This window comes from Pseudoalteromonas sp. Isolate3, from assembly GCF_022398505.1.
Taxonomy (GTDB): Bacteria; Pseudomonadota; Gammaproteobacteria; order Enterobacterales; family Alteromonadaceae; genus Pseudoalteromonas; species Pseudoalteromonas apostichopi.
Genome location: NZ_JAKEVN010000017.1, coordinates 1 through 49,697, shown reverse-complemented (window position 1 = coordinate 49,697; position 49,697 = coordinate 1). Strand labels below are relative to the sequence as shown.

The following is a 49,697-nucleotide window of genomic DNA, read 5'->3' as shown; positions in this document are numbered from 1 at the left end:
AAAGTAATATTTGGATATAGAGAATCATCCAAGCTTAAACTCCCTAGTAGCTGCGATGGATTCTCATAGGAAAAACTAGGGGCTAAATTCGATTTAGTGACATTCAAAATAGAGTTTTTTACCACATTGTAATCAGACAATGACCGAGCATTTTCTAATGTTTGACCATTAAAAGTGATGATTTGTCTAGTCAGTACAATTTGAGTCTGCTGTTCAACAAGCCCTTTAACTGTTTCAATGCTGTCACTTGGCTCAACATCGAGTGTGAAGGTCACAGTAGGTGCGATAATTGTAATCGGCATAGCCAATATAGTCATAGGCGAAATAAGCGCTATGAGGTATAGGTATTTAATAATTGTTGATAGCATGACGTCGTGTTCCTGTAGAAATTTCAAGCTGGTAGTAAATTCATCTAAAATGGTTTACTCGTGTTTCAGCTATTCCTTGAGGTAATTAAAATGTACGCCCCTCGCATACATCGATAATGGGTTAGTCGAAATAATATCTTGCGCCAATTGAGATCATCGAAGCATCATTTGCATCTAGCGCTGCATGGTCGTAACTTAGAAAAATCTGGATATTTTTAAAAAGATCAAAACTCGCTTCAATTCCAAAGGTGGCACTGTTACCACTGCGTTTTGCTTTAAATAACTGTGAAGAGTTTGATTGGTATTGGTAATCTTGGTGCCAATCTAAATATCCTATCTTACCAGTCAGCGATATTATTTTGGTGATTGGCCACGACGCTAAAATTGATACCTGAGGCCCCTTTGCTGATTCAGGGTAAATTCGTTTTATGGCCGTGTGAAAGTTGTCTAAATCGGTGACTTCGCCTGTAAAGCTGAAATGTCTCTCACCGAAATCTACATAACCGACTTGTAGTGAATAAATTGAATTGAATTTATAACCGATTGCAGCTTGGTAACCTGTATCCGAGTCTTTAATCGAAACAGAATCAATAATGGTCCCTTGTTCACTTAATGATGATGTTAAGTCTTTTGTGCTAAGGTCTGTGGAAGCTGAACCTATTTGCCCAGATACAAACCAGTGAGTTTGCTCGGCTTTACTATGTTGACTACATAATAATAAGCCAGTAAATAGCATGATTGTCGAAAACTTAAGTTTCAATCCATTATAACTAGTTAAAAAGTATGACACTTTCAAAGTGAGACCTCTTTATAAGATTAATTGTAATTGCAACAAATCCACTGTTAATTACGAACATCCACTTTGTACATATCATTTACATTAGATTAAACTCCTAGCCATTCTAATGAGAAAATTCTGATTCAATATGGGTATGTGAAATTTCTGACAACCTTTGTTATTAGTTCTGAGAAAGAACTTTTGTATGATCTGAATAGCAATTAGGGACTAGTACAGCTAAATTCCCCCCCTTCGCTATTTAATACTTTTGAGCGAGAGTTGATTTTTTAATGAATAACAAGTACATACCGTATTTAACTGCTTGCATAATGATGACGTGTGTGTTTTGCGCGAGCAGCTATGCAAACCCAACTAAGCAGCTCGAAACCGCATTTGCAACCTCGTTAGTTTTAACTGATGGTGACAGTATTACCTTGGGGTTTGGTGATTTTGATCCGCAAACATTGTTTAACTCGCAACATGCTAGTAAAGATGAAGACAGTATCGCACTTAGAAAAAAACTCAAACTCTACAGCATTCCTTATACATGGCAGCTTGATGAGCCAATTTATCAGCACAAACTAAGTTTGACAGGTAGAGTCAGCTATTTAAATCAATCAGATTTTATCTCACTGTATGACAATGTCGCTGACGACTATATTTCAGAAACGGTGTATAACAGCATGATCGGTGTTAATGCAGAGAAAGCGCTTGGATCTAAATGGTCATATCAACTTGGCTTTAACAGTCACTACTTACATTACAACAATGATTACGAGTACAACTCGCCCGAATCTAGACGTAATATACAGCCTTTAGCTGATAATCTTTACACCAACCTAAATAGTAATGCACTAGTACTAAATCCAAATGCGACCATGATTTATCGCCTGCCAAGGCACTGGGGCTATTACGAATACAAACTTAACTTTAATTACTATTATGGCTGGGCCTTGTCTCATCCTGACGGAATGAGTAATGCAGCTCCTGAAACTTGGCGTACACTCAATGGAATTAAAGCTAAGTTTAACATGTTTAAAATAGGCCTTTTTGAGCAAGCTTTTTATATTAAAGGACAGCGAATTGATTTAGGTGGTGATGGTCGTATTGCATTTTCTACAGATCACTTTTATGAATACGGTATCGGCTTTTTATGGGACAGTAGAAAGTGGACGTCATGGTTTGACAACTTTGGCATTGGTATCAACATTCACAACGGTAGTAGCCTCGATGGTGCAGCTATAGTCTTGTACTTTAATGAAATTTAAGTCTATTTTTTAAAGACAAAATTTTTAAACAGACTATATTCTTAGACATAATTAAAATTCATGGAAGATTTAAATGAAACATCACCTCGCAATCGCTTGTTCATTACTTGCCTTAACGGCTTGCGATAATCGCCCTGAACAAACAGCTAAAACGCTACCTCTGCAAGTGAGTGCTGCAGATACCATTTATTATGGTGGCGATATTCTTACAATGACTGGCGATGAACCAGAATATGCACAAGCAATCGCTACCCAAGGTGACAAAATCATCTTTGTGGGTGATAAAACTAAAGCCCTTGAGTTTAAATTTGGCAAAACAAAGCTGATTGATTTACAAGGAAAAACCTTGATGCCAGGCTTTGTAGATGGTCATAGCCATGTCTACGGTGTTGGTTTGCAAGCCATGGTAGCCAATGTATTACCTAGCCCAGATGGTGATGCCAATAGTGTTGAGCAAATCGTTAATATGCTTACAGCCGCACAGAATAACCCTGATTACACCACATTTATTGAAAAAACCGGCGCTATCTTAGGCTTTGGTTACGATGATGCTGAGCTTGATAGATACCCGACTAAAATGGACTTAGACCGCGTTAGCACCGAAAAGCCAGTGATCATCATTCATACCTCGGGGCACTTAAGTGTTGCAAACAGTAAAGCTTTAACTCTGGCTGGCATCGACGAAAACACAGAAAACCCTAAAGGTGGGCTAATTCGTCGTATGGCGAACTCACAAGAACCTAATGGGGTGCTCGAAGAAAATGCACACTTTGGTTTACTGTTTAAACTCATGCAGTCGTTTGATCCTGACTTACAAGATTTAATGCTACAAGAAGGACAAAAGCTCTACACAAAATACGGCTACACCACAGCGCAAGAAGGCCGAGCAACTCAAGAAGCCTATGATTCGATGGTAAGAGCATCAAAGGCTGATAAATTCGTGATTGATGTGGTTGCGTATGCTGATATGGCCACCAGCAGCAGTTTTATGGACTCAACCTATAACAGTAAACACTACACAAATCATTTTCGCATTGGGGGTGTAAAACTTAACTTTGATGGCTCACCGCAAGGGAAAACTGCTTGGTTATCTCATCCATACTTAAAAGCACCTGAAGGCCAAGAGCAAGGTTATGCAGGCTACCCTACTTTTAATGATGAACAAGCTTATCAATATGTAGAAACGGCCTTTGCCAATGGTTGGCAAGTGATGACACATGCAAATGGTGATGCCGCCATTGAGCAATTTTTAGATGCTGTTGAAAATGCCAATAACAAGCTTGGTAAAAAAGACCGCCGCCCTGTACTTATTCATGGTCAAACTATTCGTCAAGATCAGGTAAATCGCCTTAAAGAGTTGGGCATATTTCCATCGCTCTTCCCAATGCATACCTTTTATTGGGGCGATTGGCATGTAAATTCGGTGCTAGGTCACCCCCGTGCCGATTTTATTTCACCCACTCATGCTGTTCGCAAGCAAGGATTAATGTTTAGCACCCATCATGATGCGCCAGTGGCTCTACCAAATGCACTAAGGGTATTAGATGCAACGGTGAATCGCACTACTCGCACAGATAAAGTATTAGGTCCTGAACAACGTGTTTCTGTGTATACTGCACTACAAGCAATGACGACATGGCCGGCGTATCAACACTTTGAAGAGACCTCAAAAGGGCAATTAAAACAAGGGATGCAAGCTGATTTAATTATCCTTGATAATAATCCGTTGAAAATAAAGCCTGAAGAGCTTCATAACTTACAAGTGTTAGCAACCATTAGCCGTGGTAAAACCGTTTACCGCAAAAATTAAACTTAATAGAAGGAATAACATGAAGAGCTTCATATTATTAGCGTGCGCTACTTTACTGTCTTTTTCAGTATCGGCAGCACAAACGACCGCTACACAACTGGATATTCTAAATCTAAAGGCCCAGTCTGAGCATGTATTAACCTCAGGGCAGCCCAATCAAACCGATTTTGCCAAGTTAAAACAACTCGGTGTTGAGAACATCATTAACCTACGTGGTGATAACGAAACAAATTGGTCTGAGCAAGAATTAGTGACTGAGCTTGGCATGAACTATTACCATATTCCTGTGCAATCTAAAGCTGATATTACGATTGAAAATGCCACTAAGCTTCAGGCCTTACTCAATGAGCATCAACAACAAACCACCTTACTTCACTGTGCTAGCAGCAACCGTGTTGGCGCTCTCGTTGCGCTATACAATGCCATAACCTTAAAAAAGCCAATTGATGAAGCTGTCGAGATTGGTAAGCAGTGGGGCTTAAAAAGCCTTGAAGGGGTGGTAAGAACTAAGGTAAACGAAGAAGTTGGTCAGCCATAAGCTGACCAAGTTTTTATTATATTGCTTCAGCTATAGCTGCCATGCATAGCTTAGCTTAGTGAAGAAGGTGCGTTGATCACGCTCAAGACCTTCCAACGAATCGTCTTGGTATCCTTTATCTGAATACCCTAAATAAAACAGTGTTTGTGAGTTAATCTTGTACGAATACACTAACTGACTACCATAATCGCGGTTAGTTTGGCTTACATCAAATCGATAAGCTTCGTTGTTTCGATCAACATCTTCAAACTGCAAAACGAGTTTCAGCATTGAACGCATATTAAATTTATAATAAACGCGTAGATCCGTTAAGTTAGCAGTATAAACACGCTCATTTTGCTCGTTATCTAGGTAGCTGTAGCTGTGCTCCAACTGAACCTGCCAATGATCGTTAATATCCCACGTCATCTCAGGTTCAATGCGGACCATTGTACCTAGAGCTGCATTACTGTAGTCAATTTTGCTGCCATATTGAGCATATAATAAGAAACGGACATCGCGGATGGGTCTAAAACCGCCGTAGATATAACCTATGTTTTGATTAAAAAACTCACCGGCATAAAATTCATTACGATGGATAAAGCCAATTTCTGTTTGCGATTGCATCTTACCTTTAAAGGTAAAAAAGCCATCGTATTCTTCTTCAAGTAAGTCGCCATTTTGCGCCCAAGTTTTATCCCATTCAGCATTATAGCTGTACTCAGTGATTGCATCATCAGCATCACGGTACCAGGTTTGCCCACCACCTAATTGTATTTGCTCGTAATCAACTTTAGCTTGGTAACCTAAGTCTGAGCGGTATTCTTTACCTATATTTTCGTAATTAGCATAAACTTCGTAATCACGCTTAGTTCTAGTAAATTCAATAGCATAAGCTTGATCTGATTGATTTTTATCAACGCCATAATAATCAACTAAAAATTCTGAGTTAGTGGTATCTGTGCTTGCTACTTGATACTGCAAACTATCTGATTGATTAAACCAGTAGCTGCCATCTAGAGATAACACTGTATTATGGTAATCATCATTTTCACGGTGAGTGCTCATCACACCAATTGTGCCTTTTTGGCCGATATCAAATTGATATCGTCCCGCAACTGCTTGTGTTTTATCTGCTAGATTAGCAAAGCCCGAACCTTGGTTAGTCGGAAGTAAGACACTGGTATTCTGATCGTCAGCGTACATAAAGCCGTAGCTGTGCGCGCCGGTTTTACCTGTTAATTTTAAACCTACATCAGGTTCAGCAATCATTCGCGTATATAAAAGCTCTAGTTGGCTGGTATTAAAATAAGAGGCGCCATCTAAAAAGAATGGACGCTTTTCAGCGTAGTAAATTGAGTAAGTAGTATTTACATCAAGTTCAAGTGAATCGGCCTCGACCTGCGAAAAGTCAGGGTTAATGGTGGCATTAATAACCGCATCTTGCGTCACACCCCAACGTAAGTCCAAGCCCGCTTCAGTATCAATATCGCCATTTTGCCAATCACCAGGCACTGCGTCTTTGGTATCATGGCGAAGCGCAGTTAAAGTTGGCGTAAGCTGAATGTTTTGGCTTTCAGTCATGTTGGCAAAGCCTGTTAGTTTATCAAACTGACAAAAGCTACATTTTACATCTCTGTCAAAACCAACATTCGACATTTGATAAAATACATCACGCGGGTAATTACGCCATACAGCAAAACTCCACGTTAACTCAGCTTGATCTTTTGGAAAGCGAAGAGCAGTGAACGGAATACGCATTTCAACCACATAGCCATCGTTATTAATTTGCCCTGCACTATCCCAAATGGCATCCCACGATGGGTCTTCCACCCAATCGTCAATATCCGTCATGCGCATATCCCCTTGCGCACCTAGTGGATTTACATAAAACTCATAACCAGTTCGTTCATCGTTGAACGTATCAATCATCAAGGCAACATTGTCATCTTGCCAAAGCGTGTCGCGGTCACGAAGTGCAGCACGAATTTGTGAAGGGTCATCATCTTTTGCAATAAAGCCAACATACAAGTATTTACCATCTTCATACATATAGGCATCAGTTTGTACAAGCGGTGTGCCTTTTTCGGTTGGTTCATTTTGATATTTTAATGACACTTTTGTGGCTTCTTGCCAATGCGGTTCATCCATTACACCATCAACGCTGATGGACTCTTTTATATGGGCAAGGGAGAACTCTGCTTTATCAAATGCATTGGCATAAAAAGGCACACAGACAACACCAAGTAAAAAAGTAGGGGTGATTATTTTTTTTATAATTCTTTTTAAGTACTGCATAAACATCCATTTAGACACTGACGCGTTAGAAACGCTACTTGACTGATTTCAAAGCGATTGTAATTCAGCATGGTACATTTGTTAATCTAATTCTGCATTTAACACCATAAAAATTAACAAAATACTCCGTTCGTACTATATATAGAGCCAAAAAAAGCCCCATTGCCAAACAGCAATGGGGCTTTTTGTAGAAAATTTATTACTTTTTAAGGCTTAGTTTATTGCCTTTCAAAGATTTGCGAACATTTGCGATGCGTGAACGGTTTTTCGCACGAGCCTCGCCAGTTGCCTGACCTGAAGGCTTGTTTGTGCGACTGCGGCGTAAATGTGATGGCTTTTTAACTATTTTATCAATCAATACATCACGGTTACTTACTTCGTAACCAGGTAAAACAATACGCTTAATACGCTGACCAATTAACTTTTCGATATCGAATAACGTGTTTTCTTCTTCACGGCTCACAAATGAAATCGCTTGGCCAGGTTTACCTGCACGACCGGTACGACCAATACGATGAACATAATCTTCTGCAAGCCAAGGTAGGTCGATGTTAATCACACGTGGTAAACCTTCAATATCAATACCACGGGCAGCTACTTCAGTGGCTACCAGTACGCGAACTTTACCTTCTTTAAATTCACGTAAAGCACGGCGGCGATTACCTTGTGTTTTATCGCCATGACAAACAACTGCAGGAATACCATCAAGATTCAGCTCTTTGACAAGCTCATCAGCGGTTTCTTTCATGTTTACGAAAACAAGTACCTGCTGCCAATTTTTCTTACCAATCAATTCAGATAAAAGCTCTTGCTTACGACGTTCTTCAACTGGATAAACAACGTGTTGCACTGTTTCTGCAGTACTGTTTGTTTGATCTACATGAATGACTTCAGGCTGCTTTAAAACTTTACTTGCAAACTGTTTAATTGCAGCTGGAAAAGTTGCAGAGAACAATAAGATTTGACGCGCTTCATCACAGCCATTGATAATATTTTGCATATCGCTGATAAACCCCATGTCTAGCATGCGGTCAGCCTCATCAAGCACTAAATGCTTCACTTTAGCTAAACTAATGTTACCCAAACGAAGTTGGTCAAGTAAGCGGCCAGGTGTTGCAACTACAATATCGACACCCGCTTTTAAGTCATTAGCTTGGCCTGCAAGATTAACCCCACCAAAAAGACAAACAGTTTTTAATTCCGTGTATTTGGCAAACGCTTTAAAATTATTGGCTATTTGCTCTGCTAATTCACGAGTAGGCGCTAACACTAGGGCACTTGGCGCATTCTTATCACTAACAGCAGATTCTGATAACTTTTGAATAATAGGCAATGCAAAAGCAGCCGTTTTACCGGTGCCTGTTTGCGCACTAACAAGTACGTCTTTGCCTTTTCTTACCGCAGGAATTGCACTACGTTGAACGGGAGTAAGCGTTTCGAAATTAAGCTCTTCTAATGCCTGTAAAAGCTCAGAAGAAAAACTAAATGATTTAAAATTCATGCTGTATAACCTGCGGCCATCATATCAAGGGTCGCAAATTATACAGAAAAAAAATGACTTTAGTTAGTTATAACTTAACTAAAGTGCCTTTTAATGCCACACCAGCGATAAATGTACCCGCACCACATTGATATTCGGTTTGGCTAACAAACTCACGTTTCTTGTAGTACGACTGAATATTTACAACCGCATTCATGCCTTCACGTACAGCACGCTCTTGTAATGCTTTTAAAGCACTAAGCATTACCCATTCACAGGCTTCACGGTCCGTTTTATTAAACGCGTTGGTTTTCTTATTGGTGATAACTTCACCATACTTAGTTTTAATGGTGTTATGACTTTGATCAGCAAAGTAAAGTGGAATATCTAACAGTGCTTGTTTCGCTTTACTGGTTTCAAGTAATGCTTGTATAGGTAGGGTTTGTATATCATCACGTGCAAAACTTTTTACTGAAAACAAACAAGCAACTAAAACACATGCAAGGGTCAATAACTTCATTTAAAAATTCCTTCTATAAAACTTCCATGCAACACCAAAACCAACCGAAACATTATAATCTTGCTTCACGAGTGGGCTTGCATCTTGTTGACTGTCAGCAAGGTGATGATATTTAACAAAACCACCTAACCAATACTTTGGCGTGTCAAAATGTACCCCAATTGATACATCAGCACCAGAAAAACCTGAACGGCTTGAGTATGCTTGGCGAGTTTCATTGCTATGTAAGTCACTCACCCCATAGTAGTAATCAAGGTATTTATCGGTAGCAAAGTTGATATTGCCACGAAACGCTAATGAAAATTGTGAATCCGCCTTTTCGATGATCGGCACTCGATAATACACACTTGGTCCATAACGCCAACCAATATCATCAATACCAGAGAAATCCGTTGCAATGGCTTTGCGTGCAAACAGGCTTAAATACAAGTGCTGTTTAGCGTTTGGTTCACCTATTAGGTAGTAATTAAGTGAAGGCCCTAATTCAAACACCCAATCTAGATCATCCATACCTTCTCGGGCTTTATTGTCTTCACTGTCAACCGCAAGCCCCACATTGGCAGATAAATCTAAATGAAGATTTTCTTGTTGCCACAAAAAACCAGTGAAATTGTTGCGGTCGATGGCCATTTTATCGCTTTGATAACGAAAATAAGGCACAGGCAATAAGTAGTGCTCACTTTCATCCGATCCCAAATAATGTGGGATATCAGCATAAAACAGGCCAGCGCCTAGCTCCATTTTTGCAGCACCTTTTTCTGCACTATCTTCTGCAGCATAAGCATTAAAAGTTAGAACAAATAAAATACTTAAAATGCAGCGGTTGATCATGCTTGCCACTTTTTAAAGATTAACGACGTATTGATGCCACCAAACGCAAAATTATTACTCATGATGTAATCTGTTTGTATTTCACGGCCATTACCCTTGATATAATCTAAATCAGCGCACTCAGCATCGACATCAGTTAAATTGATAGTAGGTGCAAACCAACCATCATTCATCATGTTAATACTTGCCCATGCTTCAATGGCACCACACGCTCCTAAGGTGTGACCTAAATAGCTTTTTAATGAGCTAATTGGTTTCTTCCCAAGGGCATTGAAAGTCGCCAGAGATTCCGCAATATCACCACGGTCCGTTGAAGTACCATGGGCATTTACATAGCCAATCTGACTAGCAGTAAGCTGTGCATCATTCAGTGCCATTTCGATAGCTACTTGCATTGTTTCTGCAGTGGGCTGCGTGACATGTTGACCATCTGAGTTACAACCAAAACCGACTAACTCAGCATAAATAGTCGCTCCACGGGCAACAGCGTGTTCATACTCTTCTAAAATGAGTGTGCCCGCGCCTTCACCAATAACGAGACCGTCACGATTTTGATCAAATGGCCGTGGCGTGCTTTTCGCAGCATCGTTTTTGGTGCTTGTAGCATATAAGGTGTCAAATACCGCGGCTTCAGTGATACACAACTCTTCTGCACCACCAGCAACCATGGCTTTTTGACGTCCATACTTAATGGCTTCGTAGGCATAACCTATCCCCTGAGAACCTGATGTACAAGCTGAGCTTGTGGTGATCACCCGACCTTTTAAGCCAAAAAAAACGCCCACATTCACTGGTGCTGTGTGAGCCATCATTTGGATGTAACTAGTTGCCGTTACGCCATTCATTTCACCAGTTTCCATCATTTTCGCAAAAGCTAATAATGGTGGCGTTGACCCCGTTGACGAACCAAAGGCAATACCTGTTGAACCATCGGTTAGACTTGGGTGTTCGAGCAGACCAGCTTCTTCTAAAGCAAGCTCAGTGGTTCGCGTCGACATCATAGCAACGCGCCCCATTGAGCGAACTTGTTTGCGTTTGTAGTGGCTTGGTTTACTAAAATGAGTAACAGGTGCGGCTAATCGAGTGTTTAATTCTGGCGCAACATCCCAGTCAGTCATGTACTGAACGGCATTTTCACCTTTTTGCAAAGCTGATTTAAATTCGCCCCATGTATCACCTAATGCGGTAATGGCAGACATGCCTGTAACAACAACGCGCTTCATTACACCATACCGCCGTTCACAGAAATAACTTGGCGTGTGATATACGCAGCGTCATCTGAACATAAAAATGACACCGTGCCAGCCACTTCATTAACTGAGCCCATACGTTTTAATGGGATCATTTTTAGCATTTCATCAACTGGTAAATCGTCTGTCATTTCGGTTTCGATTAATCCAGGTGCCACACAGTTAACGGTGATCTTACGCTTAGCAAGCTCGAGCGAAAGCGCTTTTGTCGCACCAATTATGCCCGCTTTCGCTGCACTGTAGTTTACCTGCCCGCGATTACCAGCAATCCCTGACACTGATGCCATAGTTACGATACGTCCACCTTTACGACCTTGCACCATTGGCATCACGGTTGGATGAACCACGTTGTAAAAACCATCAAGGCCGGTACGGATCACCTTATCCCAGTCATCACCTTGCATTGCTGGAAACGCCATATCATTAGTGATACCAGCATTACAAATCACGCCGTAATAAGTACCATGCTCAGCGATATCTGCTTCAATTTGTTGTTTAGCAAGCTCTCTATCGCACACATCAAATTGCAATAAGCTTGCGTGGCGACCAAGGACACTAATTTCTTGACAGGTTTGCTCGGCTTCAGCCACACCACTGCGACAATGAACAGCGATATCAAAGCCATCGTTAGCTAATCTAAGAGCGATTGCTTTGCCTATTCCGCGGCTTGAGCCTGTGACTAAAATACGTTTTGTCATTGATTTTCTCTTATAAACTGCATTGGGTCCTGTGGTTGAAACACATTAATTTTAGCTTCTGCTAAGCATGTTTCATCGCTGTGAATTTGACACTCAAATACACTTAACCCTGATTCTTCTTGATATAATTTTGTGACCGATACTTTAAGCGTCTGCTCGTTTTTAAATACCGGGGCATAGGTTTTATATTTGCGCGTACCAATTAAAAAGCCAATTTGAACTTCATCCCCTTTGTCCTTTGCCAGCGCACCAGCGTAGGCCGCGATAGTTTGCGCCATATATTCACAGCCAATATAACTAGCAACTCCATTTAAGCTCTCGTCATAAAACGGGCTGTGTGAACTAATATCAACTTCGCAGCAACCTGACTCTTCGCTGTAATTACTGAGACGATTGAGCAAAATCATTGGTTTTCTGTGAGGGACTACTTGCTCAATTTTATAATGATTCATTTAGATGTCCTAATACTACACTGACATTATTGCCACCAAAGGCAAATGAATTTGATAAACAGTGATTAATTTCTGCTTTTTCTGATTGCGTTATTAAGCCAATTTCAGCTAAAGAGTCATCCTCAGTAACCTGATTCCACACTAAATCATTAAACTCTGGATAAGCTAGGTATAACCAACATAACCCAGCCTCTAAAGCACCTGCGGCTCCTAAAGTATGCCCGGTTAAATGTTTAGAGGAGCTCACCTTGGTATTTTGACCAAACACTTCACTGATTGCCAAAGATTCCATTGCATCATTTTGCGGCGTTGCTGTCCCATGAGCATTTATGTAGTCGATATCTGATGGCCTTAAATTCGCGTCTTGCAATGCCATTGTCATAGCTGCGATTGCACCAGAACCATCAGCAATCGGAGCTGAAATATGATGGGCATCAGAGCTTTCACCACCACCTAAAAAGGCGATACTTTGTTTTGTATGCTGCTCTTTACTCATAACAAATAACGCTGCGGCTTCACCAATATTAATGCCTGCTCTGTCAGCGCTAAATGGCTTACAAATTTCATCACTGATAGAAGATAACGAATCAAAACCATTGATAGTGAGTTGACACAAGCTATCTACCCCTCCACAAATCACCACATCGGCTAAATCGGCACTAAGTAAGGCGCGAGCACTAATAAGCGCTTTGGCACTTGAACTACACGCAGTTGAAATACTATAACAGGGCCCGTTTGCAGCGAGCTTTTTGGCAATGTAATTGGCCGGAGCGACGAGCGCTTGGTCGTAATAATCAAATCCCTCTGGCCACTTTCCCTGCGCCGCATGGGATTTTCGGCCTCTTTCACCTTCTTGAATGGCTGCAGTACTGGTACCAATCACCACAGCAATACGGCTGCTCGGAATGTTTATGCTTGCTAATGTGTCTGCAATTTGCGCCAGCGCTAAATCGATTAGCTGATAAAATCGCATTGATGCTGTTAATGGCAACTCATTAACCAAGCCGACAAAGGTTGGACGCTGCTCAAATGCAAGCGACGTCACCTCTGTGAGTGTTTGTTTAGGTTGTAAGCTGATACTTTGCATTGTCTGTTGGTGACCAACCCCCAATGCACTAACAATACCTAAGTCGTTAAGCCAAAATGGCATAATCAATTAACCCTTTGAAATTTAATTTTGTAATTTCGCTGATAGTTTACAAGTTCTGTTGCACCGTCTAAATAGCGAATTTCACTAATTAACTGCTCACCCTGATATAAACGTCGCGTCGTTCCTTGTTCATCTAGGTTCAAGCCATAAAGCTGAGAGTTCAGCACAGTAACAGGCCAGTGCACAAGCATGATATCAGCGAGAATATAACGAGGATCAACAGCGTTGATTGGGAGCATTTTTTCGCTTTTAATTGGCCCAAGTGGCGCTTTTTCTAATTGAAAAATAGGCATACCTTGAGCCGTCATAACAGCCAAGTTGATACCTGTTTCACTATTTAAACTCAGCTGCGCTAGTAACGTATACCGCTCATCACCATGGCGTACTTCAAGCACTTGCTGCCAATTATCAGCAACTAATGACGGAGGTGGATCAAGCAAGTAAATTCCTGCATTTGGCGCTAAATCAACGCCCGTTTTTACAGCAAATTCACTGGCACAACTAGCCACTAATATGCTCAAACTTAAAAGCAAAGAGCGTGTTAATCGCGACATAATTCAACCAACGTATTTAAGCGTTTGTTGCTTTGTTTTACAAATGGGTTTTGTAAATCCCAAGCATAGCCTGCAAGAATAGCACTGATCATCTCGCGAATTTGTTGGTTTTTCTCACTGTAAAAAATCACGTCTTGAAATGAGCCATCATACCAAGCACTGACGTAGGTTCTAAAGCAATTAACTCCTTGTTGCAAAGGCTCACTGTAATCGTTTTTGAAATCAACTTGCTCACCACGTAAGTAGCTATCAACTAAAGGAGCAACCAATGAGGCTGATTTTAACGCAATCGTCACCCCAGATGAAAACACCGGATCTAAAAATTCACCTGCATTACCAAGTAGTGCAAAATGCTCACCATACAAGCTCGACACATTAGCAGAATAGCCTTTGATAGCACGCGCTTCACCTATAGCTTCTCGGTTGGCTAATAACTCACTTAAATAGCTGTCTTGCTCGATAAATTCATTTAAGCCAGCGAGGGGGAGTTTATCTTCAAGCTGCTCTGGTTTACCAACTACACCAATGCTTGCCGTACCATCACTAAATGGAATCAACCAATACCAAATATCTTTATGCTCTGGATGAACATTAATTAAGATTTTTTCACGGTCAAACTGGGGATCGCTAATATTATCTTTAAAATGGCTGAAAAAAGCCCAGCGTACAGGGAAATTTGATGCTGACTCTAAATCAAGTAAGCGAGGTAATACTCTGCCAAAACCACTGGCATCAAGTACAAAACGCCCTTTAATTTGATAGCTTTGCTGGTTTTCATCTGTAACATCAAGTAAAGCGCCATCTTCACAATCGGTGTACGCAAACACGCTATGCTGGTAACGTATTTCAGCCCCCTGCTGCATGGCACCATCGGCTAAGCATTTATCAAAGTCCGCACGTTTTACCTGAAAAGTCGTGCCAGGGCCTTCGCTAAATTTTTCGGTAAAATCGATCGTTGTGTGGTCGCCCCGACGCTGAAACGCCGCACCATTTTTAAACTGAAAACCAAGCGATTGTGCCTGTGCTTGCACCGCTTGCTCAAGGTCTGCCTCAGCTAAAAAGCTCATGCACTGAGGTAATAAACTTTCACCAATCGAAAAACGAGGAAAGGTTTGCTGCTCTAACATCACCACATGCCAACCTTTTTTCACTAGTAAACTGGCTGCCACTGCACCTGAAGGGCCAGCACCAATAATAACAACATCAGCCTGTTGAACTTGATTATTCACCTATTATTTTTCCTTATTTTTAGGTAATGCAATACTGAGCGGCGCAAGGATATAGATACATACTAACCCCACTAACACCGTTAGTCCGAAACTGAAAATAGCTGGTGTTTTCGAAACGGCCAACATGCCAAATACCCACATCGATGAAGCCGCTGATAAACTAATTGCAAGCACATTGCTAGGACTTAAATTATTAACTTGATAAAACACCAAATAATCAATTGCCAAGGCTAATATCAATAAACAGCCTAACAGATTAAAAATCGATAGCTGAGATTGCAGCGCACTGCAGAGCAGCAGTACTGCAGAAGTTGTTAGTATAAGCACTAAAATTTGCTTACATGCTGTTTTAAAACCAAATTTAACGCTAAAAAGTAATAACGCAAAGATCATCGCAATGGCCAGTGTCACCAGTAACGAATTTGAGTAATGGCTTAAACCTTCGCTTATCATCGCAACTTTATCGTAAACAATTAAGTCTGTAGAAGCGTTGGCCAAACCCTTAAGCTCGGATTTATTTACACCGGTTACCATAAACCAGCTTGCGGTGAGTGTATTGTTTGAGATCACTTGGTTAGCGATTAACGGCGCTAATGGTGAATTAAGTGCCGCGTTTAAATCAAGCATTGATGTTGAGAGCTCAACAGGCGTCCCTGTCATTTGGCTAACCACACTCATGGCTTGCTGGGCCGAATGTAATTGCTCGTAGTTTTGTTTTTGCAATTGCTTACTAGGCACTAAGTCACTAAGCATCAATACGTTACCATTGAGCCCAGTTATTTTTGTCTTGAGTGTTTCTTGTTTTTCTAGTAATTGCTGCGCATTATCGGCAAATAAAATCATGATTTGGCCATTATCTTTTCCTAATAAAGACATATGCAACGCTTCGTTTTGCATTAAATCAGCAGGACTTGCATTTAACAGCTTTACATCATCATTAATCACAGGGGGTTTTAGTAAGGCAAAGGCACTTAGAAACACTAACATCAGCATGCTGAGTGCAACGCGATAATGCGTTAATCGTTTTAAATAACCACTTAACATGTTTGCTAATCGATGAGCAGCAGCGTTAATGGTTAAACCAGCTTGCCAATAGGGAAATAAGATACGGGTGCAAAGCCAAGCTGTAACTAGCCCTGCAACAACAAATACGCCTACTTGACTGAGTAACTGTACTGGCGAGAAAAACAAACTCGCGTAACCGAGTATAGTGGTTAGTAACGACAAGAGCAGCGCCAGTTTGAGCCCTTGGCTAAAACCTTGCGGCTGCTCGGTTAAATCAAGCATGCCATGAAATGCATAATCAATGGCAATACCAATCAGCGTCACTGCAAACACCATGGTTAATACATGCACCTGACTAAAAATACTGATCAGCGCAATGGTGCCACCAATAGCGGCGCTTATCACGGTTACAGAGGCCAGCCACAATGCATTTATCGAGCGAAACACCCACACCACCATCAAAATAAGCGCCAGCAAGCTCACCGAACCAAACAAGGTCATTTCAAATTTGGCTTGCTGCGCATTTGCTGCGGTATGAAATAAAGCACCGGCATAGCGAATTTGTGTATCGGGATAGCGGCTTTCAAGCTCAGCGATATAGGTAACTATCTCATTGCTCAAAGCTATTGATTGATTTATTGAAAAGGCATTGTCAGCACTTTGCACGAATAACATTAAATACTCATCACCTTGATAGTTAATGTTAATTCGGCCATCTTGCAGCTCAAATTGCTGCATGTGCGCCATTGCCTCGGATAAGAACCCCGCTGTAGCAAGCGTAGGGTCTTGGTTGATAGTACTTGAAACAAAAGGATCAGCGACTTTACTCAACTGATTAAAGTAATACTGTTGAAAGCGATTAGCATCGCCAATCGCTTGCTTATATTCCTCGGAAACTAAATGCCCTGCGTACTGACCGTAAAATGCTGCCAACTGGGATATTTCTGGTAACTTAAAACGAGGCTCAATGTGTTTGCTCGCCAGCCATTGATGTAATTCATCATAAGCTTTTACTGCATTCTCACCACGAAAAGAAAAGCTCAACTGCTGTTTGTTAGCTGAAAAAAAGTGTTCTTCGACTTGCTGTAAACGCGGTTCTGACTTTGGCAACAAAGCCAAAATATCATTATTCAACGTAGGCTGTTTTAGAATAAAAACAGCCACTAAGGCGCTAACTAATAGGCTCAGCCAAGCGAGCGTTAGGCCCCATGCTTTCACTGTTTTTGCTCATTGTGAGGATAAGCAAAGCGTAATACAGTAAAGTTACCATTTGCTTCTTGAAGACGCACACGGCTCACTTGCTCTGCTGCTACACATAATTCGAACTGACTAAATAGCTGCTTTAGCAGGTCATCTTTAGGTAATAAAGTCTGACAACCGGGCTCTGCATGGTCTGTCATCGTAAATTGCTCAGCAAGCGCCACTTCATCATGCTTTAAAATTGCTTGCAGTAAATTAACGTAAGGCTCAGCGCCTTTTTGTAGCTGCGGCTCATCTTGAGCGTTAAGGGTATATACTTGCCCTTGCTTAATTAATAGCGTGCTTTTAACCGGAGACTCAACCTGCCAAGTGAGGCCATCTTCAGCAAGTTCAAACGAACCTGTTGATATAAAAGGTTTACTAAATCCTTTAAAATGCTTCTCTTGGCTAAATGTGCCTTGCTCTGTCACTGCGCTTGATGCAAACACAGGAAAAAAAACTAGCACACTCAGTAACAACACGCTTAATCGCATTAAATCACCTTTTGAAGTTTTTCATGTAAAACAGGCGGCGAAACAAACTGCATTTCTTTTTTCTCTATATCAACCGCAACTTGGATAGTCGTTGCTTTGGTTAACTTTTTACCTGTAGCGCAATCAGTGATTACGTAATCGATACGTAATCGTGTTTCATATTCTTTTAAGTACGCATCAACGCGGATTTTTTGTGTGAACAATGCTGAGCCGACGTACTTAATATGCATGTCAATAATCGGCCACGCATAGCCAGACTCTTGCATTTGCACATAGTCATAGTCAAACAAACGCAGTAATTCGCAGCGCGCGACTTCTAAATAGCGCGGGTAATTACCATGCCATACCACATTCATTGGATCGCAATCATGAAAAGGAATTTCAATCTCAACATGAGTGCTCAGCAACGAGCCACGACTATGCATATAAACTCCAACGTTTTGTTTGAATAGCGTCAACCGTATAGCGAAGAACAGCTTCTAGTGGACGGTCTTCATCAAGCAGCGGGAAAAACTCGCTAATGTCTTGATACATACTTTGTACATCACTAGTTAAACTAGCAAACTCAAGCTCACCACTGTTAATACGTAAACGTAGACCTTGAATACTCGCGAGCAAGGTACTTGCAACCACTTGTTCAGTAAGCTGCAATATACGTAAACAATCTCGCGCTGCTATGGTTCCCATACTCACTTTATCTTGGTTATGACACTCGGTCGAACGAGAAAACACACTCGCTGGCATGGTCAGTTTTAATGCTTCAGCAGTGTACGCACTAGCACCGATTTGCACCGCTTTAAAACCATGGTTAATGTAACGGCGCTCATCGTTACTTGCCGATAGATTAGAGGGTAACCCATTGTTATAGCGTGTATCCACTAACGATGCTATTTGTCTGTCAGCTAAGTCTGCTAAATTTGCCACAGCCGTTTTCATGCTATCCATCACCATTGCAATATGGCCACCATAGAAGTGACCACCATGCAGCACGTGTTCACCTTCACCATCAATAATTGGATTGTCATTCGCCGAATTTAGTTCATTTTCAATCATTTGCCTAAACCACGGCAAACTATCTTGAAGAACACCAATAACATGTGGGGCACAGCGAATTGAATACCTATCTTGCAAGCGGTCAGCGTTACGCGGGTGCTCTACATGGTTTAAGTCTCCACGGATCCATGCAGCTACTTGCTGTTGCCCTGGATGTGGCTTCACCGAAAACAAAATATCATCAAAGTGATGACTGTTACCTTTTAATGCAAGGCTTGCAAGGGCTGTTATACGGCTGGTCAATTTAACTAAGTAATCTGCTCTATCATAAGCAAGACATGCCAAAGCTGTCATCACGGCCGTGCCATTCATGACTGCCAGCCCTTCTTTCGGGCGCAGCTTTAATGGCTTTAAGCCAAGTTCTTGCATCACCTCTAGACTGTTTTTAATTTCGCCTTTGTAATACACATCGCGCTCACCAACCATGGCACCGGCTACATACGAAAGCGGGGTTAAATCACCACTGGCTCCCACCGACCCTTCTTGCGGAATTACCGGTACAATATTGTGATTTAAAAAGTCACGTAATAAGTTCAACATATCCCAGCTAACACCAGAATACCCCTGTGAAAGCGAGGTTAAACGGGTCGCTAAAATAGCGCGTCCTTGGGCTAGATTAAAAACATCGCCAAGGCCACATCCATGAAAACGAGTAAGGTGCAGTGGTAATTCATTGACTAAATCAAGTGGCACTTTTACGGTTACCGAGTCGCCATAACCTGTGGTAACGCCGTATATCACGCCATCATCTTCAAGCAACTTATCTAAAAACGCTACGGCGCTGTCTATTTTATTCGCAAATTGACGGTCTGATGTTAACGCTACAGCACCTTGCTCTAATGCAATATGAACAATATCTTCAATCGATAAACGCTGCTCGCCAAATACGGTAGTCGTGTGCTTTGACACCTTAGTTCTCCTTGTTTTGACCACGAGACACATGCTCGTCATTTTGCCAAAAATCATAAAAATTAAACCATTGATACGGATAGGCCGCAGCGTAAAAACTGAGCCTTTGCGCATAATCACTGACAATTTGTTGTAATGTTTGTTGTCTCGTTTTACGCGGTAAAACGAGCTTGTCGGCGTATTTTTCAAAAATCACGCGGTAAAATATTTCGCCATTTGGCTTTTTATCTTTTAAACAAAACAGATGAAACACCGGGCAATCTAACAGCGCAGCTAAAATAAATGGCCCTTGTGAAAAAGGGGCTGGCTTACCTAAAAAGTCAGCTTCGATTACTCTTCCTGTGGTGGTGGTACTGGTTCTATCACCGACAATCACCACTATTTCACCCTGCTCGACTTTTTCTTTAAGCATAATCGCCATATCTGGGCCAAGATCGGTTACTTGAATGAGGTTTACCGCAACATCCGGATTAATACTTTTCAGTAATTTATTAAACTCAACGGCATGATGAGTAAACACCAATACATTAATCGTTTTACTGTTTCTGTGTTGGCTAAGGGCCCTACATACCTCTAAGTTGCCAAGATGCGAGCCGATAAAAATAGCCCCTTGCTGTTGCTCATCAAGTTGTTTAAAAAGCGCTTCGTTAGTGTAAAGAATGTTATGTTGCTGTATTCGCCCAAGCCAAGCATCTATTTTGTCAAAAGCGCTGTCTGCAAAGCAGCAAAAATGACGAAAGCTGTCACGCCAAGTAACGGCTTTACTATTACCATTCACCTTACGCGCTTGAGTTAAGAATGTATGTGATGCTTGGCGGGCAGTTTTGCCTGTTAAAAACAAATAAAACACCACTGGAAACAGCACCAGCCACAAGCCTTTACGACCAAATACGCGATAACACACAAGCAATATCTGCATGCCAAAGCGATTGCCACGTTCTTGCATTTTTGACCAGTGCTTTACAGCCATTAGCCAGCCACCTTACGCCAAAGTAGCTTAGGTGAGCGTAGCAACATGCCAAAGAATAAACGCGTATGTAGCCAAGAAATTCCCACGTTATCGTGTAAGGCTCGAAAGTGAGATACGCCATTTTCAGGGTAAATGACCTGGGTTGGCAAAAACGTGACTTTTACACCTTGCCAATAAAGCCTGACCAAAATCTCGATATCAAAGTCCATGCGCTTGCCAAGCGGTTGCTTTGTCATTAATTGTTCAACAGCTGCTAATGGATAAACCCGGAAACCACACATTGAATCGACAATATCAAAGCTTAGGGTCTCCACCCAAACCCAAAAATGGGTGATATAACGGCTCAAATAACGGTGCTTAGGCACTGAGCTGTCATAAATTGGACAACCGCTGATCACTTTTTTCGGTGATTCATTACTCAGTTCAATCAACTTACTAATATCTGCTAACGAGTGCTGACCGTCTGCATCAACCTGAATAGCATGGCTAAACCCTTGTTGATAGGCAGCCAACAACCCAGTTTGAACGGCCCCACCCTTACCTTGATTTTGAGCATGGCTTATCAAGGTTAAAAAGTCGTACTGAGTGTCAAGCTCTGCAAATACTTGCTTGGCATCTTCGTCACTACCATCATCAACCATGATAATTGGCAGCTGTAATTCTTTTAGCTCATCGAGTACAGCAGCAATAGCATGTGTATGATTGTAATTAGGAATAACAATACAAAACTGGTTCATGGCTTAATCACAAAATACAATTCGACCAGACGCATGCTGGCCTTTGTCTGATTGATAGCTAAACAAGCACTTACCTTTTGCATTACGCTCAAGGGTTAGGTTTACCGTCATATCAGGGGTTGTTACTACCTGAAACTTTAACACTTCTAAATCTTGTACAAGTTTGCCAAAACCCAAATATTGCTGAGCATATTTTACTGCCCAATCCAGCTGTACTACGCCTGCTAAAATTGGCGCATCTGGAAAGTGGCCGCGAAAATAATCTAAATCAGCTGCAATGGTTAACGCTAAACTCACGCTAGTTTCAGTTTGTGATAAAACGGCCACCTCTGGGGTTACGTTATTCAGGCTTGGCAAAATACTGCTCCAATGTTTTTAAACTTAATTTAGCTTGGCTGTTAAAAGGAAGTGCATCGATGTAGCGCCATTTACGTGGTAAGCAAATACGTTCAAAGCGGTTTGAGAGGTGCGCTTGTAATGCGCGGTTTATTGCTAATTTACCGTGTTGTTCAAGCTCTTTATTAGCTTCATCACTGAGCACAACCACCGCACCAATTTGTACACGCTTGGCTGGAATAACCACTACTTTTACTTCTTTTACCCAGTCATGGTTTTGCAGATAACTCTCAAGCTCATCTAAATTTAAACGTTTTTCTTCAATTTTTATCGTTCTGTCTATACGGCCCAACAGTTTAAATTGACCATTTTTATGAACGAGTGCTCTATCATCTAAAGGAAAGTTCGATTGCTCTAAAATCGCAGAATCTAGCATCAATCGCCCTTCATGATTTAACGATAAAAAATTACCATTAAACGGCTGCCATGGTACATCGACCGCCGCCTGCGTAACTTGTCGATAAGCAATACCGCCAGTCTCTGTACTTCCAAAGACTTGGGTAGCAGGGCGAGCTAACTGATTAAATAAAGTTTCGGCATGCTCATTATTGAGTGGTCCGCCAGAGGAAAATAACCACTTAATTTTGTCGCGTTCAGGTATTAACACATTATCAGCACATAAACGGCCAAGCTGTGCTGGGCTTGAAACGAGCACAGCATATCGAATGGTTTTTAACCTTTGCGCGATATGTTCTGGATACTGAATTTGCTCGCTATCAATTATATGACCCTTAGACAACGGCCAAAGTAAACGGAACAATAAGCCATAAATATGTTGATGCGATACGGTCGCTAAAAACGTAAATTGACGTGGTAAGTCAAATGACATTGATAATACTGCGAGTTCTCTATTTAATACCCGCCACGGTTTCACAATCGGTTTAGATTGTCCTGATGAGCCTGACGTATAAAATATAACAGCAGTGTTTGTTGGCCATTGTAAACGGTTAGTTTGCAAAGGCGTGTGACCAAGGCTTTGTTCAAGGTTGGTAAATAACACATCGTCATCGATATTAGTTGCATCACCAGCAAAAAAAGCAGACTGCGCAAGCAATAAACTTAATGTTTCATGCTGACCATTAGGTGGCAAAATGACATTATGACCACTACAGGCTAAAGCAAATAAGCGCACTGCAAATTGGTAGGTATCAGGATGGAATAACACTACATGGCTGCCAGTTTTCAGCGCTGTGAGCTTACTTTGATAAGCCGCAATATCAGCATAAAACTGTGTTTGTGTTATTGGCTGCCCTGCAACAACAAATGCAGCGTCTGGGTGAAATTTCAGGTTACTCGCTACCATTACTTTTAACCTTTTGTCTTACAAGCCATTCCACAAGGCCTAAGAGAGCTATCAGAATATAGGCTATTAATCCGTTGTACAGAGTCCATGTCTTTAACGAAGTAAATAGGCTAGTGTATAACGCAATACTGCCATTAATAATAAAAAACGCGCACCATACTTTAGTAACTTGGCGCGTGTAATTAACCCCTTTTTCATCAAGATCAGGCTCTTTAATTCGAGCAAAACTCTCAATGACTGTTGGGCCATTTTTCAGCGAATAAGCAAAGGTGATTGCCATTACTGTATTTATAATGACTGGGTAAAGTTTTAAGCCCAGATCACTGTTAAAAAACTGCGTTGTTGCTAAAGCGATAATTGCCAAAATAGAGGCGGGTTTTATCCATGGCATAGATTTGAGCAGCTTTTTGCTAAGCAAAAGCCTTAAGCCGACCAATACCATCAGTACCAAGCTCACTTGCCTTAATGAGATATGCTGTAATCCAAAATACACAATAAACGGGTATAAAGATAAGCACACTAAGAGCAGTGTTGTGGTTATCGCTTTGAGCATAATAATGTTTATGAAACGAGTTTTTCTACTTCGTTTACCACATCTTGCACAGTACGCACTTGTTTAAATGCATCTGGCTCAATTTTTTTGCCAGTGATTTCGCGTAACTTTACAACTAAGTCAACAGCATCAATGCTATCAAGATCTAAGTCTTGATACAGGTGCGCATCTAGGCTGATATCATCAGCATCAATCTCAAATTCATCTACTAAAATGCCCTGTAAAACGTTGTAAATGTCAGCAGCGGTTTTCATGCTTATTCCTACTTCTAAGTCTGTATTATGATTGGTGTTGGTTAATAAATTCTGCCAGTGCATCTACTGATGCAAAATGGGCTTTTGTTTGTTCTGAGTTTGCGTCAATTTTAACGTTAAACTCTTTTTTAATGGCTAAACCAAGCTCAAGCGCATCGATGCTATCTAGACCTAAACCATCAACAAATAGAGGTTGGTCATTTTCAATATCATCCACGGTAATATCTTCAAGATCTAAGCTGCTAATGATTAATTGTTTTATTTTGTTCTTTAGTTCAGTCATAGGTGCCTGAGTTCCTCTGAAAAGTAATGTTGCAAATCACGGGTTAATTGTCGTGCTTGCATAGCGGGTTGTTCATTATTAAGTGTGTCATTAAATGTAAATGGGTCACTGGCAAAGCGCATTTCAAAATGCGCTTTTGTTGCTGCGACGCAATACCATGGTGTGCCTTTGGTCAAAGTACTTGGTTTCATACTAATCAGCACTGAGGTAATAGGGGCTTTACAGCGAGCAGCAATATTCGCAGCGCCACGCTTAAATTTTAACTGTTCACCAGGGGTTGTGCGGGTGCCTTCAGGAAAGATAATCAGGTTATTTCCAGCAGCAAGTGATGCTTCACATTCGTTTAGTAACTCTTGTGGGTCTTCATTACTAATATAACCTGTGCCCTTAATTACACCGCGCATAAATGGATTTTTAAATAGGTGTGCTTTGACCACGCAGTCAGCATTTTTAATGACAGATATCAGCACCACAACATCAATTAATGAAGGATGATTGGCAAGTACAAGTTGCCCTTTAAGATCATGAAATCGCTGTTTATCATGCACCGAAAAATGGATAGCACCAGTGTAATGCATCAAGGCAACAAAAAATTTAAAACTATAATGAACCGTTAAACGCGCTTTTTGCTTACGTTTTGCTTGGCAGGGTTCAAATAAGCGTTGGATAGGTAAAACCAATAAGGTTAGAAGAATACCGCCAAAACCAAATACAGTAAAACAAAACCCCGTTGCCAATACACGCCAAATTTTATTCAACTTTATATAAAAGTTAGTCGCCATGGTACTGTAGCATCCAAGCTGATTGTTGATGTGAAAGCAGCGATTGTGTTCCTTTGCTTGTTAAAGCAGCTGCCAATTGCAAACTCAATGGTAAACATGAGTCACTTTGCGTATGTTCTGATTCAGGAAGTTTTATTAATTCAAAATACGGCTTACCGATCTGTGCTTTTGATAATACAAACGACACACTATGAGCAATTTGTTGCTCATCGCTAAATGGTAAGTATTCATCGGGTAATACGCTTTCGGCATGGGCTATTAAAATTTGCTGCTCAACACCAATATGAACACGTGCAAAGCCATCGATCATGGCAGAAATAATACTGTCTTGCCCACCTGCGATGGCATTCATTGGTGCTTTATTTTTTGCAATAATAGAGAACAACCCGGTTGCGGCATTGTGCACACTCAAACCAAATGCGGTAGGAGAAAGAGGCTCTTGTTCAACTAGTGAATGTAATAGATTCGCCGTTTTTGGTAAGTCGCCATGACGCGATGAAAAATTTACGGCGAGCTGCTCGTGATTCCCTTGTGCTTGATGCATAGTATGAAGAGCCATTTTCATGAAAGGGCTTAAACGGCGACGCTGCATAGGTGCAACCCAGCTTAAATCAAGGTCGAGAAGATCGAGGTGGCTTAATCCTGCTACTTGTTGCTCGGGTGCAACCCATAAACACAGATTATCAACAACAAATTTCACAAGTATTATTCTTATAACGCCAAACGATTGCTAATTTTACCTATTAGCTACAAAAAAGTAAAACAATGGTGCTTAATTACAAAAGTAATTAAGCACTCATTCATTTTTATCGTAAAATGACGTCTTTTTCAGCTAAAAGTTGTGCTTTTTCGCCTACTATATCAGCAATATCAAGTTCGTTAATATATGCTAACCCTATTTTTTGTTGCTCATTTGATAGTGGCACATAAGGTAGACGGAAAACAGGGTTCACCGCACCTGTCATCATCAGAGCAGTATTTATCGCAATTGGATTAGGCTCGCAAAACAACCACCCCATTAAAGGCTGTAATTTTGCGTTTAATGCATCATTCTTTTCATTCATCAAGTGACGGAATAAGCCTGGAATAATATTAGATGTAACCGAGATAACACCGTGGGCTTTATGAATGTGTCTTGCATCATGCGCTTCATCGTCGTTACCTGACCAACAAGCAATGCCTTGCTGTTCATAATGAGCAATTCGCTCATTGCCACCGCACTCTTTTACACCAATAAAGTTTTCGTGCTTAGCGAGTGGTTCAATGATATCGGGGGTTAGATCTTGACCTGTACGACCTGCTACGTTGTAAATAAACGCAGGACCAATATCTAGTAAACGATTAAAGTGTTCTTTTACTCCGGCCAAAGACGTACGCCCGTAATATGGATTGATTTGTAGCGCAGCATCCATCCCTGTAGCAAAACCATACTCGGTTGCTTTAATCGCTTCACGGGTATTGTTACTACCCGTATTACCTACAATTAGTAAACGATCTGAGAATTTGCTAACACTATGTGCAATCAGCATTAAGTGTTCTTCCCAATTCATTAGTTGGCCTTCACCTGTGGTACCGCCCACAATAATGCCATCAACGCCAGCTGCAATTTGTTGCTCAACAAGGCCGTCATAGCAAGCAAGGTCAATTTCACCATTCGTTAAATATGGTGTTTTTATAGCGGTGATCAAACTTGCTTGTTTAATTGTTTCTAGGTTGCGCATAACTTTTTTAATGTTTGGAAAATTTGCGCTAGTTGTATCATAAACACAGCCATTTTCCGAGTAGTGAGCTGTAATAAATAAAAATACTTGAGAAAAAATCAAAGTTAAGCCAAAATCAAACACTGTATATATTAACAGTATTTATAACGAGTATTTGACAATGCAACTTTCTAAATTTTTGGCAACCTACTTTTACACTACCGAAGAGCTGTGTCAGACCCTATCAATTGATGAGGAAACCTTATCAGAATGGCAGCAAAGTAGTTTATTTCCAAAGCCAAGTTACTGTTTGCAGAGTCAGTTAGAGTGCAGTTCATATTCAGGTATTTACCAATGTGAAGAATATCAAGACTACTACCCTCGTGGCGCGGCGAGTTGGGGGCAATTAATTATTAAGCACGACATTACTTCATCTTGCCAAGCATTTAATTATTTTGCCCAGCAATATTCAAATCATCTGAGTAAACTGGCCGAGCAAGGATTTGCAATAAATGAAGAGTTGTTTGGTAGTGAAATTGAGGAACATTTACAACAAGTATGGCAACAGTTTTTATGCAGCAAATATGGCGTCCTCACACAAAATGGCTTAGTTGAAGAAGCAGTGCAGCTAGATGTCGCTAAATTACTTATTGATGATATTACTGAGCTACGCACTAAAATCGGCTTAACTTTGGAGGAGCGACAAAGCTTACATAAAGCTCTCAAATTAATGAACCGCGCTTTAAGTTATGGTACTGGAAACGAGGGTAAAAACACTCTAAGACATCGTTATATAGATAACGTGGTCACTAAATACGACCTATCAATAAAATAACCCGATTAATTTGCCACTCTAAAATGAAGCAAAACTGAACGACCGGACAAAGTTACAGCAACGTTTAAATTGTTACCGTTTAGTTAATACAATTTGCTACTTTTGTTTTGTAGGTTTTCATATTTTTAATCGTTAGATTGATCTAGTTGAGTTACTTAAGTTGCGAGTGCAATACACATTAACAATGAACAGTGCTCTTCTCTTCTCAACTAATTAAATCATAAATGAAGGATTGAAAGATGAAACCTTTTTCAAGGCTTGGTCGCATAAATGCGACCTACTTGGCTATGCTCGGCTTGAGTTTAGCGCAACCAGCAATGGCACAAGATGTTGCCATCACTAAAACAAAAACAGATGCGCTTACCTTTACACTGATTACAGGTGACAAAGTATCTGCGGTCGTCAATAAAAACGGTGAGTTAGGTGGTATTCGTTTACTCAATGCAGATGGCTCTGATGCAATTACGAGTATTTTTAAACGTGGTAAAAGTACTTATGTTATCCCAACGCAAGCACAAGCCCTTGTAAATTCACAATCAATTGATATGGAATTATTTAATATCAATAAACTTTACGAGTCTGGTTATGATGATGCATCTACTGATGTACTGCCTATAATTGTTGAATATCGCGATGGCAGCCTTGCAGGTACGGCAGTACCAAAGACATTTGCAGGCATATCATTGACTAGCGAGATAGAACTTATCGACAGTGCAGCATTCGCAATTAGTAAAGATAAAGCCGCTCAAGCTTGGCAAACGCTAGCATCACAAGCTGATGTAGAAGGTATTTGGTTAGATGCTATCGTTCATGCTCATAAAGTCTCAAAGTCAGAGACATTAACACCGACAGTACCTTTAACCGGCGCTTATGGTGAAGCAGCCATTAACTACAATGGAGCAGGTATTAAAGTAGCCGTTCTTGATACAGGCTATGACACTGAACACCCTGATTTACATGGACGTGTAGTTGCATCTCGTGATTTTACATATTCAAGTAACGGTGTTGACGATATAAATGGTCACGGTACACACACTGCTTCAACCGTGGCTGGTAATGGTCACGAATCTGATGGTAAATGGGTCGGTGTTGCACCCGGTTCAGAGCTTATAATCGGTAAGGTACTTGGTAATAATGGCGGCGGTTCAACACTAGGAATCCTAAATGGGATGTATTGGGCTGTCATGGATGAACAAGCAGATATTGTTAATATGTCTCTCGGCGGTACGGCAACAACTTGTAGTGGCCCACTCGTTGACATGGTTGAAGCTCTTAGCGAGAAGGCATTATTTATTATCTCGGCAGGTAATAGTTTTACCCGTGAAACTATTGGTTCACCGGGCTGTGCTCCAAGTGCACTAACCGTTGGTGCTATAGATCGTGACGGTAATACAGCTTCGTTCTCTTCACGCGGTCCATCACCAGATGGTCACTCAGCAAAACCAGATATTACCTCACAAGGTGTGTCAGTTGTAGCAGCTGCATCGGGTGGCTTAGGTGATACTGCATACCGAGTTTACTCTGGTACATCGATGTCAGCCCCCCACGTAGCTGGAGGAGCAGCTATTGTCATGCAGGCCCGCCATGATTTAACACCACAACAAATAAAAGATGTACTGACTTCATCTGTAAAAATAACCGATTCACATGTACTTGAGCAAGGCGCAGGCCCGATGGATATCAATCGCGCGATTGATCAAGCCATCATTGCCCCACCTAACAGAGAACTTGGCTTTTTTAAGCATACTGAAAACGATGCTTTTACTGAAACATCAGTAACCTTAAAAAATATCTCGCATAAAGATATCACCCTAAAATTAAAACTCGATTTAATTGGTGAAGATGGTAAAACACAATTACCAGCGACACTGGCAGGACTAGCTGCTAAATCAATTACAATACCAGCCAATGGCGAAGCGCAAGTACCAATGTGGATCGACCCGTCTGTTGCATTGAGAAACGGTGCATACGGAGCGATTACTGGTCGTATTACAGGTACTTCAACAAGCCAAAGCAATGAGCAACTTATTGTTCCCGTCTCTTTTTGGATAGATCAACCAAAAGTTTCTCTCACAGTCAACTTAACTGACCGTTGGGGTAATCGTGCAAGTGCTCCTTCAAAGGTGTATCTAATTAATGAAGAAGATGATTGGGGTTCACTTGTCCGACTAAATGGTGGGAAAGCAGAAGCTGAAGTACCTGCTGGTTACTATACTATTGTGGCTAATATCATGACTTACGATAACCCTGACTCAAATTCAGGTCTCGTTGATTCAGCAGCGCAAATGGCCGTTCTAAATAGAAAAATTGATAGTACTACAGTAATTGATTTAGATGCTCGAACAGCTCAACAAGTAACCTTCAAAGCTGAACAACCTCTTGCTCCTCAAGGTTATTCTTTTGGTTTCACCTATGCCCTAGACGATGAAAAAGTAGCGAAACTAGCCGGCATTGAAATGGCACCAGATTATGTAAGTGATATGTTTGCATGGTCTCAAGGTCATGATGATCGTTTCCGCTCATTTGTCACTACACGCGCACTTGCACCAGAAACAACGGTAAAAATGCAAAATGGCGTTGAGCTTGACTATATTAAGCAAGGCTTAGCACTTTCTTTTCATGGCGAAGGCTCTGCTGAAGTAGTACCAGTAGGTGATGCAGGTTATAGCACTGACTGGAGTCAATTTCAGTTAGAAGGTAAAATAGCCCTTATTACTAACCCTTATTATCTAACTTCTTACATGGTTGGTAACGCGATGAAGAATGGCGCCATTGGCGTAATCTTCTATCGTCCATCTCGTGCAGGTCGCTATAAAGGAACCATTACAGGCACACCTAAAATACCTGTAATTGGTATTAGTTCTGAGCAAGGTGAAACGCTTATGACTGAGATCGAAGCAGGTAATAATATGGTAAGTTGGTCAGGGATTGCAGCCGAACGCTCACCTTATGCCTACTCTATTAATCATATTACTGATGGTCGTATTCAATCAGGTCAAATCAATATCACTGAACATAAGATGCATAAGATCACCGCTTCTTATCATTCACAAAATGATGAACGTCCGTCTTGGACTGATGCGATGGCAATGACCAACAGTACAGGTGAGTTTTACTCTACAGGTAGTACACAGATGATCATGCTACCTCATGTACGTGAAGAGTATTACACAGCCACAACGAAGAATGCGTGGACGAATATCGTCATGCCAAATTATCAAATGCAAAGTTCTGGCGCTTACTTTGATGGTCCACGTACAATGACACCCGCAGAAGAAGAAACAACAACATGGTTCAAAGGCCCTCGTGCTGGTAGCTTAGGCAGCAGTGGTTCGCCAATTATCCGCCGAGATACTAACTTACTCCACTTCAATATTGCAGCCTTTGGCGATGCCTCTAATCACGACGGGATGTTTGGCTATATGGGTAGTTCGGCATTCGGTTTAACTTTAGATGGTAAGCCGGTATCCCCTTATCAAGGGACCCTAACTCTTGAGCCTGGCGACCACCAAATTACACTCGAGGTGCGTTCATACGCACGTGGTGTTGGTGAGCGCTCTCCTGTTAAAGACAACCTAGGATCACTATACCAAGGCTTCTATACTTTTACTGCCAATGAGCAGCATCAAGGTATACAACCAGTACTGATACCTATGATTGATTTACCTGTAGACATCGAAAACACGATGAATGTAGGCGAAGCTGCACAGGTTAAGTTATCAGGCTTACTTGATGGTGTTGGCGAAGTTCCATTAGCAGACGTACAGTTCCAATATGCCTATGGTCAAGAGTGTGCAATTACCTCAATTCCTGCATATATCTACTGCCCTGTATCAGACAAGTTCTCCCCAGAAAACTGGGTTGATGCACAGATACAAAATATTGATGGTGAATGGATTGCGACAATTCCAAATGATGGCAACTCAGGTGATTTTGTCCACATTCGTACTGTTGTAAGTGATTATGGCACAAGCACAGCTGAGCAATTTACATTACGTGCTTATATGCTCAAATAATTAGTTAGCGCTAATCAGCAAAGCCGCCTTCGGGTGGCTTTTTTCATATAAAACATGATGCTTAAACACAATATATTCAAGCATGAATAGGTATTAAGAATCTAAATGCTCATACTGCCCGCGATAAACTTCAAAAGTTTTAACGACGGTATGTTGCTCTTTACTTAGATTATCAAACCAAGTATCAAAACGTTCATCATCATCTTGTTCACTTAGTGCTAAATATTGTGCTAACAGCTCAATAATATCGTTGTGACTACAAGACAAAATATCTACATGATTAGCTAAAATAGAATGGTCTTTATCGCGAAGCATGTTCATTACATTTTGATCTAGTTCTTCACGGCTAGTTTTATCATTCACTTCCATATCCTTCTTTAAAATAAGCACGCATACCTAGTTATAACAGCCTTATCGACAATATCCAGCTTTTTAAAGCTAACTGCTTATTGATTGCTCAGCTTGTATAAATTTAAAACAGAACACAATAAATAAGAATTATTTTCATCTTGATATCAATACACAACCACTATATAGTTGATACATTATCACATAACATAGAGTTGAATTATGAAGCCCAATATCCACCCTGATTACCAGCAAGTCGCTTTTCATGATACAGCAGCAGACAGCTACTTTATTATTGGTTCTACTATCAAAACTTCGCGTACGATTGAACTTGAGGGAAAAACTTACCCTTATGTACCAATTGATATCTCAAGCGACTCTCATCCGTTTTATACTGGTAAACAAAAAGCCCTAGCAAGCGATGGACGTGTAGCAGCATTTAATCGTCGTTTCAAAAACTTAGCGAGCAAATAGTTACTATAAGGAAAGAACATGAAAGTATTAAGTTCATTAAAAAGTGCTAAGAACCGCCAGGGCTGCCAAATCGTAAAACGTAAGGGTCGTGTCTATGTTATTAATAAAGACAATCCGCGTTTTAAAGCAGTTCAAGGTAAAAAGAAAAAGCGTTAAAAAAGGTGCCGAGGCACCTTTTTAAAATTAAAGTAAATCTAACTTACTTACCAAATAACAACTCCCAAAAGCCTGGTGGCTCATGTAGCTCATGATATTTTTTTCTGAGCTCATCAATAGATTTAAGCGGCGCCTTAGCAGCTTCAAGGCCATGAGTACTTGCAAGCTGCTTAGCTTGTTTTGCTTGATTTATTACTTTATTCAGCCCTTCTAAAGACGCCGTTTTATGCTGTTTAAAATCAGCAGTTTTAGCTGTCTCTAACAATTCAATAAATTCATCAATAGCTGTATTAAAGGTGGCAAGATCATTAGCACGTACAGAGTTTTTATAAGCAAGTCCCATATTTTTCATATTGGCCTCAAGATCTATACTGGTAGCCGAACCAACACTCGAATAAAACAACAATAAGCTAACGATAAAAAATTTCATAAAACTCTCATATATATAACTATTGCAGCATTATAAACCGAAACTCAGGCACAGCCTAATTCTGACATTTAGATTAAGTTCATAACACATCACTATTATATAAATAAACGCATCAATATCCCCACCATAATTATAGAAACAAAAACAATCCAACATTAAATTTTGAAATGAAAAACAAAACCTCCCCGTAAGTGACTGAAACAAATGAATTAAACTTAATACATTTTGCTACGTATTTTTTATTTGAAATAAACAGGGACAATGATAGAGTAACAACCGTTAACATATTGGAAACGATATTTAACAAAACCCTTCCAGGGAAAGAACAATAAAATAACAGGTGAAACAATGATAAAAAATAATTATTTAGGTGCCAGCATCAAGCTCGCTCTTTGCTCATCGGCGCTTGCCATTTCTAGCCAATCGATGGCTGCTGAAGATCAAGGTGCTAAATCAATCGACCGAATCGAAGTAACAGGTTCTCGTATTTTACGCGAAGGTGCTATAGCTCCAGCTCCAGTAACGGTTATCAGTGGTGATGACTTAGTTAATACCGGCGCTGTTAATATCGGTGAGGCACTAAATAAATTACCAGCTCTTGGTAATACTTTTTCTCTTTCAAACTCAGGTCGCTTTATCGGTACTGCAGGCCTAAACATTCTTGATTTACGCAACATGGGTACTGACCGTACGCTAGTACTCGTCAATGGTAAACGCCATGTATCTAGCTCTGCGGGCTCTCAATCAGTTGATACCAATACAATTCCTAGTGTATGGGTAGAGCGTGTTGAGATCATCACAGGTGGTGCATCTGCAGTATATGGTGCCGACGCTGTAACAGGCGTAGTTAACTTTATTCTGAAAAAGAACATTGAAGGCTTTAGTGCAAGTGTAACTCGCGGTGAGTCTGACCTTAGCGATTACAATAACGAAAAAGCGACATTCTCATATGGCACAAACTTCGATAATGACCGTGGTAATGTAGCCTTTGCTGTTGAGTATTCAGCACAAGATACGCTCAATGCGCTTGATCACCCATGGACTGACGGCTCTTATCGTAGCATGCGTAACACTGCGCAAACTGAAGAAAACAAAGACGATCCAAACTTCCCTGATTTTATCTACACACCAAATGCCGGCTACTATGCAATCAATAATGCAGGTGTTTTCGCGTTAAGTAATGGCTATGTGAACTCATTCAACCCAGATGGCACTTATCGCGAACTCAATATTGGCGACCAAGTCGACGGCTTATCTTGTGCTAATTGTGATTCGTTTAACCTTGCACAATTCAATGAGATTCAACCTGAATTTGAACGTTACAACGTAAACTTTAAAGTTAACTATGACGTTGCTGAAGATATGAATGCTTACTTTGAAGCAAAATACGTTAACAGCGAAGGCCAAAGCATAGGTCAGCCAGCATTCTTCTTCTTTAATCCAAATAACAGCATTAAGATTGACAACCCTTATCTTGACTCTAGTGTTAAAAATCTAATGGAACAAGAAGGTGTTAGCTCTATTATGGTTAACCGTATGATGACTGATTTAGGTCGTCGTATAGAAAACAACACACGTGAAACAACCCGTTTTGTTACAGGCTTAAAAGGCACTGTATTTACAGATTGGGAATTAGATGCATCGGTTGTTTACGGTCAAACAGATCTAGAGCGCGTTAATGGCGCAAATATGATCATGGCGAACTATTACAATGCCCTGGATGCTATTGATGATGGTTCAGGCAACATTGTTTGTCGTAGTGAAGAAGCACGTGCTGATGGCTGTGTACCAGTAAATATCATGGGCTTTGGTGCACCTAGCCAAGAAGCAATTGACTATATCAATACCGTATCAACAGGTACGTCAACAATCACCCAAACTGTTGTAACAGCATCACTTGCAAACTCTGCAATTTATGAATTACCAGCTGGCTATGTTGGTTTTGCTGCCGGTGTTGAATACCGTAAAGAAGAAAGTGAAACTGAAGAGCCAGACAACGCAGTAGGTACGTTCTTTAACGCGCTGGGTGAAGACAAAGGTGAGTTTGACGTAAATGAAATTTACTTCGAAGCATCAATCCCACTTCTTGCCGACTTACCTCTTGTACAAGACTTAGTCCTAGATACAGCGGTACGTTACGCTGACTACAGCACAATTGGCGATGCAACAAGCTGGAAAGTGGGCTTAGATTGGACTGTTAACGACCAATTACGTGTTCGTGCAACACAATCTGAAGCTCTTCGTGCACCAAACATTGGCGAAATCTTCGGTGCACCTAGCCAAACCTTCTACAGTGTTGACGATCCTTGTTTAGCTGATAACTTAAATGATTTACAAAATTCAGAAGTACGCCGCGCGAACTGTGCAGCCCTTGGTGTGCCTGCAGATTTTGAATCAGATTACGATGCACAAACCCTTGAAGGTTTAGTAAGTGGTAACCGAGATGTGAAAGGTGAAGAGTCAACTAGTACGACTATTGGTTTAGTTTACCAACCTTCATTCCTAGAAAACTCAGTTGTTACAATCGACTATTGGAAAATTGAACTTGAAGACGCAATCTCAACAATTGCATCTCAAGAAATTCTTGATCGCTGTGTTGACGCTGAAGGCGGTATCAATAACCAATACTGTAATTTAATTACACGTGATAGCGCATCAAGTGAAATTACATTGATTCAAAACTCGGTATTAAACGTTTCTGGTCAAGAAGCATCGGGTGTTGACTTTGAGTTAGGTTATGACTTTGATGCATTAGAAGGTAACTTCTCTACACGTTTAATTGGTACGTACTTAATTGAACGTAAAGACTATCCTTTCCAAGATCAACCTGAAGATTATATCGAATATGCAGGTACAACTGGCGAAGCGAAGTGGCAGGCAAACCTTTCAATCTCATATAAGCGTGATGGTTTCTTCACTACGCTTGATACTCGTTATATTGATGAGGTAAGCCTTTATACAGACCAAGATCTAGAAGATAACCCGAATCCAAATAGCTTAACTAAATTTGGTACCTATGTTATCTCTGATGCAACAGTTGGGTATAACTTCGAAAACGGTTTTGGCGTTAAGCTAGGAGTTGATAACATCTTTAACCGCAAACTTCCATTCGGTACGATAGGTACTGGCTCAGGAAGTGCGAGTTATGACAACATTGGCCGCTTCGGCTACTTAAGACTTTCTTACGACTTCTAATCGTAAAAAATTTGATTCTCTTAGGGCTGCACTTTTATGCAGCCCTTTTTCATTTAAGAAGTCAAAAACGATCTTATTCCAATCCATTACTTAAAACCTATCAATTCAAGTTATATACTAGGGCAAATCAGTCAATTAACTTAACTTACCCATGCTAAAAACGGTATTTTTCACTATCTGCCTATTTTGCTTACCGAGTGTATTTGCCAAGCAAAGTGTTATTTTTATAAATCCTGGCCATGCCGATACTAATGTCACGGGCCCGTTTTGGTTTGAAGTGTCGCAGATGATGCGTGACGCTGCCAAAGACTTTGATCTCGATTTAACGATTCATTATGCCAACCGAAATCATATTGAAATGAAGTCATTAGTGGCTAAAGCGATTAAAGCAAAGCCAGATATGCTGATTTTAGTTGATGAGAAAAGCGTGCTAACCCAACATCTTTTGAGCATAGAACACACTTCTACGCCGATCTACTTTTTACTTAACCGCCCATCTGAAAAAGAACTAAAAAGATTGATTGATCATGGTATTAATATCACAGGTAGCGTGGTACCCGATAACACACAAGCGGGGCAACTTCTTGCCAATAAGCTGATTGAAAATAGTCAACAAGCTGCTAATGTTTTTGCGATAAATGGCGATTACACCACTCATGCAGCTCTTGATAGGGAGCAAGGTTTAAAACAAAGTATATTAACGCATGATAATACGCACATCACGGCGAAAACTGTTGCCAACTGGTCAGCAACACAAGCGTATCGTCATAGCCTTGGCTTTTTTAGCCATCAACCAACCATTAATATTGTTTGGGCAGCCAACGATGCTATGGCCTTAGGAGCGATTGCTGCGCTTGATGAATTAAACAAACGCAAAGAAGTATTAGTTGGTGCAATTAACTGGCCGCTTCGAGCTGTAGCAGAAAAAATAGACGTCACTATCGGTGGTCATGTTACGCTGGGGGCTTTAGCAGTGGTGAATATTCATGACTTACTGAATAAACACTCCTCTGGACCTATTCATCAAAAAGTGGCCATTTTCAGTCAACATAACGAACAAACGCTTAAACTCGTTGAACAAATTCACAGTGATAACTTGGCAATTAACTTTCGCGTTTTCAGTAAGGCGCATAAAAATGCCCTCCCCTTTAGTGTTGAATCTCTTCTCTTAGAGGCAACAAAAAGCGCACTGTAAAGGGCATTTACAGTGCCTGCCTTCATTTATTGCTGAGCCATACAGCTTGGTATGGGGTTAGCGACATGGTTTTTGTCTGCTCGGTAATTTGCTCACCGCTGATTAAATCACGCCACTGCTCAGTACCAATCAAATTTAAGTCGGCAAGAGTAAGAGTTTGCGTCTCGTCACTGATGTTATAAACACAAAACATACTTTGCGAACGGTTGATACTTTGTCGCCAAAAACCAAATAACCCCTCGCTTAAATGTAATGTATATTGTGTTGCATTAGGGTGAAAAGCGCTTTGTGCCTTACGAATAGCCATTAGGTTTTTCATCGCTTTAAACACAGTACGATGATGAGCATTTTCGTTACTCAACTTGGCAAGTAAATCTGACTCTTGCCAGCGGTGACGGTTAATCGCTCGGTTATGTTGGCTGTTTTCAAAGCGTTCATAATCATTGGTAGTACCGAGTAAGCTATGAATATACAAACCTGGAATACCTTCAAGTGCAAACATAATGGCATGCGCACATAAAAAGCGTGCAACCCCCCATTTATCTGGGCCTTTATGGGTACCTTGCAGCGCATCAAACAATGCGATGTTTAACTCATAAGGGGTGTTGGTGCCATCTGGTGCGGTACGTAATGATACTTTACCGCCATATTTAGCCGTGGTACTGACCATTTCGGCAATTTCACTTTGCTCCAATAACCCTTCGACAGGCCTTAAACCTATACCATCATGTGATGCTATAAAGTTAAAGTATGCAGTCCCTTCTTGAGGGGGTGGCATGCTCATCATCCAGTGCTTTAATGCGGTGCTATCGCCACTCAGTAAGGTATGTAATAGCAAAGGCGGTAATGAGAAATTGTAAATACAATGTGCTTCGTTGGCATTACCAAAATAAGAGAGGTTTTCGCGGTTTGGAATATTGGTTTCAGTGATAATAATCACGTTAGGCTCAAAATGCTCTATCAGGGTGCGAAGTAATCTGATCACTTCGTGAGTTTCTGGTAGGTTAATGCAACGGGTATTCAGCTTTTTCCATAAAAATGCCACCGCATCGAGGCGGAAAATTCGTACACCATTATCTAAATAATGACGAATAATGCTGACAAACTCATTGAGCACATCTGGGTTGGCAAAATCAAAGTCGACTTGATCGTGGCTAAACGTACACCATACATGTTGCAAACCGTTTTTTGTTTCAACCGCTTGTAAAAGAGGCGATGTTCGCGGGCGAACAACTTGAACAAGATCGTCACTCGGGCTTGCTGTTTTAAAATAACTCTTACCAGGCTCTTTGCCTTGAATAAAGTTTTCAAACCAAACACTTCTGCTAGAGCAATGATTGATCACTAAATCAGCCATCAACCTGACATCCTTCGAAATATCGCGGATATGCTGCCAACTGCCTAACGCTTCATTCACTTGCACATAGTTCATTACCGCGAAGCCTTCATCTGAGCTATACGGGTAAAATGGCAAAATGTGTAATGCATTAAGTTCAGGCAAGCATTGGTTTTTTACAAAGCGATGTAAGGTATGCAAAGGCGGCTCTTCAGGCTTAGCAACCGCTTCATCCGTGTTAGCATGGCGAATAATCGAATCACCATAGGCGATTAAAATCATATCTTGCTCATCCCAACGGTTTTTATGTGGCGTTGGGTCACGAACAGGATCATCACCTAACATGGTATCGATTAATCTGTCTGCGAGTTGTTCAAGCGTTGTTGATAGTTCAACCTCGCCGTAGATGCAGGTTAAATGCTGAATAACCCTTTGTTGGAGTAGCTCTAAAGTCACGTGCCTTCCCCGTTAAATATATTCTTTGTTATCAAGCTCTACGGCTTCTTCTAAGCGAGCAAATACATCTGGCATTGCCGAGGCTACTCTGTTCCAACTCGGCACAAATGGTGCTTCCATTGGGTTTTCTAGAAAATGCTGACCCGCATTCATAATATTTTGTGCAAACATTTCAACGGCTTTCTCTTCTTGGTGAATATCCAATGTTAAACCATTCATAAGCGCATCATTGTGATATGTTTCAATAAAGTCGAGGGCGATACGATAATACGTTGCTTTTAATGAACGAATTGTTTCGCTCGTAAAAGTAACCCCTTGAGTAGCCAGCTTTCTGAATAGAGCTTTAGTTATATCAATCGACATTTTCGACAAGCCCGCAGCTTGATTGCCTAGTGATAAGTCTTGATGTTTATGGTCATAGTTATCAGCAATATCAACCTGACATAAACGATTATGCGAGTAATTGCGATACATCTCTGATAACACGCCAATTTCTAAGCCCCAGTCACTTGGAATACGGATATCGTTGAGTACATCGCGACGGAATGAAAACTCTCCAGCTAATGGATATCGAAACGAATCCATATACTCTAGATAATCACTACTGCCCAAGATCGTTTTAAATGAACGCAGTAATGGCGTAACTAATAAACGAGATACACGGCCATTGATTTTGCCTTCTGCAGTGCGAGGGTAAAACCCTTTACAAAACTCATAGTTAAAACGAGGATGAGCAACAGGGTAAATCAAGCGAGCTAAAAGTGCTCTATCGTATGTCAATATATCACAGTCATGTAATGCAATTGATTCCACTTTTGAGGTGGCGAGTTTATAACCCATGCAATACCAAACATTACGGCCTTTACCTAATTCTCGTGGCGCAACACCTAACTTTTGAAGTTCTTTATCAAGGGCTTGTAGACGCGGGCCATCATTCCAAAGTACCTTATGGTGTTGATCAAGCTCTGCAAAAAACTGCAGTGCATGGCGATATTGGCTTTCGTCGGCGCGATCAAGGCCAATGGTTATTTGCGATAAGTAAGGCACATGTTTCAGCTCAGCAATAATATTTTGCAAAGCTGGCCCTTCTAACTCACTGTAAAGCGAGGGTAATATAAGGCCCATTGGGCGTTGTTTAGAAAAGCCCAACAACTCTTTTTCTAGTTCTTCTACTGGGCGATCAGCAATATTGTGTAGCGTAGTGATAATGCCATTTTGATAGAAATCAGCCATGAGATTGCTCCTGTTTTGCTGCAAAACGCGCTTTGATGATAGTTAACGCAGAAACTTCTTGAACCCAACCCGCAGGGGCTGGTTTTTCGCTGAGCTGCCAGGCTTTTTGTAGTATTTGTGATTGAACTTGGCTGCCAGGGTTATTGATTAATATGGCGGTATCGGCCGCCTTTAGCATGGCTACATCGTTTTGACTGTCGCCAAGGGCAATCACAGTAAATGGATTGCGATAGGCTTTTTTAAACTGATTTAACAGCCACTTTTGTGCAAGCCCTTTGTTGTTACCTTTGGTTAAATGGATAAAACGCCCGCCAACAAGCACTTCGTAGCCAGCTTGGCTCATTGCATCTATCAGGCCTTGTTTTTCTTCATCGCTGCCCGAGAAACAAACCGGATCTGAGTACTGTCTTTGTAAAGCCAGTTCACTTTTATCGACGGGTAGCCCTGTTAATTCGGCTATTTCTTGTGCACTAAATTGACTAAATAAGCGTACACAATGACTATAATCACTCGCATATCGTTTAAGATCTTCATGCAATTTATCGGTACTTTGTGTCATAGCGAAGCGCCAATAACCTTGATATTCATCACAGCCAATCGGCTTTACTTTAAAATAGTCTTTCGGGATGTAAACAGCCGCGCCATTTTCAACAATAAAAGGTTGATGATGAGCCAAACCGTTTTGAATATCAGTGACTTCAGCAAAGGTTTTGCTGGTATTAAAAATGACATTGACACCGGTATCATTCAACTTTGCCAAAAATGGTTTGATCACCTCACATTCGTAGCTATCGTGATCGAGCAATGTGCCGTCTAAGTCAGTAAAAATAAGTGGCTGAGCAATTTGGTCAGCGAGTAGTTCCATCTTAGTGATGTCACGCTCTGTGTCGAGCAATAATAAAGCATCTACACTCTGCGCGAGGGTTGCTAAATTTTCACGCGTAATACGCTCAAAATGAGAGATAAAACGTTTTAAACTCTGTTCATCAAAAGTACCCTGCCCTTCGCCTTTTTTGGCGATTAACTTATGCTCCTGCTCTAACCGCCAAGCATACACATCTTCAAATGAAGGCGCTTTTAACATAATGGTGTAATCAGCCATTGCGAATACATTTTGATATTCATTCGCTAAGCAACTATTTACGCAGCGACGCCAAATGCCGTCGGCATCTTCTAGTTGCTCTAATTCATTAACTGGAGTTTGTAGTTGATAAGGTTGCTGCGGTGTACTGGCTACACACCAGCCTTCAAAAAACACGATATCAATCGGTTTTTGGTTACTAGGCCACTGCGATTGTGGCACAGGATCATCGGTTAGCTTGTCAAATTGAGGTAGTGGCACATCCATTTTACCTGCCAACAAAGCCGATAAGGTTTGTTCCATTAATTGCGTATCATGCGTACCCGGTACCCCACGACTCGCAAACAAAGGATGAACATCTTTAGCAAGCTCATTGCGTGCATCACGGCTTAAATAAAAGTCATCGATTGATAATGACACGCTATTAAATTCGGTATTACTATTAACCCAAGTCACTAAAAAATCAGCGAGAGTTGTTTTACCTGAACCTTGGCAGCCGTTGATAGCCACCAACATAGGTTGGCCGGTCATTTTTGCGCTCAAGATATCGTGCGCGAGGGGTATAAAAAACTGCTCACTTAAGTATTGATACTTGAGTGGTAACTGATGCTTCGCTAAAAACGGGGTAATATCCACAACATTTGCCTCTTGCATAATCGCTCCTACCAGTATGACATAGAGATAAATGCAGTTAGTAGACCAGTTTTATAATTCCTTATTTTTTATATAGTTACAAAAAAAGCGCATATTTAATGCGCTTTTTTGGTGCAATATTCCAGCAGTTATTCAGCTCTAATCAGCTTGTTGCACTGCTTTGGGGAGGACAGCATTTAAGATAATCCCCAAAATTGCGCATAAGCTCACACCCTGCAAACTAAACTCGTCACCACCAATATGCATACCACCGATTCCAAACACTAAAATCAGTGCGATTATAGTCAGGTTACGAGGCGCAGTAAGGTCCTCACCTGATTTTACTAAGGTATTTAAACCAACAACAGCAATAGAACCAAATAGTAAAATCATGATGCCACCCATCACAGGAACCGGAATAGTTTGTAATCCCGCGCCCATTTTTGCCACAAACGCGAGCACAATTGCGATGATTGCAGTCCAAAGCATCACTCGAGGGTTGAAGTTACGCGTAAGCATAACCGCACCTGTTACTTCAGAGTAAGTAGTATTAGGTGGACCACCAAAAACCGATGCCGCAGAGGTTGCTAAGCCATCACCGAGTAAAGTGCGATGTAAACCCGGTTTCTTTAAATAGTCTTTACCTGTTACTTGGCTAATTGCCATCATGTCACCAATATGTTCAATGGCCGGAGCAATTGCCACAGGCACCATAAACAAAATAGCTTGCCACTTAAACTCAGGATAAGTAAATGCCGGCACAGCAAACCAGTTTGCTTGAGTAACCGCACTAAATTCAACAATACCTATAAATAACGAAGCAAGGTAACCTGCAATAACGCCAGCGAGAATAGGGATAAGTTTAAATACACCTTTGCCCCAAACAGCAAAAATTAACGTAACCAGTAATGATAAACCTGAAACCCAAATAGCTTGCGCATAAGGAACTAATTGCGCACTGCCATCACCAGCTTTACCCATTGCCATATTCACGGCAACCGGCGCTAAGGCTAAACCTATCACCATAATAACTGGGCCAACAACCACAGGCGGTAACACTTTATGCAGAGCATTTACGCCTTTAAACTTTACAATCAAGCTAAGCGCAAAATAGCAAAAGCCTGCCACCATTAAACCGCCCATTGTTGCAGGAATGCCCCACATTTGTACTGAGGCGATAATGGGTGCAATAAAAGCAAAAGACGATGCTAAAAAGATAGGAACTTGGCCTTTGGTAACCACATGAAACAGTAACGTTCCTAAGCCTGCGGTAAATAAAGCCACATTTGGGTCAAGGCCTGTCAGTAACGGCACAAGTACCAATGCACCAAATGCTACAAACAGCATTTGCGCGCCTGTTAGAATGGTTTTTAACGAAAATGTTTGATGATTTTCCACGTGAGCGCCTTACACTGTGCCAAAAATCTTATCACCGGCATCTCCTAAGCCTGGAATAATATATCCTTTTTCGTTTAAGTGACTGTCTAAAGATGCTGTGAAAATTTCAACATCTGGGTGCGCTGCAAGGGTTTTTTCTACGCCTTCTGGTGCAGCCACTAATACAATCACTTTAATATCTTTACAGCCTGCTTTTTTCAGCATATCGATAGTTGCGATCATTGAACCGCCCGTTGCCAGCATTGGGTCAATAACAAGACTTAAACGCTCATCAATTTTGCCAACTAGTTTTTCAAAATAAGGCACTGGTTCAAGTGTTTCTTCATTGCGCTGAAGACCTACCACACTTACTTTTGCAGCAGGTAATAATTGCATTACGCCATCCATCATGCCAAGACCGGCGCGAAGAATAGGCACAACAGTAATTTTTTTTCCTTTAATATGCTCTACATCTAAAGTTGAACCATCCCACCCTGTGATTTGCACGCTTTCTAATGGTAGGTTTTTTGTTGCTTCGTAAGTAAGCAAGGTACCTACTTCAGACGAAAGCTCACGGAAACTTTTTGTGCTAATACCTTGTGCGCGCATAAGGCCAAGTTTGTGTTGAACTAACGGATGAGTAATTACATGGATAGACATAAGTAGAACCTAAATGAAATAAATTACGCCTATTTTAGCGCAAAATAGTCTTCTCGACTGCAAAAAATGCACACTCACTGCATTAATTTCTTGTTCTGGTCTAAAATCATACAGGACATTGCAAATATTAATTTTTTTGCAACAACACGTATCGGCAATCTTTAACACTTTATTTATTTTTGGCCCTGCAGTAATGAAAACGTTTATCCTTACTTCGATACTACTTTGTAGCTTTTGCCTACCTACCCACAGTGAAACACTCGATATTCAAGTTATGGCTGATTTTGTTCCGCAAGATGATGGTAATCCAAAAAATGAAGCCACCAAGTTCTTACTTGCTGCTGCAACTGAGCTAGGCGATGAAATCAGCCTGCGCTTTATACCTGCAAGCCGGTTAAGAGAATGGCAGCAATTAAGCAAGATGAATAATGCTTGCTTGTATAATAAATTAAAAACCCCTGAGCGCGAGGCCCATGCTGTGTTCAGCCAATACCCAATAATGGCTTTTCCCCCTAATAAGCTAGTGGTATTTAATAAGCCCACCATTCCAGACTCAATCACACTAGTACAAGCTATTTTTCATTACGATTTAACAATAGGCATAGTTAAAGGTCGGTCATACTCAGAAGAGATTGATCAGTTTGTACGTTTAAATGATGAGCATTTTTTCATACTCGATGGGGCAAGAAATGCACCAAGGCTCGGACAAATGTTATTTCAAAATAAAATTGATGCCGTTTTAGAATATCAAACTATATTTAGTAACCGTTATAAACGAGCACAGGATCTAAGTAGTATTCGCTATATCAGCCTTAAACCAGAAAAAGCCGCGGTGTTTGGTTATATTGCTTGCTCACCAACAGAGGTCGGCAAACAAGCAATCGCGCTGTTCGACAAAGCGCTTAAAACAGAAAAAGTACGCACTTTAATTAGTGAGCGCCTAATGGCGCTATTTCATGAAGGTGAAAACACACAAATAGTAAATGCCTTCAATGCTGCGTTTGAGCACTAAGCCGATAAAATCTGCTCCATAACCCAACTTGTGTGTAGTGCAGTTTCACCAGTTGATGGATGGGGTTGCTGAGCATGAAAATAGTTCGCCATGTTTTCAACATGATATTGTTGAATATGTGCAGGGTTATCAATTACGAGCTGTTGTGCACCCTGTGCATTGTTAAGCACAATCGGCTTTTCGTCAAAAACACTAAAGCTAAGCTCGCCTTCACTGCCATAAATCATCACATCATCAAAACGATTTGCTGAAGCAAAGTTCCAACTCCCGGTGCCTGTAACACCAGATTGATGCTGCCAGTGCGCGGTAATAGCATCGAATGCTGAATATAAGCCTTGTTGATTAGCGCATAAACCATGCACCTTATTAAAATCACCTAAAAGGTAGGCAAGTAAATCAAGGCCATGGCTGGCTAAATCGTCAAAGTAACCACCTCGTGCCACGTTTTGATCTGTGCGCCAGTTATACTCACCCGATAAATCAAGGGCGTTAGGAGCTTTACTTAAATGCCAACTAACATGACGAGGCTTACCAATAACACCTTGTTCTAGTAACTGTTTAACTTGATTAAAGCGCGGTAACGAACGGCGATAATAAGCCACAAATAGCGGCTGTTTAGCCTCTTTAAACGCTGCGACAATGTCAAGGCTATCTTGATAACTCGGTGCCAGCGGCTTTTCAATACAGCAAGGTTTACCTGCCGCTGCAACCTCAAGAGCATACGCTTTATGGCTATCTGGCGGCGTGGCAATATATACTGCATCAACACTGTTATCGTTAATTAGTTCGCTTGGCGATGTGAACACCTTTGCGACATTATGGCGTTTAGCGTAATCATGGGCTTTTTCTAGGTCGCGACGTGTCACCCCAATAAGCGCAATACCTTCTGCTTGTTGATAAGCAGGGCCGCTTTTCAGTTCGGTTACAGCACCACAGCCGATAATGGCAAATCGCATTGGCTTATTCATTGTTATTCCTTTATTTTTGTTAGGTACGTTGCAAATTGCTGCTGCATGTAGCCATTTATTTTTGCATGATCAGGGCTCCAACCTGCTAAAAAGCGATAAAAATCGCTCCATGCGTAACACCAAAGCGCTTGCCAACTGCTAACGACATGCGCAGGATTGACACTCGGTTGATAGCGCTTTAGTGCTTGTGTGAAGGTATCAAAATAGCGATTTAAATAGTCATCTGCAACTGATTTTAATGCTGCATCATCTAAACAACTACCTAAAAAGTACATCACATCAATCACCCCAATTCCCTTGCCAACGTATTGAAAATCATAGCCAAGAACGTGCTGGTTTTGTGGCAAAATAGCAAAATTGGCAAGCTTAGCATCACCATGAATTAACGTTTGGTAAGGTGACTCACTCAACGCAGTATCAATAGCGTGTGCCTGCGCTTTTAAGCTTAAATCGCTCATACGCTGTAGCTCATCGGGTCGTGTTGCTAAATGCCAGTAACTACCTCGCGGCCAAAGTCCACCAGCAGAGCTTGCTAAATGAAAAGCATGAAAATGTGCAAGCCAGTTTATAATTGCTTGAATGTCGCTGTATGTAGCACTTGCTTGCTGGTAGCCAAGTGCACTGAAATCACTAAACACCAGCGCTTGCTTACTGCCCTCTTGTATTGCCTCAATGCAGTGGATAGCCGCAGCTTCATGGGGTAATTGCTTAGCGTAACGCCGATACCAATTAAATTCGACTAAGTAAGATTGGCGCTTTCTGGCAAGCGCAAAATCACTTTGTTTTATACGACTATGATTGATCTGGCTAGGCACTTCAATCGCTTTAATTACCGCTGCAGTACCATCCATTTGGCAACGAATAATCTCACCGCAACCGCTCCATACTGATGCCGCTTGCTGCAAACCTGTAATGTTTGAAAAGTGAGATGTAACAAATTGCCTAAGATCCATAACGCTCTGTAATTTATATAAACTGATGGCAATGGTAGGTGAAATTAGCTACTGGCACAACGGCCTATAGGCAATAAAAAACCCGTGCTAAACACGGGTTTTCGAAGATAAAGTCCTAATACTGCTCAGGACTTGCATTGTTGAATTACTCGTTTACCACACTTTTAAGTGGGTTTACTGGCTTTGCATTGTCATCCAGTAAGTTCATATCAAAGTCAAACTCATCAACACGAATCGCTTTTTCACGTTTCTTGTTGTAATCAATCAGTTTTGCGTACTCTTCTTCGTTGATAACACTTGCAACTAGTGCATTATCAAGCGTTTCTGCAAAACGAACGCCCGGCTTAATAGTTTTAGCACGCAGTGCTTTTTTAACTTTCTTAAGTAAATCAAGGCACGCCATTTTTGCTTTGTACGCTTGCTCATTGATGTAATGACCATCACCTTCAATTGGGTTAACCAAGTGAGTGATTTGCGCTTTAAATGCGGTATCCATTTGCGCTTGAGTTGCAAGTTCACGAATTAAATCATCGCTGATCTTAGGCATTTTCATTGAGTAGTTCATCGTAATGAAACGCATAAACTTACGAGTACCACTTGCAGGGAAGTTATCTAAGAACTTATGCAATGCTTCTTCAGCGCTTTGTAGTGCAAAGCGAGTCGCATAGTGGAAATAAGGCGCAGCTTGTTCACGTTCACTGCTTGCTACTTTTTGCTCGTAATATTTAATTGATGCCATAGCAGCGTATAAGAAGCTCATTACGTCACCTAAACGTGCAGATAACATTTCTGCTTGTTTAAGTTTGCCGCCAAGTACCAATAACGAGAAGTCAGCATAAACTGCAAGTTTTGCAGATAGTTTGTGCGCTGCTTTTTCGTATTCACGTACTTCGGGTAGTGACGATTTAGCACCCGCAGTAAACGGTAATACACCTAAACGGAAAGCTCGTAAGCTGTTAGCTACGCTGTAGCCTACTGTTTTACGTAAAATGCTATTGAATTCTTTATCTGCATTTTTGTCTTCGCTGTGGATAGACTCAACCATAGATTGTAGATAAGGATGACAACGCATTACACCTTGACCAAAAATCATTAAGTTACGAGTAAGAATGTTTGCACCTTCAACCGTGATTGCGATTGGTTGTGCAACATAACCACTTGCTAATGTGTTTTGTGGACCATTTTGAATCGCTTTACCTGCTTGTATATCCATTGCTGAATCAAGCACGTTACGACCAATTTCTGTCATGTGGTATTTAGCAATCGCAGTAACTACAGATGGTTTTAAGCCCATGCCTAAACCTTCTGTTGTTAATACACGCATTGCTTCTTGAAGGTAAGTTTTACCTGCGATATCAGCTAGCTTTTCTTGGATGCCTTCGAATTGACCAATCGCAAGACCAAACTGCTCACGTACTGCTGCGTACTCTGAAGCACCTTTAAATGCTACTTGTGATGAACTAACACCAAGCGCCGGTAACGAAATACCACGACCTGCACCTAAACAGCTAACCAGCATTTGCCAGCCACGACCGATGTTCTTTTGACCACCAATGATGAAGTCCATTGGTACAAATACTTTTTCACCTCGTGTCGTACCATTATAAAAACGGATACCCATAGGATCATGACGATTACCAAGTTCAACACCTGGGTGATCTTTAGGGATAAGCGCACAGGTAATACCTAGGTTTTCTTTGCCACCTAGTAAACCATCAGGGTCAACTACTTTGAATGCTAAACCTAATACTGTCGCAATTGGCGCAAGTGTGATGTAACGTTTGTCCCAGGTAATTTCTAAACCTAACACTTCTTCGCCATTGAACTGACCACGTTTAACAACACCAATATCTGGAATGCCACCCGCATCCGAACCCGCTTCTGGGCTAGTTAGTGCGAAACAAGGAATATCACGACCATTTGCAAGACGTGGTAAGTAGTGATCTTGTTGCTCTTTTGTACCAAAGTGAAGCAATAACTCACCTGGGCCTAATGAGTTAGGAACCATCACGGTTACCGCAACCGCAGAACTCTTCGTCGCGATAGTCGCAACGATTGTAGAGTTTGCATAAGGGCTGAATTCTAAACCGCCGAATGATTTAGGAATGATAAGCGAGAAAAAACGCTCTTTTTTCAAGAAATCAAGAATGTAGTCAGGAAGATGAACACCGTTTTGAATTTCAGAATCATCAATCATTGATAATAATTCTTTCACTGGGCCATCTAAGAATGCTTGCTCTTCAGTGCTTAGCTTAGCTGCAGGCACGTCACGAAGTGCATCGAAATCAGGTTTACCTTGGTAGATTGAACCTTCTAACCAAACATCACCCGCATCTAACGCTTCTTGTTCTGTAATTGAAATACTAGGTAATACTTTTTTTAATTTTGTACGTAAGCTCATAATAAACTCATCCGACCAGATAGTAATACCTACATTACGTCATAAAATGAACAATAG

At 41.0% G+C, this 49,697-nt stretch carries 46 protein-coding genes; 10 read left to right on the top strand and 36 right to left on the bottom strand.

Annotation, left to right across the window (positions count from 1 at the left end):
- Positions 1 to 368, bottom strand: a 368-nt coding sequence (locus L1D46_RS06000; RefSeq protein WP_239977052.1) for a ubiquitin-like protein, incomplete at its 3' end; no start/stop codon positions are given.
- Between the two features lie 121 nt (positions 369 to 489).
- Complete coding sequence (locus L1D46_RS05995; RefSeq protein WP_130052700.1) at positions 490 to 1,128, bottom strand: outer membrane beta-barrel protein; 639 nt, start codon at positions 1,126 to 1,128, stop codon at positions 490 to 492.
- A 308-nt stretch (positions 1,129 to 1,436) separates the two neighbouring features.
- Here L1D46_RS05995 and L1D46_RS05990 point away from each other — a divergent pair, with 308 nt between their 5' ends.
- From L1D46_RS05990 to L1D46_RS05980, 3 genes are all read left to right on the top strand, one after another.
- Positions 1,437 to 2,414: a Solitary outer membrane autotransporter beta-barrel domain gene (locus L1D46_RS05990; protein WP_130052701.1), complete on the top strand. Its 978-nt coding sequence runs from the start codon at positions 1,437 to 1,439 to the stop codon at positions 2,412 to 2,414.
- A 73-nt stretch (positions 2,415 to 2,487) separates the two neighbouring features.
- On the top strand, positions 2,488 to 4,224 hold the full coding sequence (locus tag L1D46_RS05985; protein WP_130052702.1) for an amidohydrolase: 1,737 nt from the start codon (positions 2,488 to 2,490) through the stop codon (positions 4,222 to 4,224).
- 19 nt (positions 4,225 to 4,243) lie between these two features.
- Positions 4,244 to 4,762 (top strand): protein tyrosine phosphatase family protein, encoded by a 519-nt coding sequence (locus L1D46_RS05980; RefSeq protein ID WP_130052703.1) that lies wholly within the window; start codon positions 4,244 to 4,246, stop codon positions 4,760 to 4,762.
- Positions 4,763 to 4,792: 30 nt separating this feature from the next.
- Here L1D46_RS05980 and L1D46_RS05975 read toward each other — a convergent pair whose 3' ends face one another.
- The 24 genes from L1D46_RS05975 to dapA all read right to left on the bottom strand — a co-directional run bounded on the left by L1D46_RS05975 (position 4,793) and on the right by dapA (position 26,902).
- Positions 4,793 to 7,045 carry a carbohydrate binding family 9 domain-containing protein gene (locus L1D46_RS05975; RefSeq protein WP_130053027.1) on the bottom strand — a complete coding sequence of 751 codons (2,253 nt, stop codon included), beginning with the start codon at positions 7,043 to 7,045 and terminating at the stop codon, positions 4,793 to 4,795.
- Positions 7,046 to 7,238: 193 nt separating this feature from the next.
- On the bottom strand, positions 7,239 to 8,540 hold the full coding sequence (locus L1D46_RS05970) for a DEAD/DEAH box helicase (protein ID WP_130052704.1): 1,302 nt from the start codon (positions 8,538 to 8,540) through the stop codon (positions 7,239 to 7,241).
- Positions 8,541 to 8,607: 67 nt separating this feature from the next.
- Positions 8,608 to 9,039 carry an excinuclease ABC subunit A gene (locus L1D46_RS05965; protein ID WP_130052705.1) on the bottom strand — a complete coding sequence of 144 codons (432 nt, stop codon included), beginning with the start codon at positions 9,037 to 9,039 and terminating at the stop codon, positions 8,608 to 8,610.
- The gene (locus L1D46_RS05960) at positions 9,040 to 9,870 is read right to left on the bottom strand and encodes a MipA/OmpV family protein (protein ID WP_130052706.1); all 831 of its coding nucleotides are present in this window, start codon (positions 9,868 to 9,870) and stop codon (positions 9,040 to 9,042) included. It lies immediately after the preceding gene.
- Complete coding sequence (locus L1D46_RS05955) at positions 9,867 to 11,093, bottom strand: beta-ketoacyl-ACP synthase (protein ID WP_130052707.1); 1,227 nt, start codon at positions 11,091 to 11,093, stop codon at positions 9,867 to 9,869. The genes L1D46_RS05960 and L1D46_RS05955 overlap by 4 nt, the downstream gene beginning before the upstream one ends.
- Positions 11,093 to 11,818 carry a 3-oxoacyl-ACP reductase FabG gene (gene fabG, locus L1D46_RS05950; protein WP_130052708.1) on the bottom strand — a complete coding sequence of 242 codons (726 nt, stop codon included), beginning with the start codon at positions 11,816 to 11,818 and terminating at the stop codon, positions 11,093 to 11,095. Before fabG ends, L1D46_RS05955 begins: the two co-directional genes overlap by 1 nt.
- Positions 11,815 to 12,270 carry a hotdog family protein gene (locus tag L1D46_RS05945; protein ID WP_130052709.1) on the bottom strand — a complete coding sequence of 152 codons (456 nt, stop codon included), beginning with the start codon at positions 12,268 to 12,270 and terminating at the stop codon, positions 11,815 to 11,817. Before L1D46_RS05945 ends, fabG begins: the two co-directional genes overlap by 4 nt.
- Entirely contained in the window at positions 12,257 to 13,420 is a 1,164-nt protein-coding gene (locus tag L1D46_RS05940; RefSeq protein ID WP_130052710.1) for a beta-ketoacyl-ACP synthase, read from the bottom strand. The genes L1D46_RS05945 and L1D46_RS05940 overlap by 14 nt, the downstream gene beginning before the upstream one ends.
- A gap of 2 nt (positions 13,421 to 13,422) precedes the next feature.
- Complete coding sequence (locus tag L1D46_RS05935) at positions 13,423 to 13,974, bottom strand: DUF3261 domain-containing protein (RefSeq protein ID WP_130052711.1); 552 nt, start codon at positions 13,972 to 13,974, stop codon at positions 13,423 to 13,425.
- Positions 13,962 to 15,203, bottom strand: a complete 1,242-nt coding sequence (locus L1D46_RS05930; protein WP_130052712.1) for an NAD(P)/FAD-dependent oxidoreductase — start codon at positions 15,201 to 15,203, stop codon at positions 13,962 to 13,964. The genes L1D46_RS05935 and L1D46_RS05930 overlap by 13 nt, the downstream gene beginning before the upstream one ends.
- A 3-nt stretch (positions 15,204 to 15,206) precedes the next feature.
- Complete coding sequence (locus L1D46_RS05925) at positions 15,207 to 17,426, bottom strand: transporter (protein WP_130052713.1); 2,220 nt, start codon at positions 17,424 to 17,426, stop codon at positions 15,207 to 15,209.
- On the bottom strand, positions 17,423 to 17,941 hold the full coding sequence (locus L1D46_RS05920; RefSeq protein WP_130052714.1) for an outer membrane lipoprotein carrier protein LolA: 519 nt from the start codon (positions 17,939 to 17,941) through the stop codon (positions 17,423 to 17,425). Before L1D46_RS05920 ends, L1D46_RS05925 begins: the two co-directional genes overlap by 4 nt.
- Complete coding sequence (locus L1D46_RS05915; protein WP_054554548.1) at positions 17,941 to 18,366, bottom strand: acyl-CoA thioesterase; 426 nt, start codon at positions 18,364 to 18,366, stop codon at positions 17,941 to 17,943. Before L1D46_RS05915 ends, L1D46_RS05920 begins: the two co-directional genes overlap by 1 nt.
- The gene (locus L1D46_RS05910) at positions 18,359 to 19,903 is read right to left on the bottom strand and encodes an aromatic amino acid ammonia-lyase (RefSeq protein ID WP_239977050.1); all 1,545 of its coding nucleotides are present in this window, start codon (positions 19,901 to 19,903) and stop codon (positions 18,359 to 18,361) included. Before L1D46_RS05910 ends, L1D46_RS05915 begins: the two co-directional genes overlap by 8 nt.
- Position 19,904: 1 nt before the next feature.
- Entirely contained in the window at positions 19,905 to 20,873 is a 969-nt protein-coding gene (locus L1D46_RS05905; RefSeq protein WP_130052715.1) for an acyltransferase, read from the bottom strand.
- Positions 20,873 to 21,610: a glycosyltransferase family 2 protein gene (locus L1D46_RS05900; protein ID WP_130052716.1), complete on the bottom strand. Its 738-nt coding sequence runs from the start codon at positions 21,608 to 21,610 to the stop codon at positions 20,873 to 20,875. Before L1D46_RS05900 ends, L1D46_RS05905 begins: the two co-directional genes overlap by 1 nt.
- Before the next feature lie 3 nt (positions 21,611 to 21,613).
- The gene (locus L1D46_RS05895; protein ID WP_063707686.1) at positions 21,614 to 21,967 is read right to left on the bottom strand and encodes a thioester dehydrase; all 354 of its coding nucleotides are present in this window, start codon (positions 21,965 to 21,967) and stop codon (positions 21,614 to 21,616) included.
- A complete protein-coding gene (locus L1D46_RS05890) occupies positions 21,951 to 23,309 on the bottom strand; it encodes a class I adenylate-forming enzyme family protein (protein ID WP_130052717.1) in 1,359 nt (452 codons plus the stop codon). Before L1D46_RS05890 ends, L1D46_RS05895 begins: the two co-directional genes overlap by 17 nt.
- Positions 23,296 to 23,862: a hypothetical protein gene (locus L1D46_RS05885; RefSeq protein WP_130052718.1), complete on the bottom strand. Its 567-nt coding sequence runs from the start codon at positions 23,860 to 23,862 to the stop codon at positions 23,296 to 23,298. The genes L1D46_RS05890 and L1D46_RS05885 overlap by 14 nt, the downstream gene beginning before the upstream one ends.
- An 8-nt stretch (positions 23,863 to 23,870) precedes the next feature.
- A complete protein-coding gene (locus L1D46_RS05880) occupies positions 23,871 to 24,116 on the bottom strand; it encodes an acyl carrier protein (protein ID WP_054554554.1) in 246 nt (81 codons plus the stop codon).
- Between the two features lie 25 nt (positions 24,117 to 24,141).
- Positions 24,142 to 24,399 (bottom strand): phosphopantetheine-binding protein, encoded by a 258-nt coding sequence (locus tag L1D46_RS05875; protein ID WP_054554555.1) that lies wholly within the window; start codon positions 24,397 to 24,399, stop codon positions 24,142 to 24,144.
- Positions 24,396 to 25,181 (bottom strand): lysophospholipid acyltransferase family protein, encoded by a 786-nt coding sequence (locus tag L1D46_RS05870; RefSeq protein ID WP_130052719.1) that lies wholly within the window; start codon positions 25,179 to 25,181, stop codon positions 24,396 to 24,398. Before L1D46_RS05870 ends, L1D46_RS05875 begins: the two co-directional genes overlap by 4 nt.
- Positions 25,171 to 25,881 (bottom strand): beta-ketoacyl synthase chain length factor, encoded by a 711-nt coding sequence (locus L1D46_RS05865; RefSeq protein WP_130052720.1) that lies wholly within the window; start codon positions 25,879 to 25,881, stop codon positions 25,171 to 25,173. Before L1D46_RS05865 ends, L1D46_RS05870 begins: the two co-directional genes overlap by 11 nt.
- 106 nt (positions 25,882 to 25,987) lie before the next feature.
- Positions 25,988 to 26,902 (bottom strand): 4-hydroxy-tetrahydrodipicolinate synthase, encoded by a 915-nt coding sequence (dapA, locus tag L1D46_RS05860; RefSeq protein ID WP_130053029.1) that lies wholly within the window; start codon positions 26,900 to 26,902, stop codon positions 25,988 to 25,990.
- 160 nt (positions 26,903 to 27,062) lie between these two features.
- Between dapA and L1D46_RS05855 the strand changes: the two genes are divergently transcribed.
- Both L1D46_RS05855 and L1D46_RS05850 read left to right on the top strand, forming a co-directional pair.
- A complete protein-coding gene (locus L1D46_RS05855) occupies positions 27,063 to 27,716 on the top strand; it encodes a DUF6058 family natural product biosynthesis protein (RefSeq protein WP_130052721.1) in 654 nt (217 codons plus the stop codon).
- Between the two features lie 239 nt (positions 27,717 to 27,955).
- Entirely contained in the window at positions 27,956 to 31,732 is a 3,777-nt protein-coding gene (locus L1D46_RS05850) for a S8 family serine peptidase (protein WP_167657506.1), read from the top strand.
- 93 nt (positions 31,733 to 31,825) lie between these two features.
- On the opposite strand, the gene L1D46_RS05845 is transcribed toward L1D46_RS05850, so the two are convergent.
- Complete coding sequence (locus L1D46_RS05845) at positions 31,826 to 32,095, bottom strand: hypothetical protein (protein WP_130052723.1); 270 nt, start codon at positions 32,093 to 32,095, stop codon at positions 31,826 to 31,828.
- 207 nt (positions 32,096 to 32,302) lie between these two features.
- On the opposite strand from L1D46_RS05845, the gene L1D46_RS05840 reads away from it, so the two are divergent.
- The gene (locus tag L1D46_RS05840) at positions 32,303 to 32,554 is read left to right on the top strand and encodes a type B 50S ribosomal protein L31 (protein WP_130052724.1); all 252 of its coding nucleotides are present in this window, start codon (positions 32,303 to 32,305) and stop codon (positions 32,552 to 32,554) included.
- 18 nt (positions 32,555 to 32,572) lie between these two features.
- Positions 32,573 to 32,710, top strand: coding sequence for a type B 50S ribosomal protein L36 (gene ykgO / locus L1D46_RS05835; protein ID WP_130052725.1), 138 nt, complete (start codon positions 32,573 to 32,575; stop codon positions 32,708 to 32,710).
- A gap of 43 nt (positions 32,711 to 32,753) precedes the next feature.
- Here ykgO and L1D46_RS05830 read toward each other — a convergent pair whose 3' ends face one another.
- The gene (locus tag L1D46_RS05830) at positions 32,754 to 33,140 is read right to left on the bottom strand and encodes a cytochrome b562 (protein WP_130052726.1); all 387 of its coding nucleotides are present in this window, start codon (positions 33,138 to 33,140) and stop codon (positions 32,754 to 32,756) included.
- A 348-nt stretch (positions 33,141 to 33,488) separates the two neighbouring features.
- Between L1D46_RS05830 and L1D46_RS05825 the strand changes: the two genes are divergently transcribed.
- Entirely contained in the window at positions 33,489 to 36,335 is a 2,847-nt protein-coding gene (locus L1D46_RS05825) for a TonB-dependent receptor (protein ID WP_130052727.1), read from the top strand.
- Positions 36,336 to 36,486: 151 nt separating this feature from the next.
- The gene (locus L1D46_RS05820; protein WP_130052728.1) at positions 36,487 to 37,530 is read left to right on the top strand and encodes an ABC transporter substrate-binding protein; all 1,044 of its coding nucleotides are present in this window, start codon (positions 36,487 to 36,489) and stop codon (positions 37,528 to 37,530) included.
- Positions 37,531 to 37,552: 22 nt separating this feature from the next.
- On the opposite strand, the gene L1D46_RS05815 is transcribed toward L1D46_RS05820, so the two are convergent.
- The 5 genes from L1D46_RS05815 to upp form a co-directional block, all read right to left on the bottom strand.
- On the bottom strand, positions 37,553 to 39,322 hold the full coding sequence (locus L1D46_RS05815) for a sugar phosphorylase (RefSeq protein WP_130052729.1): 1,770 nt from the start codon (positions 39,320 to 39,322) through the stop codon (positions 37,553 to 37,555).
- Between the two features lie 12 nt (positions 39,323 to 39,334).
- Positions 39,335 to 40,555: a glycosyl transferase gene (locus L1D46_RS05810; RefSeq protein ID WP_130052730.1), complete on the bottom strand. Its 1,221-nt coding sequence runs from the start codon at positions 40,553 to 40,555 to the stop codon at positions 39,335 to 39,337.
- The gene (locus L1D46_RS05805; RefSeq protein WP_130052731.1) at positions 40,548 to 42,290 is read right to left on the bottom strand and encodes an HAD-IIB family hydrolase; all 1,743 of its coding nucleotides are present in this window, start codon (positions 42,288 to 42,290) and stop codon (positions 40,548 to 40,550) included. The genes L1D46_RS05810 and L1D46_RS05805 overlap by 8 nt, the downstream gene beginning before the upstream one ends.
- Positions 42,291 to 42,428: 138 nt before the next feature.
- Positions 42,429 to 43,667 (bottom strand): uracil-xanthine permease family protein, encoded by a 1,239-nt coding sequence (locus L1D46_RS05800; protein ID WP_130052732.1) that lies wholly within the window; start codon positions 43,665 to 43,667, stop codon positions 42,429 to 42,431.
- Between the two features lie 9 nt (positions 43,668 to 43,676).
- The gene (gene upp / locus L1D46_RS05795; RefSeq protein WP_130052733.1) at positions 43,677 to 44,306 is read right to left on the bottom strand and encodes a uracil phosphoribosyltransferase; all 630 of its coding nucleotides are present in this window, start codon (positions 44,304 to 44,306) and stop codon (positions 43,677 to 43,679) included.
- Between the two features lie 193 nt (positions 44,307 to 44,499).
- Here upp and L1D46_RS05790 point away from each other — a divergent pair, with 193 nt between their 5' ends.
- The gene (locus L1D46_RS05790; RefSeq protein ID WP_130052734.1) at positions 44,500 to 45,318 is read left to right on the top strand and encodes a hypothetical protein; all 819 of its coding nucleotides are present in this window, start codon (positions 44,500 to 44,502) and stop codon (positions 45,316 to 45,318) included.
- Here L1D46_RS05790 and L1D46_RS05785 read toward each other — a convergent pair.
- The 3 genes from L1D46_RS05785 to L1D46_RS05775 form a co-directional block, all read right to left on the bottom strand.
- Positions 45,315 to 46,286 carry a Gfo/Idh/MocA family oxidoreductase gene (locus L1D46_RS05785; RefSeq protein WP_130052735.1) on the bottom strand — a complete coding sequence of 324 codons (972 nt, stop codon included), beginning with the start codon at positions 46,284 to 46,286 and terminating at the stop codon, positions 45,315 to 45,317. The two genes, L1D46_RS05790 and L1D46_RS05785, sit on opposite strands and share 4 nt — an antisense overlap.
- Before the next feature lie 2 nt (positions 46,287 to 46,288).
- Positions 46,289 to 47,239 (bottom strand): phosphotransferase, encoded by a 951-nt coding sequence (locus tag L1D46_RS05780; protein WP_130052736.1) that lies wholly within the window; start codon positions 47,237 to 47,239, stop codon positions 46,289 to 46,291.
- Between the two features lie 145 nt (positions 47,240 to 47,384).
- The gene (locus L1D46_RS05775; RefSeq protein WP_130052737.1) at positions 47,385 to 49,640 is read right to left on the bottom strand and encodes an acyl-CoA dehydrogenase; all 2,256 of its coding nucleotides are present in this window, start codon (positions 49,638 to 49,640) and stop codon (positions 47,385 to 47,387) included.
- Positions 49,641 to 49,697: the final 57 nt, after the last annotated feature.

What these genes read in the sequence shown, in the direction of transcription:
- L1D46_RS05970 (WP_130052704.1), bottom strand. Translation starts at nt 8,540, where the DNA reads ATGAATTTTAAATCATTTAGTTTTTCTTCTGAGCTTTTACAGGCATTA.
- L1D46_RS05955 (WP_130052707.1), bottom strand. Translation starts at nt 11,093, where the DNA reads ATGAAGCGCGTTGTTGTTACAGGCATGTCTGCCATTACCGCATTAGGT.
- ykgO (WP_130052725.1), top strand. Translation starts at nt 32,573, where the DNA reads ATGAAAGTATTAAGTTCATTAAAAAGTGCTAAGAACCGCCAGGGCTGC.
- L1D46_RS05990 (WP_130052701.1), top strand. Translation starts at nt 1,437, where the DNA reads ATGAATAACAAGTACATACCGTATTTAACTGCTTGCATAATGATGACG.
- L1D46_RS05785 (WP_130052735.1), bottom strand. Translation starts at nt 46,286, where the DNA reads ATGAATAAGCCAATGCGATTTGCCATTATCGGCTGTGGTGCTGTAACC.
- dapA (WP_130053029.1), bottom strand. Translation starts at nt 26,902, where the DNA reads ATGCGCAACCTAGAAACAATTAAACAAGCAAGTTTGATCACCGCTATA.
- L1D46_RS05935 (WP_130052711.1), bottom strand. Translation starts at nt 13,974, where the DNA reads ATGTCGCGATTAACACGCTCTTTGCTTTTAAGTTTGAGCATATTAGTG.
- L1D46_RS05805 (WP_130052731.1), bottom strand. Translation starts at nt 42,290, where the DNA reads ATGCAAGAGGCAAATGTTGTGGATATTACCCCGTTTTTAGCGAAGCAT.
- L1D46_RS05980 (WP_130052703.1), top strand. Translation starts at nt 4,244, where the DNA reads ATGAAGAGCTTCATATTATTAGCGTGCGCTACTTTACTGTCTTTTTCA.
- L1D46_RS05905 (WP_130052715.1), bottom strand. Translation starts at nt 20,873, where the DNA reads ATGGCTGTAAAGCACTGGTCAAAAATGCAAGAACGTGGCAATCGCTTT.
- L1D46_RS05850 (WP_167657506.1), top strand. Translation starts at nt 27,956, where the DNA reads ATGAAACCTTTTTCAAGGCTTGGTCGCATAAATGCGACCTACTTGGCT.
- L1D46_RS05870 (WP_130052719.1), bottom strand. Translation starts at nt 25,181, where the DNA reads ATGGCGACTAACTTTTATATAAAGTTGAATAAAATTTGGCGTGTATTG.
- L1D46_RS05825 (WP_130052727.1), top strand. Translation starts at nt 33,489, where the DNA reads ATGATAAAAAATAATTATTTAGGTGCCAGCATCAAGCTCGCTCTTTGC.
- L1D46_RS05790 (WP_130052734.1), top strand. Translation starts at nt 44,500, where the DNA reads ATGAAAACGTTTATCCTTACTTCGATACTACTTTGTAGCTTTTGCCTA.
- L1D46_RS05875 (WP_054554555.1), bottom strand. Translation starts at nt 24,399, where the DNA reads ATGACTGAACTAAAGAACAAAATAAAACAATTAATCATTAGCAGCTTA.
- L1D46_RS05965 (WP_130052705.1), bottom strand. Translation starts at nt 9,039, where the DNA reads ATGAAGTTATTGACCCTTGCATGTGTTTTAGTTGCTTGTTTGTTTTCA.
- fabG (WP_130052708.1), bottom strand. Translation starts at nt 11,818, where the DNA reads ATGACAAAACGTATTTTAGTCACAGGCTCAAGCCGCGGAATAGGCAAA.
- L1D46_RS05775 (WP_130052737.1), bottom strand. Translation starts at nt 49,640, where the DNA reads ATGAGCTTACGTACAAAATTAAAAAAAGTATTACCTAGTATTTCAATT.
- L1D46_RS05880 (WP_054554554.1), bottom strand. Translation starts at nt 24,116, where the DNA reads ATGAAAACCGCTGCTGACATTTACAACGTTTTACAGGGCATTTTAGTA.
- L1D46_RS05840 (WP_130052724.1), top strand. Translation starts at nt 32,303, where the DNA reads ATGAAGCCCAATATCCACCCTGATTACCAGCAAGTCGCTTTTCATGAT.
- L1D46_RS05890 (WP_130052717.1), bottom strand. Translation starts at nt 23,309, where the DNA reads ATGGTAGCGAGTAACCTGAAATTTCACCCAGACGCTGCATTTGTTGTT.
- L1D46_RS05885 (WP_130052718.1), bottom strand. Translation starts at nt 23,862, where the DNA reads ATGCTCAAAGCGATAACCACAACACTGCTCTTAGTGTGCTTATCTTTA.
- L1D46_RS05960 (WP_130052706.1), bottom strand. Translation starts at nt 9,870, where the DNA reads ATGATCAACCGCTGCATTTTAAGTATTTTATTTGTTCTAACTTTTAAT.
- L1D46_RS05940 (WP_130052710.1), bottom strand. Translation starts at nt 13,420, where the DNA reads ATGCCATTTTGGCTTAACGACTTAGGTATTGTTAGTGCATTGGGGGTT.
- L1D46_RS05830 (WP_130052726.1), bottom strand. Translation starts at nt 33,140, where the DNA reads ATGAAATTTTTTATCGTTAGCTTATTGTTGTTTTATTCGAGTGTTGGT.
- upp (WP_130052733.1), bottom strand. Translation starts at nt 44,306, where the DNA reads ATGTCTATCCATGTAATTACTCATCCGTTAGTTCAACACAAACTTGGC.
- L1D46_RS05945 (WP_130052709.1), bottom strand. Translation starts at nt 12,270, where the DNA reads ATGAATCATTATAAAATTGAGCAAGTAGTCCCTCACAGAAAACCAATG.
- L1D46_RS05810 (WP_130052730.1), bottom strand. Translation starts at nt 40,555, where the DNA reads ATGGCTGATTTCTATCAAAATGGCATTATCACTACGCTACACAATATT.
- L1D46_RS05780 (WP_130052736.1), bottom strand. Translation starts at nt 47,239, where the DNA reads ATGGATCTTAGGCAATTTGTTACATCTCACTTTTCAAACATTACAGGT.
- L1D46_RS05820 (WP_130052728.1), top strand. Translation starts at nt 36,487, where the DNA reads ATGCTAAAAACGGTATTTTTCACTATCTGCCTATTTTGCTTACCGAGT.
- L1D46_RS05975 (WP_130053027.1), bottom strand. Translation starts at nt 7,045, where the DNA reads ATGTTTATGCAGTACTTAAAAAGAATTATAAAAAAAATAATCACCCCT.
- L1D46_RS05855 (WP_130052721.1), top strand. Translation starts at nt 27,063, where the DNA reads ATGCAACTTTCTAAATTTTTGGCAACCTACTTTTACACTACCGAAGAG.
- L1D46_RS05920 (WP_130052714.1), bottom strand. Translation starts at nt 17,941, where the DNA reads ATGCGATTAAGCGTGTTGTTACTGAGTGTGCTAGTTTTTTTTCCTGTG.
- L1D46_RS05985 (WP_130052702.1), top strand. Translation starts at nt 2,488, where the DNA reads ATGAAACATCACCTCGCAATCGCTTGTTCATTACTTGCCTTAACGGCT.
- L1D46_RS05900 (WP_130052716.1), bottom strand. Translation starts at nt 21,610, where the DNA reads ATGAACCAGTTTTGTATTGTTATTCCTAATTACAATCATACACATGCT.
- L1D46_RS05915 (WP_054554548.1), bottom strand. Translation starts at nt 18,366, where the DNA reads ATGCATAGTCGTGGCTCGTTGCTGAGCACTCATGTTGAGATTGAAATT.